Origin of the sequence: Tamlana sedimenti, from assembly GCF_038148895.1 — a bacterium.
Classification (GTDB): domain Bacteria; phylum Bacteroidota; class Bacteroidia; order Flavobacteriales; family Flavobacteriaceae; genus Tamlana.
The window spans coordinates 864,355-922,025 of the sequence record NZ_JBBVGQ010000001.1 but is presented as its reverse complement, the minus strand read 5'-3'; the positions used below and the strand labels follow the sequence as shown (position 1 = coordinate 922,025).

The window sequence follows — 57,671 nt, the reverse complement described above, 5'->3', positions numbered from 1 at the left end:
TGAAATCTATTTTTTCTCATTTAGCCGCCAGTGAGGATTTAAACGAAAAAGGATTCACCGTACAGCAAATAGAAGATTTTAAGGCCATTGCCCATAATTTTATAAAAGCCATTGGATACGAACCCATGTTGCATATGTGCAATACATCGGGTATTTTAAATTATCCCGAAGCCCATTTCGATATGGTTAGAAGTGGTATTGGCCTGTACGGATTTGGCAATTCTGAAAAGGAAAGTAAACAGTTAAAACCCATCGGTACTTTAAAAACCGTTATCTCCCAAATTCACCATATTGAAAAAGGAAAATCTGTAGGTTACAATCGTGCTTTTAAAAGTAACTCAGTTATGAAAACAGCAACATTGCCCATTGGCCATGCCGACGGCATTGGCAGAATTTATGGCAAGGGCAAAGGCTACGTTACTATTAACAACCAAAAAGCACCCATAGTTGGCAATGTTTGTATGGATATGATTATGGTCAATATTTCAAATATAGACTGTAAAGAAGGTGATGAAGTCATCGTTTTTGGTCAAAATCCAACAGCCGAAAATCTTGCGGAAAGTGCAAACACTATTTCTTACGAACTTATTACGTCAATTTCCCAGCGAGTTAAAAGAATTTTCTTAAGGTAGAACTTATCAAATGTTAATTTTTTTTAACTATTTTTGAGTATCACTAACTATAAATTTATGTTATTATGTTAAAAGAGTTTAAGGATTTTGCAATGAAAGGCAACTTGGTTGATATAGCCGTTGCTTTTGTAATGGGTGCAGCTTTTAATAAAGTTGTTAGCTCATTTACCGGTGGCATTGTGTCGCCATTAATTGGATTAATATTCAAATCCGACTTCAAAGACCAAAAATGGATTATAACCGAAGGCACTTTAAACGATGCTGGAGAAACCGTAGGTGAAGTTGCGGTGTTGTGGGGAGACTTTTTAACTAACGTAATCGACTTTATTATTGTAGCCTTTGTAATGTTCTTAATCATCAAAGGAATCAACAAAATGAAGAAGAAAGAAGAGCCAGCTCCAGAAGCACCAAAAGGCCCTTCTCAAGAAGACTTACTTGCCGAAATCAGAGATTTGTTAAAAAAATAACAAAACGTTAATAATATAACAACCTGTTATTTGTTGTTAAAAAGCCCCTGTTTTTTAAAAATGGGGGCTTTTTTTAGATTCTAAAATGGAATTAATACTTAGTTTTGTCCTCACAAAATTTTAAAAATTAAAAAAATGAAAGTAGCTGTTGTTGGTGCCACTGGTATGGTTGGCGAAGTGATGCTAAAAGTTCTTGCAGAACGCAATTTTCCTATTTCCGAATTAATTCCCGTTGCTTCAGAGCGCTCTGTAGGAAAAACAATAACCTACAAGGGCACCGATTATAAAGTTGTTGGACTTGAAACGGCTGTTTCTATGCGACCAGATATCGCTTTATTTTCAGCAGGTGGTGGGACCTCTTTAGAGTGGGCACCAAAATTTGCAGAAGCTGGCACAACAGTAGTAGATAACTCTTCAGCTTGGAGAATGGACCCAACAAAAAAATTAGTGGTTCCAGAAATTAATGCAAGCGTATTAACCAAAGACGATAAAATTATTGCCAATCCAAACTGTTCAACCATTCAGTTGGTAATGGCATTAAACCCGTTGCACAAAAAATACAAAATGAAACGTGTTGTGGTTTCAACATACCAATCAGTTTCGGGCACTGGCGTTAAAGCAGTTCGTCAGTTAGAAAATGAAATTGCTGGTGTTGAAGGCGAAATGGCCTATCCTTACCCAATTGGAAGAAATGCATTGCCACACTGCGATGTTTTTGAAGAAAACGGATACACCAAAGAAGAAATGAAATTGGCCCGTGAGCCGCAAAAAATTATGGGTGACAGAAGTTTTTCAGTTTCAGCCACAGCGGTTCGAATTCCAACCTCTGGAGGGCATTCAGAATCAGTAAACGTTGAGTTTGAAAACGATTTTGATTTAGCTGAAGTTCGTAAATTATTAAGCGAAACTCCTGGCGTTGTGGTTCAAGACAATACTGCTACCAACAGCTACCCTATGCCAATTTTTGCGCATGAAAAAGATGAAGTTTTTGTAGGACGAATTAGAAGAGACGAATCGCAGCCGAACACCTTAAACATGTGGATTGTTGCCGATAATTTGCGCAAAGGAGCTGCAACAAATACTATTCAAATTGCCGAATATTTAATTGAAAAAGGATTAGTATAGCACTTTATCAACTAAAGCAATAAGCAAAAGCTTCTTCATTAAATTTGGAGAGGCTTTTTTTATTTACTTTTGAAAAATCCAAAATTCATCAATTGTGAATAAATTTCTCATTAGCGCTCTAATGCTAATAAGTATAATTGCTTGCAAAAAAGAAACTGAAAGTACTAACAGCATTACCGTGAATTACCCAAAGACCAAAACCGATGACACAATAACCAATTATTTTGGAACTCATGTAAAAGACCCATACCGCTGGCTTGAAGATGATAGAAGTGAACACACCAAGGCATGGATTAAGGCACAAAATGAAGTAACCCATAAGTATTTAAATGAGATTCCTTTTAGAGATGAATTGAAAAACCGACTTTCAAGTTTATGGAATTACGAAAAACGGGGTGCCCCGCATAAAGAGGGCGATTACTTCTATTTTTCCAAAAACGACGGTCTGCAAAACCAAAGCATCATTTACAGGCAAAAGGATAATGTTGAGCCCGAAATATTTTTAGACCCCAATACATTCTCAAAAGATGGAACAACTTCATTGGATGGTCTTAGTTTTTCGAAAAATGGCAAATTACTGGCATACTCCATTTCTGAAGGGGGTAGTGATTGGAGAAAAATACTCGTAATGGATACCGAAAGCAAAGAGATTCTTGAAGATACGCTATCGGATATAAAATTCACCCAAATATCGTGGTACAAAAATGAAGGGTTTTACTATTCAAGTTACGACAAACCCAAAGGCAGTGAACTTTCGGCTAAAACAGACCAGCATAAAGTCTATTATCATAAATTGGGAACAACCCAAAATGAAGACCACCTAATCTTTGGAGGAACACCTGAAGAAAAACACCGTTATATTTATGCCAAAGTTACTGAAGATAATCGGTTTTTAGTTATAACACCTCGCGTAGCAACCTCAGGAAATAAGCTTTTTATTAAAGACCTTTCAAAACCAAACAGTGCATTTAAACCAGTTTTAAACCATACGGACACAGATACAAATGTTATCGATAATGACGGGAACACTTTGCTTTTGGTTACCAATTTAAATGCCCCGAACAAGAAAATTGTTTCAGTTGATGCTTCAAATCCTTCACCAGAAAATTGGGTTGATCTTGTTCCTGAAACAACTAACGTTTTAACGGTTTCAAAAGGAGGCGGCTATTTGTTTGCCCATTACATGGTTGATGCCATTTCTAAAGTAAAACAATACCGGTACGATGGTTCCTTTATAAAAGACATTGAGCTCCCCGGTTTGGGTACTGCAAGCGGATTTAGTTGTAAAAAAGAGGAAAAAACAAATTACTTCTATTTTACTAACTACAATACCCCTTATAGCATTTATGAAATGGATTTGGATGCTGCCGAAATCAAGATTTATTGGAAACCAGCCATAAGTTTCAACAGTTCAAATTACGAAAGCAATCAAGTGTTTTACACTTCTAAGGATAGGACAAAAGTGCCCATGATAATTACTCATAAAAAAGGGCTTGATTTAAACGGAAAAAATCCAACCATTTTGTATGGCTATGGCGGATTCAATATCAGTTTAACGCCAAGTTTTAGTGTTACCAATGCCGTTTGGATGGAACTTGGTGGCGTTTTGGCCGTTCCGAATTTACGCGGAGGTGGCGAATATGGTAAAAAATGGCATCTTGCAGGGACCAAAATGCAAAAGCAAAATGTGTTTGACGATTTTATTTCTGCCGCTGAATATCTAATTGAAAACAAATATACCTCATCGTCCTATTTAGCCCTGCGTGGTGGCTCTAACGGCGGGTTATTGGTTGGTGCCGTAATGAACCAAAAGCCAGATTTGGCTAAAGTAGTGTTACCCGCTGTGGGTGTTTTGGACATGCTCCGCTATCATACGTTCACAGCAGGTGCAGGATGGGCATACGATTATGGCACCGCCGAAGACAGCGAGGAAATGTTCGAGTATTTAAAAGGATATTCGCCTTTGCACAATGTGAAAAAAGGGGAACAATATCCTGCAACGTTAATCACCACTGGCGATCATGATGATAGGGTTGTTCCGGCACATAGCTTTAAATTCGCTGCCGAATTACAGAACAAACAAACAGGGAATAATCCCACGCTGATAAGAATCGAAACCAATGCTGGACATGGTGCTGGAACTCCAGTAAGTAAAGTCATTGACTATAATGCTGATGTTTTTGCCTTTACGCTTTATAATATGGGATTCAGAACATTGAATTAGCCTTAAGGTCAAGTTTTTATTCTATTTTTGTGTCCTATGCTTAACGTACAAAATCTTACATTTTCATATCAAAAAACACCTATTTTAAAAGGTGTTTCGTTTGAGGCCAAGCTAGGTGAAAATCTTGCCATTATAGGTGAAAGTGGCTCTGGGAAAAGTACGCTTTTAAAGGTGCTTTACGGTGAATATGATTTGGATGAAGGTCATATTTTTTGGAAGGGAAACAAAATTCTTGGCCCTAAATACAACCTTGTTGTTGGCTATGATTTTATGAAGTATGTTGCTCAAGAGTTTGATTTGATGCCTTTTATTTCCGTTGAAGAAAATATCGGCAAATTCCTTTCCAATTTTTATCCTGAAGAAAAAAAGGAACGTACCGCAGAACTTTTAAAAGTGGTAGAACTTGAAGATTTTGCAAACACTAAGGTAAAAACGCTATCTGGCGGACAAAAACAGCGCGTTGCATTGGCCAGAGCTTTGGCTAAAGAACCCGAAATTATACTTTTGGATGAACCCTTTAGTCATATCGACAATTTTAAAAAACAAAGTTTAAGGCGAAGTCTTTTTAAGTATTTAAAAGACAAAAACATCACCTGCATAGTGGCGTCGCACGACAAGAAAGATGTTCTGGGTTTTGCTGACAATATGATTGTTCTTGACCAAAATAATATTGTTGCTCACAACACACCTGAAACTTTATTCAAAAACCCAAAACTACCCTTAATTTCTTCCTTTTTTGGAGAGTTCAATGTCATTAATGGCCAAATTGTTTACGCGCATCAACTAAAAGAGGTTGAAAAATCTAACTTGAAAGCTACTGTTATTGAAAGTTATTTTCAGGGTCATTATTACCTTATTGAAGCTAATTTAAAAGGTGAAAAGATTTTTTTTGAGCATGAGCATTCTTTAAAAAATGACGCTGACATTTATTTGTCAATCATAACATCCTAGTGATTTTAAAGTGTTGATTCCTAAAAACTATTTCATCATTAACTTTTTTCCCAAGCAATAATTGGCCGATTGGTGTGCTTGCAGAAATAGCATAGAATTTTTGTTTTTCAACTATTAATTCTCCAGCACTTATGGCAATAAAATAATTGGCCTGAGTGGTAAATACAACACTGCCTAATCCAATAGTTTTTGAAGTGCTTTCAATATTAATTTTGGAAAGGATTTGTTTGGTTTTTTCAATTTCAGCGAGTTGATTCCCTGCTTTTTCGCGTTCCAGCTGCAACATGGCACGGCCTGTTTCGTGCTTATCGCCTGCGCTACTTTTAGTTTCTGAATTTAATGCTTCTTGAATTTGGTCAATGGTATGCTTTACAGTTTCCAATCGAACGTTTAGAAATGCTTCACATTGAAAAAACAGATTTCTTTTAAGCGCCTTGCTATTCTCCATCCTTTTTATTGAAATCCAACGGTCCAAAAAATCCCATTTGCCTCACAATCCAGTTTTTTCTGCCTTGTATATAGTTGCTTGCAGGGTTTGCTTTATACCGTAATGGATTGGGCAAAATGGCTGCAATAGCGGCCGCTTCTTGCTTAGACAATTTAGATGTGGATTTTTTAAACCAATATTGCGAAGCAGCTTCGGCACCATAAACGCCATCGCCCATTTCAACACTGTTTAAATACACTTCCAAAATACGTTGCTTGCTCCATATTAACTCAATTAAAAATGTGAAATAGGCTTCTAAACCCTTTCGGAGCCAGCTACGATGTGGCCAAAGAAAAACATTTTTGGCTGTTTGTTGACTGATGGTACTAGCACCTCTAATGCGTTTTCCTTTTTGATTGTGTTCAATAGCTTTTTCAATGGCCTTGAAATCGAATCCATTATGGGTTAAAAAATTCTGGTCTTCACTACAAATTACGGCCAATTGCAAATTCATTGATATATTGTCCATTGATTTCCAGTCTTGCTTTAAAACAACCTTTTCGCCATCCATTTTTTGTTGAACAGCCCTAATGACCATGAGTGGTGTTATAGGAACGGGCACCCATTTAAATAAAATGACCAACCCTATGGAAATAACCAAAAACCACCGAAGGATTTTCCAAAAAAATCTGAAAATTCTTTTTATCATGTTAATGTAATAAATCCGCTAACTCCCTACCAATTAAACTGCCTATGGCTACGCCCATTCCGCCAAGTCTTACACCACAAAATACGTTGTTAGACAGCTGCTTTACAATTGCCTTTTTTTGATTACCAACACCCATAATGCCACTCCATCGGTGGTCTATTTCAAAATCTATATTTGGCAGAATGGTTACTCTTAAAAGCTCTTCCAATTTGTTTTGAACTAAATCTGTTTGTGCGAATTTTGTAGTTTCTTCGGTTTTAAAATCAAGGTTTCGACCGCCACCAAACAAAATTCGATTGTCAATATTTCTAAAATAATAATAACCCCTATCCAAATGAAATGTACCTTTTATATGCAAGTTCTTGATAGGTTTTGTAATTAAAACTTGTGCCCTGGCCGGCTGAACATCTGGAATATTTAGTTGTGAAGCAAACCCATTGGTTGCGATGAACAACTTAGAAGTTGAAAATTCAAATTGATTGGTTTTTATTTTTATTGAAACATTGTCTTCTGAAAAGTCTTCAACATTTATATTGTTTAAAATCTTGATGCCTTTTGTTTGTGCTTTATTCAACAAGGCTTCCATCATCTTTCCTGTATCCAATTGACCTTCAAAAGCATTAAAAATGTAGTATTCTTTGATGTTCTTAAAATTGAACATATTGTCTTTTATGGCAAATACATCGCTTTTAAAAATGGGTTTTAATAGGTTATTAATTTCGCCCTTTTTAGCATGACACAACTCTAACAAATCATCATGTTGTGTAAATAACTCATAACCGCCCAATTGTTGGTAATCCAATTTACCATCACCCAAAGTTTGTCTTAATAACTTTAAGCCTTCTACGCGTTTTTTTACCAACCCAAAAACTTCTTCTTCCGTATGATTTCTTAAATCCTCTAAAATTTCACTTAAGCTGCCGAAGCATGCAAACCCTGCGTTTTTGGTGCTTGCGCCTTGAGGCAACATGCCCTTTTCAAGAATTAAAATATTGGCTTTAGGAAATTTGCTTTTTAATTGTAATGCACAGTTTAATCCAACAATACCGCTACCTACAACAGTGAAATCTATGTTGGCTAACCACGATTTTATTTCCCAATACGAAAGGTTCATAGTGCTAATGTACTATTTTCCTTGATGATTTCAACTGTATTAAGGATTAAGCGATTTTGTGACTCTTCACAAATAGTGAATTACAAAATCTTGGCTTAAAGTAGCTTCGGGAACTTAGATAATGTCATAAAAAAACTCCGAAATTGCTTTCGGAGTTTCACTTTTTATTCTTCTTCTACTGGTTTTTGCATTTTAAAGTCTTCCATAAATTTGGTGGTGTAATTTCCAGCAATATAGTCTGGATGATCCATCAGTTGTCTATGGAAAGGAATTGTAGTTTTTATGCCTTCAATTACGAACTCATCCAATGCGCGCTTCATTTTATTAATGGCCTCTTCTCTAGTTTGCGCCGTAGTAATTAACTTTGCAATCATAGAATCGTAGTTTGGTGGAATGGCGTAACCGGCATAAACATGGGTATCCAATCGAACACCATGGCCTCCAGGCGCATGCAAAGTGGTAATAACACCTGGCGACGGCCTAAAGCCATTAAAAGGATCTTCGGCATTAATTCTACATTCAATAGAATGTAGTTTTGGCTCATAGTTTTTTCCAGAAATGGGAACGCCCGCTGCCACTAAAATTTGCTCGCGAATTAAATCGAAATCAATTACCTGTTCTGTAATTGGGTGCTCCACTTGAATACGCGTATTCATTTCCATGAAGTAGAAATTACGGTGTTTGTCTACCAAAAACTCAATAGTTCCAGCACCTTCGTATTTTATGTATTCAGCAGCTTTTACAGCAGCTTCTCCCATTTTTTTACGCAATCCAGCCGTCATAAAAGGAGATGGTACTTCCTCTGTTAATTTTTGATGTCGACGTTGAATGGAACAATCACGCTCTGATAAATGACATGCTTTTCCTCTGGAATCGCCCACAACTTGAATTTCTATATGTCTTGGCTCTTCAATAAGTTTCTCCATGTACATATCATCATTGCCAAATGCAGCCTTGCTTTCTTGTCTTGCTGAATCCCAAGCAGCCTTTAAATCTTCGGGTTTAAAAACGCCACGCATTCCTTTTCCACCGCCTCCAGCTGAAGCCTTTAGCATAACAGGGTAGCCTGTTTCCTTAGCGATTTTTTCACACTCCTTAAAATCTTTTATAACACCGTCGCTGCCCGGTACACATGGCACACCAGCAGCTTTCATGGTTGCTTTGGCATTGGCCTTATCACCCATTTTATCAATCATCTCTGGGTCGGCGCCTATAAATTTAATACCGTGCTCTTCGCAAATTTTTGAAAATTTGGCGTTTTCAGACAAAAACCCATAGCCTGGGTGAATGGCATCTGCATTAGTGATTTCGGCAGCTGATATGATATTGGACATTTTTAAATAAGACTCACTACTTGGCGGAGGCCCAATACAAACCGCTTCGTCTGCAAACTTAACATGTAAGCTTTCTGCATCTACAGTAGAGTAAACGGCAACGGTTTTAATGCCCATTTCTTTACAGGTTCTAATTACACGAAGTGCAATTTCACCTCTATTGGCAATTAATATTTTTTTAAACATCTTTCTTGTATTAGATAATTAGACATTTGGATTATTTGACTATTGGATTATTAGATGGGTAAAGACCTAACAACCGAGCGATCTAATAATCTAAAGTTAAGATGGGTCTACTAAAAATAATGGTTGATCAAATTCAACCGGAGATGAATCATCAACTAATATTTTAACAATCTTTCCAGAAACTTCTGATTCTATTTCGTTGAAAAGTTTCATGGCTTCAATAATACAAAGCACGTCACCTTCTGCAATTGTTTGCCCAACCTCAACAAATAAAGGTTTGTCTGGAGCCGGTTTTCTATAGAATGTTCCAATTATTGGAGATTTTATTGTAATATATTTTGAATCTGTTGCTGTCGAAGGTGCCGCTGGTTCTGCCGCTTTAGCTGGAGTTGCTGCCTCTGCTTGTGGAGCTGCAACTACCTGTTGTGGTATTTGAGCTGGAACCGGTGCGTATTGTACCGCTGGACTACCTGATGAATCCGACCCCGTTTTAATGGTGATTTTTACGTCATCCATCTCTAATTTAACCTCACTTGCACCAGATTTGGCCACAAACTTGATTAAGTTTTGAATCTCTTTTATATCCATAATTTTACTAATTAGTTATTTGGTTAGTCTTTTGAATTATAAGCCCATTTTAAGTAAATAGAACCCCAATTAAATCCGCCGCCAAATGCCGCGAATATAATGTTATCTCCTTTTTTAAGTTGCGATTCGTAATCGTTTAAAAGCAGGGGCAAAGTAGCAGATGTTGTATTGCCATATTTGTGGATGTTTATCATCACCTTTTCCTCCTCCAAGTCTATACGCTGTGCCGTGGCATCAATAATACGTTTATTAGCTTGGTGAGCCGCTAGCCAATCTACATCGTCCTTGGTCAAATTATTGCGCTCGAGTATTTTTACTGTAGCATCTGCCATATTGAACACGGCATTTTTAAAAACTGTTCGTCCTTCCTGAAAAGCGTACTGACCACCAGCAGCCATTGACTCCTCGGTAAGTGGAAATGAAGATCCACCATATGTGGCCTGTAAAAATTCGCGACCAGTACCATCACTTCTTAAGTACTCATCTTTTAAACCTAATCCTTCTTCATTGGGCTCAAACAATACGGCTCCCGCTCCATCACCAAATATGATACAAGTTGCGCGATCTTTGTAATTAATGATTGAAGACATTTTATCGGCGCCAATCAGCAATACGTTTTTATACCTTCCAGATTCAATATAACTAGCTGCAACCGACATGCCATAAAGAAAGCTAGAGCACGCTGCATCCATATCAAATGAAAAAGCATTTGTGGCTCCAATTTCAGAAGCGGTAAAAGAGGCGGTTGAAGCCGCTTTCATATCCGGTGTGGCTGTCGCTACAATAACAAGCTCAATTTCTTTAGGGTCTATACCCTTCTTTTTAATGAGGTCTTGGGCTGCCTTTATGGCAAGATAAGATGTTCCTTTCCCATCTTCCTTTAAAATACGGCGTTCCTTAATTCCTGTTCTTGTAGTAATCCATTCATCATTGGTATCAACCATCGTTTCAAGAATTTGATTGGTCAACACATATTCCGGCACATATGCTCCTACTGCTGTAATTGCCGCTGAGATTTTACTCATACCTTTAAGTTATTTTCGATTAAAAAAACCGTTAAAAATGGGGGAAAATGCTCAAAATTTTACGAAAACTACTAAATTTTGACGTAATATTATGCAAATTACGTGTTTTTGTTATTTTGAAAAAGTATTTCATAAAAAAAACGCTCATAAATGAGCGTTTTATATTGAGCGCATAATTTTAATTTATGCAACGTTTTCTACTTCCTCTGAATTGTCAATTAAAACTTGACCTCTGTAGTATAATTTTCCTTCATGCCAGTGTGCTCTATGGTATAAGTGCGCCTCACCTGTTGTTGGGCATGTAGCAATCTGTGGCGCAGTTGCTTTGTAATGGGTTCTTCTTTTATCTCTTCTTGTTTTTGAGATTTTTCTTTTAGGATGTGCCATTTTATATGTTATTTATCCGTTAATAATTTCTTTAATGTATTCCATCGGGGATCTATATCCTCCTCTTTTTCTTTTGTTTCCTTAAGCTTGGGGCTTAATTCTTCTAATTTTTTAAGTATGTCTGAATTTAAAGAACCATCTTTAATACCTGGATGCACTCTTTTTGCAGGAACAGCCAAAATAATCAACTCATATATATATTGCTGAATATTGATTTCATAAGTTCCATGGGGAACAATCAATATATCAATATGCTCATCATTATACTCTTCGCCAAACTTTACCACCAAACTAAACGTACTGTTTATGTCTTGGTTGTAAGGTTCATTTGTAAGGTCGCAATTAACGTTTACCCATCCAGAAATTTTAAAATGCAACTCGAGCAATGTTGTTTTCTTTTCAAGTTCAACATCAACCGAAACGTCTACATCGTTAAAATCGTCATACTCAAAATGTCCAAAGAACGCTTGTTCAATTTTGTACTCAAAATGATGCTTCCCCAGTTTTAGTCCAACAAATGGAATATTAAACTCTTTTAATCGCTTCATTATCAACATCTATTTTGAGCCTGCAAATATAAAAATTTTTATTTAAGCAGCATGACTTATAAACATTTTTTTGTTTATATCTTCAGCAGGCAAAAACTGAATAAATTTTACCCTCTATCTCGCTCTTTTCTACGTTCTATTTTGGATGATTTTTTCAAAGGATTTGCCGTCAATTCTTCGTAGCTGGTCCTGTTTCTAAAAATTTGAATGGCACTAAAAACGGCTTCCTTAAATGAGTTTTCATCTGCAATGCCTTTACCTGCAATTTCAAAAGCCGTACCGTGATCTGGTGATGTTCTTACCTTATTTAGTCCAGCCGTAAAATTAACACCTTGCCCAAAGGATAAGGTTTTAAAAGGCACCAAGCCCTGATCGTGATAGGCAGCGATGATGGCGTCAAAGTTTTTATAGTTATTTGATCCAAAAAAGCTATCGGCCGCATAGGGGCCAAAAACAAGTTTTCCGTTTTCACGAATTTTGTGCAAGGCCGGCCTTAAAACATCATCATCCTCCCTTCCTATTACACCATTATCTCCTGTATGTGGATTAATGCCCAAAACAGCAATTTTAGGCCTTTCTATTTTAAAATCCTTTTTAAGGGAATCGTAAACTGTGTTTATTTTTTGTTCAATTAGCTTCGGGGTTATATGGCTAGAAATATCCTTAACCGGAACATGGTCCGTAAGCAATCCAACTCTTAAGGTGTCGGTAATCATGAACATTAAGCTTTCTCCTTCAAGTTCTTGTGCCAAATAATCGGTGTGCCCCGGAAATTTAAAGTCTTCAGATTGAATGTTATGCTTGTTTATCGGTGCCGTAACCAAAACATCTATTTCTCCATTTTTTAGGGCTTTGGTAGCAGCAACCAAAGACTTTATGGCATAACCTCCTATTTTAACATCTTCTTTCCCAAATTCAATGTCAACGGGTTCGTTCCAACAATTAAAAACATTTACCTTACCATGAACCAACTGGTTTAAGTTATTAATACTGTTAAAATTTATTTCGGAATTGAAATGTGTTTTGTAGAAAGTCATTGCTTTTATGGAAGCAAAAATTACTGGAGTACAAAAATCCAGCATTCTGGGGTCTTCAAAAGTTTTTAAAACAATCTCTCCCCCAATACCATTTAAGTCGCCTATTGATATTCCTACTATTATATTTTCTGGTTGTTTCATGAAAATGACAACTATTGTTCGTAATTTTGAAAATGCTTTTTATTGGCAAATTTAACTAAATAAACAGACAATAATATGTTTACTGGAATTATTGAAGATATTGGAGTGGTTTCTAACCTAAAAAGGGAGTTTGACAATCTTCACATCTCCATTAAGAGCGATATAACTTCTGAATTAAAAATAGACCAAAGTGTAGCCCACAATGGAGTTTGCTTGACTGTTATTGACATAAACAACGACCAATACACGGTAACAGCAATAAAAGAAACTTTAGATAAAACCAACCTTGGTAAGTTACAAATTAATGATCAAGTAAATTTAGAACGTGCAATGAAACTCGGCGACAGGCTTGATGGGCATATTGTACAAGGCCATGTGGACCAAACTGCTGTTTGCACAGAAATAAAAGAAGAAAAAGGCAGTTGGGTTTTTACCTTCAATTATAACACTTCATTAAACAACATTACTATTGAAAAGGGCTCCATAACAGTAAACGGAACAAGTTTAACCGTTGTAAACTCTAAAAAAGACGCTTTTAGTGTGGCCATTATTCCTTACACTTTTAAGCATACTAATTTCAATACATTTAAGATTGGAACTGTTGTAAACTTGGAATTTGATGTTTTGGGAAAATACGTTGCTAAATTGGTAGAGCTGGATAAAATACCTAGCTAATTTCTCTTTTGAAAACCAATTTTTTTACCCCGTAAAATAAAGCGAATACCATACCAAATAAAATTCCCCCATCTATAGGAAAACCAGGTGGTGGCGGAGGTCCTGGTGGTGGCGGAATTGGCCCTCCCTGAGCGGCACATACAAAACTTATTAATACAAATAAGATTGAGGCAAGTATTCTTTTATATTGTATTGTCATCTGGGTCACAAATGTATGAAAAAAAGCGAGGGCACAAAATTTTTTAAAATTTATTGCACAAAAAACATCTATAAAATGCAAATATAATCGACGAAATGCATCTTATCTGATTTCAATGATTTTTCGCAAACTGTAACTTTTCTCATGAAAAAGCACTTCAAAAAACAATCCCTCCTTTTTCAGTCTGTAAAACAAATATATACATATTTTGATTTAATTTTAAAAACGAATTTAAGGATACTATATTTTGTTGTTAACATAAAATTCTTTCCCATGTTTCCAGTCATTCTCATCAATGAAAAAAGACGTTAATAATAATTTGATAAAAGATTGTTTTATTGGAATAAAGAAGAACAATCATTATTTATTTTTGTTTTTTAGTGGTTATAACATTTTTAGATGCCAAAGAACAAATTAAAAGTTGCAGAGTTATTTGCAGGGGTAGGTGGTTTTAGATTGGGCTTGGAAGGGCCAAATTTCGACATAGTTTGGAGCAACCAATGGGAACCTTCAACAAAAACACAACACGCTTCAATGGTATATGAAGCCCGCTTTGGAAATGACAACCACAGCAATGAAGACATTGCAACAGTACCAACATCAAATATTCCTGATCACGATTTACTGGTCGGTGGGTTTCCTTGTCAAGATTATTCAGTAGCAACAACATTGCAAAATTCCAAAGGATTAAAAGGGAAAAAAGGTGTGCTTTGGTGGTCTATCCATAGGATTTTGGAAGATAAGGAAAACAAGCCCAAATACCTCTTTTTGGAAAATGTAGACCGTCTTTTAAAATCACCATCAAAACAGCGCGGAAGGGATTTTGCCGTGATGTTACAAAGTCTAAATGAATTAGGTTACGCCGTGGAATGGCGTGTTATCAATGCAGCAGATTATGGAATGCCACAACGAAGACGCCGTATATTTTTTATTGGCTATCATAAATCATCTGTTGTTTACAATAAAATTGAAGAATCAAACAAACTTAATTGGCTTAGGCAAGAAGGAACGATAGCCAATGCATTTCCAGTTGAAGCTACTGAGCAATTGGAAGAGGTTGAACTTCAAGGGAACTTGGTTGAAATAACCAAAAATTTCAACAAAAATGGAACAATATCACCATTTCTAAACACCGGTCTTCTTATAAATGGAAAAGTTTACACCACTAAAACACAGTCAAAATACAATGGGAAACGTACGTTTTTAGGTGATGTTTTACAAAATGGCGAAGTAACTCCTGAGTTTTTTATAAACGAAAAGGACCAGCCAAAATGGGAGTATTTAAAAGGATCGAAAAAGGAAAAACGAAAAACGAAAGAGGGTTTTGAATATAATTATAGCGAGGGCGCCATGGTTTACCCAGATGCCTTGAACAATGCGTCGCGCACCATAATAACAGGTGAAGGAGGAAAATCGCCCTCAAGATTTAAACATGTTGTATCTTCCGATAGAGGCCTTAGGCGATTAACGCCTGTTGAGTTGGAACGGCTCAACATGTTTCCAGACAACCATACAAAACTAGATGGCATTTCCGATACCAAACGTGCCTTTTTTATGGGCAACGCCCTTGTTGTAGGCGTTGTGAAAAAAATTGGCGAAGCACTTTACAACCAAATAAATCAAGTATAGTGTCAAGTTTTCAGTTTGATTTAAACCAAGAGCAAATACTAAACAGGTATTTAGACCTTGTTTATGAATCAAAAAAACTGAAGTTTGAACGTATTGCCGATCTTGAGCAACAACACAGAGGCATAGATGTTATCATCGTCCATAATTCTAAAAGTTATTTAATTGACGAAAAAGCCCAGTTGCACTACATCAATAAAGATTTGCCCACCTTTACTTTTGAACTTTCATATTTAAATAAGAACAATGAGTTAAAGGAAGGTTGGCTGTTTGATGGCAACAAACAAACACAATATTACTTTTTGGTAACCGGAATATTTTTAAAAAACAAGAAAACCAAATTGCAAAATATTGATGATATTGGAACGGTAAAAATAACCAGCGTTAACAGAAAAAAACTCTTAAAATATCTTGCAGCCATTGGTTTGCCAAGAACCAAACTTGAGGAGTATGATTACGATATAAGAACGTCCAATAGTTTTGGAAAAAATATAATTCCGGAATTAGATGGAAAAAAAAGCGGTTTAATTTACTATACCGAACATCTCCCTGAAAAGCCGGTCAATTTACAGTTGCGATTGAAGCATCTCATTGATTGCCATGTTGCCAAAAAATTCCATGGTTGATTGCCCATACCGTTTTTCGTTTACTATTTTTGAGAGACCAAACTCCTAAAAAGACGGTTACGAATTAAATCTAAAGTTTGATTTTATGAGCAAAATAATATGTTTTGGGGAAGTGCTGTGGGATGTGTTTCCGAAACAAAAAAAGATAGGCGGGGCGCCCTTAAACGTTGCCAGTAGGTTAAGTTCGTTTGGTAATGAGGTGGCTATGATAAGTGCTATTGGGGCAGACGACTGGGGCGAAAAGCTATTGCACTACCTTAACGAAAACAAAATAAGTACAGCGCATGTGCAGATATTGCACAAGTACAAAACAGGAAAGGTTAAAGTGAGTCTAGACGGAAAAGGTTCGGCGACATACAATATTAAACAACCCCGAGCGTGGGACAAAATTCTCCTGACAGATGAAGCCCTAGAGTTAGTCAAAAAAGCCGATGCCCTTGTTTTTGGAAGTTTGGCTGCTCGGGACGAAACTTCAAAAAATACGCTTTATAGCCTTGTAGAGTCAGCCAAATATAAAATTTTTGACCTTAATTTAAGGCCGCCCCATTACTCCAAAGAGGTAATTTTTCATTTAATGAACGAAGCTGATTTTATAAAATTTAATGACGACGAACTTTATGAAGTCAGTAATTTAATGGGCTCTAAATTCAACTCATTGGAGCAAAACCTAAAATACATTGCCGAAAAAACTAATACCGAACATATTTGTGTTACCAAAGGGTCTCATGGTGCGGTTTTATTGTACAATGGCAAACTATACTACAATAGTGGTTATTTGATAAAGGTGGTGGATACCGTTGGGGCGGGCGATTCCTTTTTGGGGTCGCTAATTAGCCAATTATTAAACAATACCGAACCGCAAAAAGCCATAGACTTTGCTTGTGCAGTTGGTGCTTTGGTGGCCCAAAGTGAAGGGGCTAACCCTAAGATTTCTAGTGAAGACATAGAACGGTTTATAAACCCGAAATAAAACAAAAAGCCTTTCAGAATTCTGAAAGGCTTTTTTGTGGTCCCACCTGGGCTCGAACCAGGGACTTTCTGATTATGAGTCAGATACTCTAACCAACTGAGTTATAGGACCGAAATTGGAGTGCAATATTACTACTTATTTTAAAACCCTACAAGAAAAATTATTCCTTTATATCTTGGCACAATTCAATTAAAACGCCGTTTGCAGATTTTGGGTGCAAAAAGGCTACCAGCTTGTTATCGGCTCCCTTTTTTGGTTCTTCATTTAAAACCTTAAAGCCTTCTTTTTTAAGGCGCTCAATCTCATATTTTATGTCTTCAACATCAAAGGCAATGTGGTGAATGCCCTCGCCTTTTTTATCAATAAACTTGGCTATGGCGCTATCTTCGTTTGTGGCTTCCAAAAGCTCAATTTTGTTTTCTCCTACCTTAAAAAAAGAAGTGTTTACGCCTTCACTTTTAACTTCCTCAATTTTATAATGCGGTTCGCCAAAGAGTTTGGAAAACAAGGCATTGGAATCCTTAAGATTCTTAACCGCAATGCCAATATGTTCAATTTTGTTCATTTAAATGGTCTTTTTGTCAATCCATTGAAAAACGGAATTTTTTTCAGTTTAACCTAAATTAACATCAAAATACGAAAATCGCATTGAAATGTCGCATAATCTTTAAATATCCGTAATTTTGCACCTCAAACCTTTACTGTAGGTTTTAAAAATTAATGTTTTGGAAGAAAGTCAAAGACAAAAAAAAATAGGTTCGGTTTTACAGCAAGATTTGGTTGAAGTGCTGCAAGGCGCTGCTACCCAAGGCGGGATGCGCGGTGTTATAATTTCTGTTTCAAAAGTTAAGGTAACGGTAGATTTGTCCATCGCAAAGGTTTACTTGAGCATTTTCCCGAACGACAAGGGCAAAGAACTACTTAAAGGCATTCGCTCTAACACGCCTTTAATACGACATGAATTGGCACAGCGCACAAAAAACCAATTAAGGCGCATGCCCAATTTGGAGTTTTTTATTGACGATTCTTTGGAATATATAGACAAAATTGAAAAATCTCTCAAAGGTGAAGAAAACCCAATAAAAGACCCCAATATTTTAGATAAAAGAAAAAAATCCTAGATTGAATTTTCCCCTTTATATAGCAAAACGTTACCTGCGCAGTAAAAGCTCGAACAATGCTATTAATTTTATTACCTATATTGCTATTGTTGGCGTTATTTTGGGGGCTGCATCTTTGTTTATTGTGCTTTCCGGATTTGCTGGCCTGAAGGATTTTACCTTGCAATTTTCCACTATTGTTGACCCCGATTTAAAGGCTGAAACAGCTGTTGGCAAATCATTCCTTTTAACTGAAGACGAAATCAATAAACTAGATAAGCTAACTGACATTGCCGAATATTCCAAAATTATTGAAGAACGCGTTTTTATAACCTCTGAAAACAAAAACACGTTGGCGGTTTTGAAAGGCGTTGACGAACATTTTCAAAACGTTGTATCCATAGATTCTGTAATTGATTATGGCGATTGGCTAGAACAAAAATCGAATCAGATTGTAGTAGGTTGGGGCATTTCAAATAGTTTATCGCTTGGCGTGTTGGATTTTACAAACCCAATAAATGTATACGTTCCAAAACCGGGAAAAGGGCAAATAACGTCAACGAAAAATGCATTCAACACCGTTAAAGCTGTAAATGTTGGAGTGTTCTTTATTAACGAAACCTTGAATGACAGCTACATTTATGCGCCCATCGATTTGGCAAGGGAGCTACTTAATTATGAATCTAATCAATTTACTTCTTTAGAGTTTAAGTTGAAGGAAGGTGTTGATGAAGCACAAGTAAAAGCTAATATTCAAACTATTTTTGGAGATAAAGTAATTTTAAAAAACAGAGCCCAACTTAACGATGCCATCTATAAAATGTTGAATACCGAAAACTTGGCCGTTTACCTCATCTTTACTTTGGTTTTAATCATTGCCTTTTTTAACATTATTGGTTCTTTGATTATGATGATTCTGGACAAAAAGCAAAGCCTTGGCACACTTTTTAATATGGGAACCACGGTAAAAGACATTCGTAAAATTTTCTTTTACCAAGGTAGTTTGATGAGTATTGTTGGAGGCCTAATAGGCTTGGTGGTTGCCCTAATTTTGACCATGCTTCAAAAAACCTTCAGTTTGGTTATGATAACGCCTTCGTTACCTTACCCTGTAAACATCAAGATTGAAAACTTTTTTATTGTGTTTTTAACCATTTCCGTTTTGGGCATTGTTACATCAAAAATTGCATCGGTTAGAATTACAAAGTCTTTGGTGCAGCATGTTTAATCTGCGTTAATTCAGAAACAGATTGCCCTTGCCTCTCTCACAATTACTTTTTGTGATAATTCGTGAAATTCGGATGTGAAAAACTTATTCAGTAAACTGATAATCTGAAAAATGCTCCAAAACCTCATCAAAAGCATCAAAAACATCTTTTGAATGGTCGCTGGTTACCATTTTCATGCGGTATTCCTTAAAGTGCGGAATCCCTTTAAAATAGTTGGTGTAATGACGACGGGTTTCAAAAACGCCCAGGGTTTCACCTTTCCAATCTATCGCCATTTGTAAGTGTCGGCGGGCTGCCTCAACACGCTCTTGAATTGAAATTGGTTCTAAATGATCGCCAGTTTTAAAAAAGTGTTTTACCTGCTTAAAAAACCAAGGGTTGCCAATACTAGCGCGGCCAATCATGCAGCCATCTAACCCATACTGGTCGCGCATTTCCATCGCGCGCTCAGGTGTATCTACATCACCATTTCCAAAAACAGGAATGTGCATGCGCGGATTATTTTTTACCTCAGCAATAGGCTTCCAATCGGCATTACCCTTGTACATTTGGGCACGCGTACGCCCGTGAATGGCAATGGCCTTACAACCTACATCTTGTAACCGTTCGGCAACCTCAACAATTTTTATGGAATTGTGGTCCCAACCTAAACGGGTTTTTACTGTTATGGGTATGTTGGTGCGTTTTACCATTTCGGCGGTAAGTTGCTCCATAAGGCACACGTCCTTCAAAATGCCTGCTCCGGCACCTTTGCTCACTACTTTTTTTACAGGACAACCGAAATTAATATCGATGATATCTGGCTTAGACTCGGCCACAATATCAATAGTTTGCAACATACTATCTAAATTGGCTCCAAATATTTGAATACCAACGGGCCGTTCCTTTTCATAGATGTCCAACTTCATAACGCTTTTGACAGCATTACGAATCAACCCTTCGCTGGAAACAAATTCGGTATATACCACATCGGCGCCCTGCTCCTTGCATAGAGCGCGAAATGGCGGGTCGCTAACATCTTCCATAGGCGCTAAAAGCAATGGAAAATCAGGTAGTTCTATATGGTCTATTTTTACCAAAACAAATAATTTGCGTGCAAAAATACAGTATTTTATTCTGACTTTAAAAGAGGGTTATTGGAGAATTTAATCCCTATTCAATTGAAATACGTATATTTAAGCCCAAATCTTAACCTATGAAAGCCCATAATGGGCATTTAACAAATGATGACCAATATTGACTGATATATAAAATATTGATTATTGTGGGTTAACAAACTTATATTATGATGAAAAATAAAGCCCTATTGCTATGCCTCCCTTTTTTATTCCTATTCAATTGTAGCGTGATAGACGAGTTGACCAAATTCGACATGGACTATGAAACAAACTACACGTTAAACCCCGTGCCCATTACCAATGTGCCCGTAAGTTTGAATACCCCAGATATTGAAACAGAATCGGAATCCACTTTTGAAAATAATAACACCAAAAAGGATTTAATTGAAAGCATTAAACTAAAAAGTTTAACAATTAAAATTTCGAGCCCAGAGACGGGTAATTTTAACTTTCTTAAAAGTGTTAGAATAGCCATAAGTACCGAAAATGTTGAAGAAACTGAAGTTGCTTATCTTACGGACATACCAAACAACAATTCAAACAGTATTGACTTGAAGGTTATAGACAAAGAATTAAAGGCCTATTTAAAGGAAGATGTCTTTAAACTACGGGTAACTGCAGTTGCAGACGAAACGACAACCGAAGTTTACGAAGTTGATTTTTTTGCCACTTTTGCCGTTGATGCTAAAATTTTAGGAATTTAATTAACCTTCACTTGCAAATTCCGTTTGAACCTCAAGTATTCGGATATCATGTTAATATCCATTTGATTTTAGAGTACTTGGCGTTCTTTTTGGCGTTTAGGTATTATGTGGTTTTAAGACGAAAGGTTACCGACCATATTTCTACCCTAAACCGTTTATCCATTATTCTTGGTGCCGCTTTGGGCGCATTAATTGGTTCAAGGCTGGTGGGGTTCTTGGAAAATCCATCAATCGGGATTTCTGATGAAAACCTCATCCAACTTTTAAATACCAAAACCATTATGGGTGGGTTGTTTGGAGGTTTGCTCGGCGTAGAATTGGCCAAAAAGATAATAGGCGAACCACAATCGTCAGGCGATTTGTTTGTCTTTCCAATTATTTTGGGCATTTTTATTGGTAGAATTGGTTGTTTTTTATCGGGTATCAATGAGTTTACCTATGGCAAGGAAACGGCTTCTGTTTTTGGCATGGATTTAGGCGATGGCATAATGCGACACCCAACATCACTTTATGAATTAATTTTCCTGATTTTTCTATTTATCTCCCTGAAAACCATTCAAAAAAAGGTTGTTTTAAAAAATGGTGAATTGTTCAAAATTTTCATGCTAAGCTATTTTGGTTTTCGGTTTTTAATAGAATTTTTTAAACCCAATATTTTTTATGTTTTTGGGTTGAGTTCCATTCAAATTTTATGTGTACTTTGTTGGTTGTATTATTCAAAATTCATCCTTCAAAAACTTAAAAATGCCTACTAGAAAGTACACCTATTATGATTTTACTCTAAGCCTTTGTCCTGAGTGTTTGCAACGTGTTGATGCCAAAATTGTTTTTGAAGACAGCAACGTATACATGCTTAAACGATGTAACGAACACGGTAATAGTAAAGTACTTATAGCAGACGATGTTGACTATTATAAAAACATACGCAACTACAACAAACCCAGTGAAACACCTTATACCTTTAACACCAAAACACACTACGGTTGCCCCTACGATTGCGGTTTATGCCCAGACCACGAGCAGCACAGTTGTTTAACGGTGATTGAAGTAACCGACCGTTGTAATTTAACCTGCCCTACTTGTTATGCGGGCTCGTCGCCAACTTATGGCAGACACAGAACTTTAGATGAGGTGAAGGCGATGCTAGATGCTATTGTCAAAAATGAAAAAGAACCTGATGTAGTACAAATTAGTGGTGGCGAACCCACAATTCACCCCCAGTTTTGGGAGATTTTAGATTATGCAAAGTCGTTGCCTATTAGGCACTTAATGCTGAATACCAACGGGATAAAAATTGCTAAAGATGTCGCTTTCGCGGAACGGTTAAAAACCTACACACCAGATTTTGAAATCTATTTGCAGTTCGACTCGTTTGAGAATTCTGTTTTGCAGGAATTACGTGGTGCCGATTTGAATGATATAAGAAAACAAGCTTTGGAGCATTTGAATGCATTGAACTTATCGACAACCTTAGTTGTTACGCTTCAAAAAGGATTAAATGATGGCGAAATAGGTAAAATTATAGATTTTGCACTGCAACAAAAATGTGTTCGTGGTGTCACATTTCAACCTACACAAATTGCAGGTCGATTGGAAAATTTTAATCCGGAAACCGACCGGATGACCTTAACGGAGGTGCGTCGAAAAATCTTGGAACAAACCCATATTTTTAACCCAGACGATTTATTGCCTGTGCCCTGTAACCCCGACGCTTTGGTTATGGGTTATGCTTTAAAATTGGGCGGTGAAGTGTTTCCATTAACGCGATATATCAATCCAAACGACTTATTGGACAACAGTAAAAACACTATTATTTATGAGCAAGATGAGCAACTAAAAGGAAAAATGATTGAACTTTTTAGCACGGGCAATTCGGTGGAAGTGGCCGAAGAAAACCTAAAAAGCATCATGTGCTGTTTACCAAATATCGATGCACCAAATCTGGGATATGACAATTTATTTCGTATTATTATCATGCAATTTATTGATGCTTACAATTTTGATGTACGCGCCATTAAAAAATCGTGTGTTCATATTGTAGACAAAGACAATAAAATAATTCCTTTTGAAACGATGAACTTGTTTTACAGGGATGATAAAAAGCAACATTTGCAAGAACTTAAAAAAGAGCTTACATGATAGGGCTATTACTTGAAGGTGGAGATTATTTGTGGCTCATTCTTTTAATGTTGCTACTGGCGTTTGGCATACCCATCATTTTAGTCATTCTCGGTATTGCCTTCAGAAACAAAAATAAAAAAGCTTCAAAATATTTATTGATTGCTGCAGTAGTTTATGTTTTAATTGGTTTGGGCATTTGCGGTAGTATGATGCTCTAAAAATAAAAAATGACACGTTTTTTAGAAGTGAATTTAGATGGTTTGATTTATATCCTTTTGGCAATTCTATTCGGCCCCGCTATTTTGTTGACCATTGTTGGTTTCATGCTCAGAAAAAACAATAAAAAAACGGCTAAAGTCTTTTTTATCTTAGCCGCAGTTTATGTTATTGTAAGCCTAGGCGTTTGTGGCAGTATGATGCTTTCTTAAATTTTCCGCTTAATTCAAAAAACTGACTATTTTTCAATGGTATAAAACACCTTTTTAACCACCGGAATGCCTGTGGCCGTTATACCCTCTAAAGTCACTTTTGCCTTAGTTGGTATAACACTATTGTAAAAGGTTTCTCTGGCATTGCCTGTGGCGTCTGGGTGTACATAAGGGTTCCAATAAATAGTATTTCTTACTGCTGCCTTGTTACCCCATTCATCTTTTTCTTCCTCAGGATTTGGTGAATAAAAAATACGTGCACTATAAAAGCCTTCAATTTCTTTATTAACAGAATGGAATACTTTTTTTGGCTGATTGCTTATAGTTCCTGTTTTGGTATAAATCAAAATAACACCGTTACCGCCTCTTGACCCAAAAAGGGCAGCACTCGGACCTTTAAAGGCTTCTATTTTGGCCACGTCATCTACATTCATGCTTCTTACAATATCTTGGTCGTACTCCGAACCATCGACTAAAATCATAGCTGGAGCTCCGCCAAACCGCATAAACCCTAGGGTGTCTCCAAAAGACATCCCTGGTAAAGTATTTTGAATAAACAAAAACATGTTGTTGAAATACGGCGTTTTATCATCTACCACATAAGTGTTGTCGGCCATACCATATAAACTTTCAGGGCCTTCTGGTTTTTTCTTTGCGACAATTTCAACTTCGTCTAAAATGTTCTCAGGGGCAATACCGTTGGTTAAAAACTTTTTGTACACGTGTTCAGATAAGGCCTGCTTTACTGAATCTGTTTTGGGCAAATTAATTTCATCCTTACTGTAGTTAGTAGGCAATGGCTCCTTATCAAATTCATCTGCGATAAGCTCGCCCCTAGCTTTTCCTTTTTCGTTCCTTGAGTTTAAAAACATTTTCGTTTTACCAAAAAACACAAGGTCTTTAAACTTAAAAACACCCAATGTATCAGTTTGTGTATCATGAATGTTCATTCCGCTTTCAGCCATTAAAACCAAGTTAACATTTTGGTCTGCTTTGGGTTTTTCTCCTAAAAGCTGCCCTACTTTGCCAGATATCACAAATCCATTTTCGGCTTTGTACGATATCGTGTCCTTTGGTTGGGGTATAGTTTTCCATAGAAAATTACGCCAGCCTTGGGTTAAGAGCAATAAATCTAAATTTTGCAGTCTTCTTTTATTGCTTTTGTCAAAATAATAGCCTGGGTTGTTCACTTTTCCTCGGATATCAGATTCCAACAAAAAATTGGAACAGATGTTTGTGCCCAAATCTTTATCGGTTTTCATGCCGTTCATATCGGTAACACTCAGTGAAAAACTTGCTGGAACGCCTTCACCTGTATTGGACTTTGAAGACACATTGACTTCTACCATCTCTTCGGGTTTATAACTGGTTTTGTTAGTGGCTAAAGTCACATTGAAATCATGTTCCTTTTCAATGTAAACAAGTCTTTCACTTTGTGGCCTACTAGCATGGTCGTACAGGGTTAGCTGACTGATACCTTCAGGAAAATCGGCATCTGGCAATTCAAAAGAAAGTGTCTTATTAGTTAATGGCTGAGTGCCCGAAAAGTAAGCAACGCCACGTGTTCTGCATATTAAAGTAACTGGTGCATCTGGGTTTTTTAAAAGGGTTTCTTCATTTGTTTTGATGGATATAATGTGCTTGCTATTAAGTTTTTTATGGCTCAACAGATACCCTTGCTGGTTTACTTTTGGCAGTTCTTGCTTTATCTCCATCCCATCTGAAGTTGATATGGTGGCATGATAACTTTTGCCGGCATCGGGGCTAAACTGAAATTTACCCATGCCGTCGTGGGTACTTACAAATAAACTCACCAATGCATTATCAGAGTCAAATACTTTCCCTTTTACTTTTAGTGCGTTTCCATAATTATCAGTTGCTTTAAATGCGACAACGTTAATGGCATTTTCCAACAATGTACCTCCTTCAGGAAAAAAGTTTATTTTTAATATCTCTATTGCTTCATTTCTTTTTGTTCCTTTAGAAAGTTGACTTTTTTTATTTTCAATGCTGTTTCTATCAGTAGCATCTTTAAAAACATCCAGTATTTCAACTTCCTTTTTAAAAACAAAATCTTCGCCATAATTGCGGCTCCAATTCGTGTACGCCCTAATTTGGTATATCCCTGGTTTTACTCCGATAGAATCAGTCAATTTAAAATCACCATGGCCTAACCCATCCTTTATCAAGGTTTTGTTTGTGGCAATAATTTTAGAATCGGGCGAAATGAGATCTACATAAAGTACATTGCCCTTGCTAAACAGTAAATTATTGTAAGCGAAAACCGAATATGCTTTATACCACAAATCTTCTCCTAGAATGTAAATAGATCTATCAGTATGCACGTATATTTTTTCAATATCTGGCAATGATTTTGATTCCTGTGCTTGGGAAAATGAATTGGCTGTAACACCCAAGAGGGCAAAAGTCAATATAAATTTTGCTCTTCTAAAAAATAAGTTCGGCATTAAAAAACTAAGTTATCGGTTTTAGTAGTAAAAATAAGACTTTAAAAACGGCTTTAAGTTTAATTGCCAAAAAAAAATTATACTAAGAACTCATTTAAAAACATCTATATTTGCAAATTATATCGAGGTATAGATTGCTTTATGAAGAACATCAGAAACTTTTGTATTATTGCACATATTGACCACGGAAAGAGTACGCTCGCAGACCGTTTACTGGACCACACAGGTTCTGTAACTGCACGTGAAAAACAAGACCAGCTGTTGGATAATATGGATTTGGAGCGCGAACGTGGCATCACCATAAAATCGCACGCCATACAAATGGATTATGTATTTGAAGGTGAACCTTATGTATTGAACCTGATTGACACGCCTGGTCACGTTGATTTCTCATACGAAGTTTCCAGAAGCATAGCCGCCTGTGAAGGTGCGCTTCTAATTGTTGATGCCGCCCAAAGTATTCAAGCACAAACCATTTCTAATTTATACTTAGCCTTAGAAAATGACTTGGAGATTATTCCTGTGCTTAATAAGGTAGATTTACCAAGTGCAAACCCTGAGGAAGTTACCGACGATATTGTTGATTTATTGGGGTGTAGCCCAGATGAAGTAATTCATGCCAGTGGAAAAACTGGTTATGGGGTAGATAATATTTTAAAAGCGATTATTGAACGTATTCCTGCACCAAAAGGAGACCCAAATGCGCCTTTGCAAGCATTGATTTTCGATTCGGTTTACAACTCGTTTAGAGGTATTGAAACCTATTTTAGAGTTTTTAACGGGGAGATTAAAAAAGGGCAACACATTAAATTTGTGGCCACAGGTAAAGACTATTATGCCGACGAGGTGGGCACTTTAAAACTGAGTCAAGTAGCCAAACAAACTATTAAAACTGGTGATGTGGGCTATTTGATTACGGGCATTAAAACAGCAAAGGAAGTAAAGGTTGGTGATACCATTACCGATTATGCCAATCCTACAAAAAACATTGTTGAAGGTTTTGAGAATGTAAAACCCATGGTTTTTGCTGGTATTTATCCTGTTGACACCGAAGATTACGAAGAGCTTCGCGCATCCATGGAAAAACTACAATTAAACGATGCTTCATTAGTGTTTCAACCGGAGAGTTCTGCTGCATTAGGCTTTGGTTTCCGTTGTGGTTTCCTGGGTATGCTTCACATGGAAATTATCCAAGAACGCCTGGAACGCGAGTTTGATATGACGGTAATTACTACTGTTCCCAACGTATCGTACCATGCTTTTACCAATAAAAATACTGATGAAGTTATTATAGTAAACAACCCATCAGACCTTCCAGAACCAGCAACTTTAAATCGTGTTGAAGAACCTTATATAAAGGCAACCATCATTACAAAATCTGACTTTATTGGTAATGTAATGTCGTTGTGTATTGAAAAACGTGGCATTATCACCAATCAAACTTATCTAACTCCAGAGCGTGTGGAACTGACTTTTGAAATGCCCCTTGCCGAAATAGTATTTGATTTTTACGATAGACTAAAAACCGTTTCAAAAGGATACGCCTCTTTTGATTACCATCCTATTGGTATGAAACCTTCAAAATTGGTTCGATTGGATATTTTACTGAATGCCCAACCCGTTGACGCGCTTTCTGCACTAATTCACGCTGACAATGCGCAAACTATTGGTCGAAAAATGTGTGAAAAGTTGAAAGAATTGATTCCGCGTCAACAATTTGACATTCCTATTCAAGCGGCAATTGGAGCAAAAATTATTTCGCGCGAAACCATTAAGGCCCTTCGAAAAGATGTAACAGCAAAATGTTACGGTGGTGATATTTCACGTAAACGCAAACTTCTTGAAAAGCAGAAAAAGGGTAAAAAACGAATGCGCCAAGTGGGTAATGTTGAGATCCCACAACAAGCGTTTATGGCCGTTTTAAAGCTAAATGATTAGTCTTTTTAAGACGATTGCTTAAGCCCAATCAAGCAAAACTATTGTTTGGTTAAAATAATTGTTGTACCTTTTAATCTCGAAAGCTTCAAATTTTCATGATATTGATGCTGCTTTTTTAGTACGCAACCAATCAAATTATATATTATGAAAACAAAATTACTTCGCTTGGTTTCCCCTTTTCTACTGTTATTATTTTGCTTTAACTCTTATGCGCAATTAGATTATGGTTATGCCGTTAACAATCTAGATTCCACATCAGATTTAATGGCAATGGCAGATCAAACAACCAGTTCCAATTATGGCTTAGGTGAAATACCCGAAGCATTAGATCCCTTCAACTTTATTGAAGCACAAAATCCTCAAACCATCGAGGAAATGGGTAGCGAATTAGAAACCCACGACCCTGCTTCTACCTTTGCTTTTGCAAGAGCTATGCTTGCCTTGGGCGCCGGTTTTGGGTTTGACGACAACCAAACGCTATGGTGTTTAAATGCGGCATATTTTATGCAATTAGCGGTTTTCACTAAAGCGGCTTTGTATGCTTCATTAGGGTTAGTTTATAGTGGTATTAGTACTGATTATTATACCGCTAGTTTTATTGATTTTCAGCTAAGGCTGCTCATGTTCAATCCTCTGTTTCAAAACCATCTTGTACATTTTATGTGGGGGGCTATGATAGCTTATGGCATAGGTGCAGATAAGTTTAAATCTGGCGGAGGTACAACGGACCTCACTAGGCTTACGGCTGCGTTGGTTTTAGGATTGAATATATACCTGACTGCCCGACTGGCATTGATGATACAAACAAATGTTTTTGCGTACCAAAGCCAAACCACAAAACCCGATACAGGTGGAGAGTTTAAGGACAATTATACTTGGGGAGCATTCAATAAAGGCAATGTAATGCTCATTACACTGATATTGTTATTGGGCGGCAGTTAAAAATAATAGACTTTTTATTGTTTGTAAAAAGCCCTCGTATATATTTCCGTGGGCTTTTAAATCTTAAATTCATTTAAAAAGCAATAGGTCTTAATTAAAATTAGATGGATTTCAGCCCGAGTTGAAGGCTCTTTGTTTTTTGATTTTATACCCAAGCTGTATTCATATCAAATCTTAACTTTATTTGTTTGAAAAATTTGAAGTAATTACATGTTTTAATCCAATTTCGTTAATGATAATTTCCCTTAATTGGAATTTTGCCTTATTTTCTTCAAAAAATAAAATTGCCTCAAATTGTTAATAATTATTTTGTATGTTTATAACATAAGAATAAAAACAAAACAACAAACCCTCAAAAAGCCCTTAATTTACTATACTTAAGTGAAATTAAGTTTTTGGAGGCATAGGATTCAAACCCAATAATGGTTATTAACAATTTTATAATTTCCTTACTTTGTTTTGCTCGATTGGCAATGAAACACAAAACAAAGTAACGTTGTTGTAATTTTTCAATTTTGTAACATTAAAATGCCTGGTTTAGTTGTTAATTTTCTTTCTTTTGACTGGCTATTAACCAATTTTATGAGACAATAATTATATGAAAGCACTTTTTTATACCAGGGAGTTTCCGCCATATGTTTATGGTGGAGCAGGGGTTCATGTTGAATATTTGGCAGATGAATTATCCAAATTAATGGAAATGGACGTTAGGTGCTTTGGTGACCAAGACCAAAAATCAGGCAACCTTACCGTAACCGGATATCCTTTTGATGATGGTGTTTTTGCTGGTTCAGATGACAAATTAAAGTCCGTTTTTAAAACACTCGCCACCTGTTTGCATATGAATGCCGAACCAACCGATGCCGACGTAGTGCACTGCCACACATGGTATGCGCATTTTGCTGGTATTGTCTCAAAACTTTGCTACGGTACCCCACTGGTGATTACCACCCATTCGCTAGAACCTTTAAGGCCTTGGAAGCGCGAGCAATTAGGAAGAGGATATGATGCTTCGTCTTGGGTTGAAAAAACCGCAATTGAAATGGCCGATGCCTTAATAGCGGTTTCTGAGGAGACTAAAGAAGATGTTCTTAAATATTTCAATGTTGACCCAGATAAAGTTAAAGTAATATACAATGGTATAAATTTGGAACAATACCAAGCAACTTCAAATACCGAAACGCTTGACGCTTATGGGGTGGACAAAACCAAACCATATGTTCTTTTTGTTGGTAGAATTACACGACAAAAGGGGATTATTCATTTAGTTAATGCTATTAAATATATCAATCCAGATACTCAAATTGTATTATGTGCAGGGGCACCCGATACCAAAGAAATTGGCAAAGAAATGGAAGATGCCGTTAACGAAGTAAAAAAGACGCGAGACAACGTTGTTTGGATTGACAAAATGGTTACTAAGGAAGAAATAATTCAACTCTATTCGCATGCCGATGTATTTTGTTGTCCTTCAATTTATGAGCCTTTCGGAATTATAAATGTTGAAGCCATGGCTTGTAAAACCGCTGTTGTTGCCAGTGCCGTTGGCGGTATTAAAGAAGTTGTTGTTCATGGTGAAACAGGGCTTTTAATTCCTTTGGAACAACAAACCGAAGCTCCTTTTGAGCCAGTAAACCCTGATAAGTTTTCGAGAGATTTAGCCGAAGGAATAAACAAAGTAATAGGTGACAAAGCAATGCGCGAATCCATGGCCATTAAGGGCAGAAAACGCGTGGAAGAATATTTCGATTGGGTTGCCATTGCCAAACAGGTTGAAGAACTTTACAAATCTCTATTATAAAACTCAGCACTAACAAGTAAATCCAAAAGATATGATTAACAATAAAGTATTGGCCATTGTTTTAGGTGGCGGTCAAGGATCCAGACTTTATCCATTAACAGACAGAAGATCAAAACCTGCAGTTCCAATCGCGGGTAAATACAGATTGGTAGACATTCCTATTTCAAATTGTATTAATGCAGACATCAAAAGAATTTTTGTGTTAACGCAATTTAATTCTGCTGGGTTAAACAAACACATAAAAAACACGTATCACTTTAGTTTTTTCAGTAGTGCTTTCGTTGATGTATTGGCGGCGGAACAAACTCCAGAGAACAAAACTTGGTTTCAGGGAACGGCGGATGCGGTAAGACAGAGTATGCACCATTTTTTACGTCACGATTTTGATTATGCATTAATATTATCCGGTGACCAATTATATCAAATGGATTATGATAAAATGATTGAAGCGCATGAAGATAGTGGTTCTGAAATTTCAATTGCAACCATTCCAGTAAATGCAAAAGACGCCACGGGTTTTGGTATTTTAAAAGCTAATGAGGAAAATATTATAACCTCTTTTATAGAAAAACCTGACGCAAGTTTGTTGCCAGAATGGACATCAGAAGTTAGTGATGAGATGAAAGCACAAGGGAGAAATTATCTGGCATCTATGGGAATTTATGTGTTCAACAAAGATTTGCTTGTGAAGTTAATGGAGAATCCAGATACTGTAGACTTTGGTAAGGAAATTATTCCTCAATCTATTGATACCCACAAAACCCTAAGTTACCAATACGAAGGCTATTGGACCGATATAGGAACTGTAGAATCGTTCTTTGAAGCTAATCTTGGGCTTACGGATGATATCCCAAAATTCGATTTATATGACAGGGATAAACGAATATACACCCATGCCAGAATGCTTCCTACTACAAAGGTAGCAGGAACCCTTTTGGACAAGGCAGTTATTTCTGAGGGTTGTATTATAAGTGCCTCTAAAATTGAAAAATCGGTAATCGGTATTCGCTCAAGAATCGGAAAAGAGTCCATCGTTATCAATACTTACATGATGGGAAGCGATTATTATGAAACCTTGGAAGAGATGGAAACCAATAAAATTGAAATCCTAATGGGCATTGGTGAACGATGCTTTATTAAAAACTGCATTGTAGACAAAAACTGCCGTATAGGGGACGATGTAAAAATTAACGGAGGCAAACATCTAGAAGACACGGAAACCGAAACTTATTGCATTAAAGAAGGTATTGTGGTTGTTAAAAATGGGGCGACAATACCAAAAGGATTCATAATAGAATAATAAAATTATTGATATTATCATATAACTAACCAAGTAATGCTAAACCAAAAAAGAGTTTTAATTGATTATGTTTCGCCGAGCGTAAATTGTGGCGAATTTTATATAAAACGCGTTGTAAACGAAATTGTTAATATTGACGCAAATGTCTTAGCAGATGGCCATGATGTTTTAGGTGTTTCGGTATTGTACAAACATGAAAACGACAAAACCTGGAAGGAAACCAGAATGAAACTGCGTCATAACGACGAATGGCAGGCATCCTTTAAGGTTGAAAAACAAGGGTTTTACACCTATAAAGTAGAAGCTTGGGTGGATTATGCCCTGAATTGGCGCTACGGATTAATTAGAAAAATTAACGACGGGCAACACGTTGTTTCTGAGCTTTTGGAAGGCGCTGAGTTGATTAAACCTCTTATTGAGAAGGTAAATGGTGAAGTAAAAACTTATTTAGAACATCTGCATCGTATTTTTAAAAGTGAAAACGATTATGGCGAGGCCATTACCGAAGCAGCAAAAGACAGACTTTATAAAATCTTTTTCGACAATCCAGCAAAAATTCTTGCCAACACTTCAAAAGATTATCAAGTTTATGTAGACCGAAAAAAAGCAAGATTCAGTACGTGGTACGAGTTTTTTCCTCGCTCTGCATCTGAACACGATGGCGTTCACGGAACGTTTAATGATTGTGCCCGTTTACTACCAAGGGTAAAAAGTATGGGCTTTGATGTGGTTTACTTTCCACCTATACACCCCATTGGCGAAGTTAACAGAAAAGGTAAAAACAACACCACAGAGGCCAAACATGATGATGTTGGCTCTTGTTGGGGTATTGGGTCTCAATACGGTGGGCATAAAGATATTCATCCACAACTCGGATCGCTTGACGATTTTAAATCCTTGATTCAAGCGGCCAAAGACAATAACTTGGAAATTGCCATGGATTATGCGCTTCAGGCAGCACCAGACCACCCTTGGGTAAAAGAGCATCCCAAATGGTTTAAGTGGCGACCAGATGGCACCGTTCAATATGCTGAAAACCCACCAAAAAAATACCAAGATATCCTCCCTATTTATTGGGAAAGCGAAGACCATGAAAACCTATGGAAAGAGTGTCTGGATATCTTAATGTATTGGATAGATTGTGGCATTAAAATCTTTAGGGTAGATAACCCACACACCAAACCTTTCTACTTTTGGAACTGGATTATTTCGCAGGTAAAAGCAAAACACCAAGATGTGATATTTTTGGCTGAGGCCTTTACGGCACCAAAGGTAATGCAGCAATTGGCAAAACAAGGATACACACAGTCTTACACCTATTTTACTTGGCGTGAAAGTAAACATGACCTCATTCAATATGTTGAAGAGTTGACCAAAACAGAATTAAGGGAATACATGCAACCCAACTTTTGGCCCAACACACCAGACATTAACCCTTACCATTTGCAAGGTGCCAACGAATCGAAACATATACTACGTTATGCGCTTGCGGCAACATTAAGCTCGTCTATCGGTATTTACGGACCAGTTTTTGAATATATGCTTTCAAAACCTTTATTAGGAAAAGAGGAATATTTGAATTCAGAGAAATTTCAAATCACACATTATGATTGGAGCATAAAAAACAAGCTCACTACTTTAATAGCAAAGATAAACTACATTAGGAATCACAACCCTGCTTTACAGCAAACCAACAATATTAAATTCTGCGATATCCATAATGATAATTTAATGGCATTCTATAAATGGAATGATGATAGAACCAATGAAATCTTTGTAGTCATAAGTTTAGATTCCCACAATTCGCAACAAGGTGTGGTACAGATGCCTTTGTATGATTTAGGTGTTAATCCAGGAGACAATATTGAAATGCACGATTTAATTACAGATAGCCGTTATAATTGGAACAACGAATGGAATTTTGTAGAACTGCAGCCTACAATGCCATTTCATATTTTCAAAATAAACAAATAATATGGCCAACAACGTTTCAACATCTACTTTTCAACCAATTTTCCAGAGCAATATGCCTTGGGAAGACTTGTTGGATAGTCGTGATTTTGTTAAAACGTTTTTATCTGATGTTCTGGAAACATACATTGTTAAGCAACGTTGGTATGGCGGTAAATCAAGCAAGCTAAAATATATTGAACTGGCTGAGTTTTTCAAAATTCAACAAAGCGGTGAGGTATATTATGGGCTAATCTTGGAAGTGAATTTTGTTGAAGCTTTTTATCAGCATTACTTTTTGCCTATTGCTTTTGTAACCGATGAGAATTTTGCAAAAAAAGATAGGATTCTACCCATTCAAATCAATGACCATAAAGGTTATATTATTGACGCCACAAACTTAGAGGCCTACAGAAAATTGGTTTTTGAGCGTATTGCCACCGCCGAGCCAATAGACACAACAAAAGTTCAGTACCACAAAAGCCATTTGTTCAGCGATGTACAATACGAGTCTTCAAGGTTTATGGGATTGGAACAAAGCAATACATCTTTGGTGTACAATGAAAAATATGTTTTAAAATTTTTCAGGAGAATTTTTGCAGATAAAAATCCCGATTACGAAATGAGCCGTTTTCTATCAGAAAAAAAGGGTTACAAAAACACTCCGGCCTATTTGGGAAGCATCAATGTTGTGGATTCAAATAATGTGAACATTACCATTGGTTTAATGCAGGAAATGATTCCAAATGAAGGTGATGCCTGGGATTATACACTCAAGGAATTGCACAAGGTGTTTTCTAATTTGGAGTATAAGGCCATTAACGTTGATGTGTTACCAAACACGGAGTTATATCAACGTTTAACAATTCAAGATATTCCGCCTCAAATTATTGATTGGGTTGGTTTAAATTTATTTACACAAGTGCAAACTTTGGCAAAACGAACGGCAGAAATGCACATTGCCTTAGGCTCTGAATTTGAAGAAACGGCATTCACACCCGCCCACTACAATGGTGATTACGAAGTTTGGCTAAAGAATAAAATGTTGCATCAATTTCAAAACAGATTGAACACCATTGAGAACAACCTTCACAAACTTGAGGGATTGGCTCTAGACTTGGCAAACGAATTTCTTGATAAGAAAAATGAGATTAGAAAACGTTTTGTTGATTTCAATTGGACCAAACTCAAAGGAGAACGTATTAGGATTCATGGCGATTATCATTTAGGCCAAATATTGGTAAAAGACAATGACTTTTACATTCTTGATTTTGAAGGAGAACCAGAGAGCACTATCCGCGACAGAAAGGTAAAACAACCGCCGTTAAAAGACGTTGCAGGTTTGTTCAGGTCATTCCATTATGCCATTTATGCAAACGTTTTCAACAACCATAAAGAACATTACAAAGCATCTTTAGACACTCTGTTTAAGGCTTCCGAAATATTATACAGATACATAACCGGTTTGTTTTTGGGCACTTATGTTACCGAAACACAAAACGCAAATTTAAATTTAGGATACAATCAAGAGCGTATTTTTATTCTGAAATATTGCTTACTTGAAAAAGCAGTTTACGAATTGGGATATGAACTCAATTCGCGCCCACAATGGGCAGTCATTCCGTTAAAAGGAATATCTAATATTATAAATCATTAAAATATATGGCACACGTAAAAGTTCACAGTTTATTTACAGAATTTGACATCAATCTTTTTAAGGCAGGCAAACACTTTCGTTTGTATGAAAAATTTGGTTCTCACCTTGTTACCGTTGATGGCATTGAAGGCGTTTATTTTGCCGTTTGGGCCCCTTCCGCAAAACAAGTTTCTGTTATAGGTGATTTTAATTATTGGATTGAAGGTGAACATCAACTCAATGTAAGATGGGATTCAAGCGGTATTTGGGAAGGTTTTATTCCGCTAATTGGTAAAGGAACCAAGTATAAATACAAAATACAGAGCCACCATAACGACATTAAAACCGAAAAGGCTGACCCATACGCAAGACGCTACGAGCACCCGCCACAAACGGCCTCCATTGTATGGGACGACAACTACAACTGGAAAGACAAGGACTGGATGAAGACCCGAAAAAAGCATAATGCTTTAGATGCACCATATTCGGTTTACGAAGTTCATTTAGGTTCTTGGAAAAAACACGTTGAAGAAGGTCGATTTTTATCCTACTTCGAATTGGCAGACGATTTAGTAAAGTATGTAAAAGAAATGAACTTTACGCACGTTGAACTCATGCCAATTATGGAATATCCTTATGACCCGTCTTGGGGCTACCAACTCACTGGATATTTTGCCCCTACATCGCGTTACGGATATCCTGAAGAATTCAAATATCTAGTTGATAAATTACACCAAAACGATATTGGTATTATTTTAGATTGGGTACCATCCCATTTCCCGGAGGATGCCCATGGCCTTGGATTTTTTGATGGCTCACATCTATACGAACACCCCGACAAACGAAAAGGCTACCATCAAGATTGGAAAAGTTTAATTTTCAATTATGAGCGTAATGAGGTCCGTTCGTTTTTAATCAGCAATGCCGTTTTTTGGCTAGATCAATACCACGCTGATGGCTTGCGTGTTGATGCCGTAGCCTCTATGTTATTTTTAGATTATTCTCGTGAAGATGGCGAATGGGAGCCTAATATCTATGGAGGAAGAGAAAATCTTGCGGTAATAAGCTTCTTGAAAGAATTGAATGAAGAAGTCTATGCATCGTTCCCAGATGTACAGACTATTGCAGAGGAATCTACGGCATTCCCAATGGTTTCTAAACCAACTTATATTGGCGGTTTAGGCTTTGGCATGAAATGGATGATGGGCTGGATGCACGATACATTGGAATATTTTGCCAAAGACCCTGTTTACAGAAAATATCATCACAACGAAATTACGTTTAGTTTGGCCTATGCATTTACCGAAAACTTTATGTTGCCCTTATCACATGATGAAGTGGTTTATGGTAAAAACTCAATTTTAGGCCGAATGCCTGGTGATGAGTGGCAGCGTTTTGCCAACCTTCGCCTGTTGTACGGCTATATGTTTACACATCCTGGAACAAAGTTGTTGTTTATGGGTGGTGAGTTTGGTCATTATAACGAATGGAATTTCCAAGAAAGCTTGGACTGGAACTTGTTGGATTTTAAACCGCACCAAGACGCTCAAAACTATTATAAAGAACTTAATAAGTTTTACAGAAGCACACCTGCCCTTTATGAAAAACCATTCACGGGTGAAGGTTTTGAATGGATAAATTACGGCGATTATGAAAATTGTGTGATTTCATACCTCAGAAAAGGTTACGAGGATAAAAACGACGTTGTCGTTATCTGCAATTTAACCCCTTCTATTAGAGAAAATTATCGCATTGGGGTACATTATGGAGGCAAATTGTCTGAAATTTTTAACAGTGATGCCGCAGAGTTTGGCGGTAGCGGTGTTAAAAACAAGAAGAACATAACCATAAAAAAAGAACCTTGGCTTGGCAAAGAATACTCGGTTGAAGTTACTTTACCGCCATTGGCTGTAACCGTTTTTGAGTTTAAAAAGTAAAGATAAGTGCATCTTATTTAAAGCCATGATTTTAAAATCATGGCTTTATTATTTTCAATACTTTATTGGATAAATAAATTCTTTCTGTGTGGGATAAATTACGAATTATTCATTTTTTTTAAGCTTTGTATGAGATTGACTTATAGTTTTAACAACTAACACGTTAATTAATTGAGTTTTACACAAATATTTGTTCAAATTTTTAAGAAAAAGTAACTTACAAGGTCTATTAATTTTACTAATTTCGTGGATTAATATTCATCCCTAATATTTATGATATTAAACACAGAGTTGGAATACAAGGGAAACCTGTTTCCTTCAAAAATAATTAAATACGAAAAGAACCTTAACGTACTTTCATTTACCGCAGAAAACGGTGTTATATTAGAGATTACAGTACGTCGCGACAGTGTTCTTAGATTTAGATTTACAACCACAGGCATTTTTGAAAACGATTTCTCTTATGCCATTACAAAATATGCAAGTAGAGGGTATAACCATCTGGAGGTTACAGAAGACAAAGACCACTACATTATTACCACGGCAAAACTTATATGCCACATTTCGAAGTTAGATTTACGCTCATCTATTTATGATGCCGTAGATAAAACCCTTATTTGTGAAGACGAACTTGGTTTTCATTGGGAAGAAAGCTATGAGTTTGGTGGCGATGTGGTAAAAATGTCCAAAACAGCCCAACCAGGTGAAAGCTATTACGGCTTGGGCGATAAGCCAGTGGATAATAACCTGAAAGGAAAACGTTTTGAAAATTGGGTAACCGATTCTTACGCATACGGTAGAGATACAGATCCTATTTACAAGACCATTCCATTTTATACAGCGCTTCACAACAAAAAATCATACGGTATATTTTTCGACAATACGTTCCGTTCTTTTTTTGATTTTTGCAGCGAACGTAGAAACATAACTAGTTTTTGGGCTCATGGTGGCGAAATGAACTACTATTTCATCTATGGGCCTGAAATGTCTGAAGTTGTTGCCAATTATACCGATTTAACGGGAAAACCCCACGAAATGCCAGCGCTTTGGGTACTGGGTTACCACCAATGTAAATGGAGTTACTATCCAGAATCCAATGTAAAGGAAATCACCTCAAAGTTCAGGGAGTTAAAAATTCCATGTGATGCCATTTATTTGGATATTGACTATATGGAAGGGTTTAGATGCTTTACTTGGAGTAAAGAGTATTTTCCAGACCCAAAACGAATGGTGAAGGAATTGGCTGATGATGGCTTTAAAACCATTGTCATTATAGACCCAGGCATTAAGATAGACATGGAGTATTCGGTGTTTAAGGAAGGTCTTGACAAAGATTACTTCTGTAAACGTGCCGATGGTCCTTATATGAAAGGAAAAGTATGGCCTGGCGAATGTTATTTTCCTGATTTTACAAGACCTGAAGTAAGAGAATGGTGGTCTGATTTATTTAAGGAACTTATTGAAGACATAGGTGTAAAAGGCGTTTGGAACGACATGAACGAACCTGCCGTAATGGATGTTCCCGGCAAGTCTTTCCCTGATGATGTGCGCCATGATTACGAAGGAAACCCTTGTAGCCACAGAAAAGCACATAACGTTTACGGTATGCAAATGGCTCGTGCCACATACCAAGGCTTAAAGAAGTTTTCCTATCCTAAAAGGCCGTTTGTTATTACAAGGGCAGCCTATTCGGGTACACAACGCTATACCTCCAGTTGGACAGGCGATAATGTTGCCAGCTGGGACCACTTAACCATAGCCAACCTTCAGGCACAACGTATGTGTATGTCGGGCTTCTCTTTTATTGGTTCCGATATTGGTGGTTTTGCCGAACAACCCAATGGCGAACTTTACGCGCGTTGGATTCAATTGGGTATATTCCACCCTTTTTGCAGAACACACTCTTCTGGAGACCACGGCGACCAAGAACCATGGGCCTTTGGAGATACCATAACCGATGTTGTAAGGAAGTTTATTGAATTAAGGTACCAATTATTGCCTTACTTGTATACGGCCTTTTGGCGTTATGCTGATGAAGGTATTCCTATTTTAAAATCATTGGTATTATATGACCAGGAAGACACGCAAACGCATTACCGAAACGACGAATTCATTTTTGGCGAAAAGATTTTGGCGTGCCCCGTTACAGGGCCGAACCAAAAAGGAAGGCGCATGTATATTCCAAGAGGTAAATGGTATAATTTCTGGACCGATGAAGTCGTAAAAGGCGGCCAAGAGCATTGGGTTGATGCTGATTTAGACAGCATGCCTATTTTTGTTAAAGAAGGTGCCATTATACCTAAATATCCTATTCAGCAATATGTAGGTGAAAAAGCCATTAATGAGTTGTTGCTAGATGTTTATTACAAATTAGGTAAAGAATCATCTATGGTTTTTGAAGATGCTGGTGATGGCTATGATTACATAAAGGGCAGATACAGCCAAAGGGACTTTAAATTACAGGGTAAAAAGGACGAATTGATTATCCAGCAACATAAATCTGGCAAGTATATAACCACGTACAAAACCTTTAAATTGAAGTTGCACGGATTGCCTTTTAAAATTTCTAAAATTGAAGTAGATAATGTTGAAATTCCATTTAAAGTCTTAAAGATAAACGGCGATAATACCTTAGTCGTTACCAAAGATTTTACCGAGCTTCATATTATGGCTTAAAGAATATTTTAAACAAAAAATACTTAATGGCCTCGCTTTAAAAAGCGGGGCTTTTCTATGCCTAAAACCATTGATTGCCATTTGAAGCTTTGAACAATTTTGTAACAAACTGTTTATCGATTTCATGGCTTATATAGCCTTTGAATAACTTTGTAATGGATTTGTTCTCGCCAAGTATAGTAAAGAATGTCATTTTCCTGAAAATTAGGGAGCCTTTCGTTTGTTCATTGATTTTCCTAAATAAACCAACTTAAATCCTTTAGCCACGTTTTCAATAGCCTTGTTATACGAAGAAATAATCTCCAATACCCCCTTCTTGTCTTTTACAAATAAAGGTACGATATCTTCATCTTCATTGGTGATTTCAATAAGTTCTTCGTAATGTTGCCTGCTTGAAATTTCAATTTCATGAATTTTAGGGTATTTTCTAGCCACCTCAGTAAGTGCTATAAAATCATCGGTATGTGAGAATAAGCCTTGTTGGGGATTATTGTTGGGATCCTGCATTTCCTCAACAGTTATTAGTCTAAAAGAACCGTTTTCCCCAAATTGCTCACTAAATTTGTTTATAGCAAATTCATTAATGTCTGCACTACCTGTCAATGCCATTAAAAACCCAACGTCATTTAATTCCAGATTGTCTTCAAGGTTTACCGAATAGATGTCCGTATCAATAGCATCAAGACCCATTTCTTGGGACAATTGAACATTATTTTGATTACTGTCAATTAAGACGACATGCCTTCCATTGTCCACCAAATACTTTCCAATTAATCGTGACACGTTTGATGCCCCAACAATTAATATGCCTTCTGAATTCTTCAAGAATACACCTACTAATTTAGCAAACACTCTGGCGGTGGTAGCGTTAAGCAATACTGTGCCTAAAACAATCATAAAAACCAACGGTGTTAGATATTCTGCGCCTACCTCTCCATTTTTTATGAGTTTACTACCAAAAAGGGACGCTATACCCGCAGCAACAATACCCCTTGGTCCCACCCAACTGATAAATAATTTTTCCCTTATCGATAAATTGGAGTTTATGGTGCTTAAAAAAACGGCCAAGGGCCTAACAATAAATACAACTGCCAAAAACAAATAAACCGTATTCCAACTATATAACAGCAGCAAATCATCCATATTCATGTTTGCCGCCAAAAGGATAAATAAGATGGAAATTAATAGAACGCTTAAGGATTCCTTGAAATACAATAGTTCCTTAATGTTCTCAAGCTTACCATTGCCCAAAACCATACCCATGACCACCACCGCAAGCAAGCCAGACTCGTGGGCAAAAATTTCAGACTCAACAAAAACCAGCAAAACCGTTGACAAAGACACAACGTTTAATAGATAATGAGGGACAAGCCCCTTGTTTATAGCAAAAGCCAATGCGTGGGCAAACGTAAAACCAAAGGTAGTGCCAAAAAGAATAATCTTGCCAAATTCTATCAATGCTGTTTTGGTAAAACCGCTTCCGCCCTCAACACTTATAAATTCAAAAACCAATACGGCAACCAAAGCACCTATGGGATCTATTAAAATACCTTCCCATTTTAATACTGTTGAAACATCTTTTTTAAGCGGAATGTTTCTCAAAATTGGTGTTATAACTGTTGGTCCAGTAACAATTATCAATCCTGAAAATAAAAAAGACAGTTCCCAACTAAGATTGAAAATAAAATGTGCCAGAATACCACCGCCTATAAAGGTTGTGGCAGAGCCCAAAGTAATCAATTTAGTGATTACTGGCCCCACATTTCTTATTTCGGAACGCTTCAATGTTAGACCTCCTTCAAAAAGAATAATACTAATGGCCAATGAGACGAAATAAAAAAGACCCTCACCAGGGAACAAGCCCTTTTTTCCGTTCCAAACGGGTTCAATCCACTTTGAGCCGTCTTCAGACAAATACTCGGCAGCAATAGGGCCTACCAATAAACCTATAAGTATTAAGGGTAAAATTGCCGGTAGCTTAAGCTTCCATGCTACCCATTGCGCCAAAATCCCAAATATAATTATGCCTGCCAGTTCTAACATATAATGTTTTCCTATTAAAATGACTAATTTAAGTAAAACAGATGATTTCATCTGTTATTATTTATTTGATTTTTATCGGTCATCTGTAATGCCCAAATTATCATCGCTGGTAAGTTTGCAATTATCGGTAATGGCCATTTCATAAGTTTATGTTTGTTGTTTTTCGATACTGTGCTATTACTCGGTAAATATTTTGGCTAATTCTTTTATTGCTCTACAAATGCCCTTTACCGGCTTTCATGTTTTTAAAAAATGTTATCTTTCAGCATTCACGTTTAAAACCAAAGTAACCGCAGTGTCATTAAAGCCTTTTAAAAGTATTGGAATTGGGGTGGCCTATTCCCCAAACTTAAAAGCAAACCTGTTTGAAGCGGCTAGACTATCCGTTTTTTTTGGAGCCAAACTATTCTTGATTCATGTTGGGGAAGCTTCAGAAGAAAAAACAAACATGCTGAACATTATCCTAAAAAGCTTTGAAAAAGATAATCTAAAATATGAGGTGGTTTTTAAAACGGGCAACCCTGTTGATGTTATTTTATCGACTTCAGAAGAAAAGAAAATAGACCTTCTTGTGCTTGGTGCCGTTCAGCGCGAACGATTCTTTAAATACTATTTGGGTTCCATTGCAAGAAAAATAACCCGCCAAGCGAAATGCTCCGTACTACTTTTAATAAAACCTTCGGTAGAGCGTGTGCCTTGCCAACACATTGTGGTAAACGGCTTAAAAGACCCCAAAACCGAACAAACCATCACAGCTGCATTTTATGTTGCCAACAAGCTCAATTCTAATAAAATCACCATTGTTGAAGAAGTTAAGCAGGACCAAATAGCCGTAAAGGTAGATGATGACAAATCTTTGCGACGGGCGAATATTATGAAAGAGCGTATTAGAATGCGCGAAAACTCAAGGATTAAGGACATCATTAGCCATATTCCGGAAGAATACACAAAAGATAAAACCATAAAATTGCAGCCAATTTTTGGAAAACAGGGCTATTCCATTGGTCATTATGCACAAATTTCACGAGCTGATTTATTGGTAATGAATGCCCCAACAAAAATGACCTTTTGGGACAGGTTGTTTCCGCACGATATTGAACATATTTTAACCGAATTACCAACCGATGTTTTGATTTTGCAATGAGCCCGAAAAAAAATAACATAAAAGCGTTTTTTAAAGCCTTACCGCAAAATATATTCTCGGGGTTTGTAGTTAGCTTAATTGCATTGCCCCTGGCCCTAGGGCTCGCCATGGCTAGTGACGCTCCGCCAATAGCCGGGGTAATTGCGGCTATTGTTGGTGGTATTTTGGTGTCTATTTTTGGGGGAAGCCATGTTACTATTTCTGGGCCAGGTAATGGATTAGTGGGTGTGCTTTTGGTTGCCATTTCAACTCTTGGACTGGAAAATGCTTATGCGGCCATCATGTTCTCAGGGGTCTTACTGATGCTTTTGGGTGTTTTTAGAATGGGAAAACTTGCTGATTTTTTTCCTTCCTCGGCCATTCAGGGTATGTTGGCGGCCATTGGCCTTATTATTTTGGGAAAGCAATTTCACATTATGCTTGCCCATAAAATAAATAGGTCTGAAACCGTAGACTATCTATTCGAAATTCCATTGACCATTAATGATGCATTGCACTACGGAAGAAGGGGGTTGATTTATGCTGCGGCGGCTGGGGTAATAAGCCTCGGTATTATGTTTTTTTATCCTAAAATAAGGAACAAATATCTACAGCTTGTTCCAGCGCCTATGTGGATAGTTATTTTGTCCATTAGCTTTAGTTATTATTTTGAGTTCGGCCTACACCAATCTAACCCCATTGCCAAAGAGTATATGATTTCGGGTATTCCCGAAATTCAGCAAATTATAGCCGATTTGCCAACACCAAATTTTAATGGTATTTGGAGCTTTTCTTTTTTGGGTAGCGTTTTGGCTCTAACACTTATTTCCAGTATTGAATCACTTTTAAGTATTAAAGCTGTTGACAAGCTAGACCCGGAAAAACGACGATCTAATGTAAATCGCGATCTTAAAGCTTTAGGCTTGGCTACAGTTGGAAGTGGCCTATTGGGTGGTTTGAATGTTGTAGCTGTAATTGCACGAAGTTCTGTTAATGTTAACAACGGTGCTAGCAATCGGTCATCAAACTTTTTTCATGCGCTTTTTTTGGTGGTATTTATTGTGTTTTTTAGTTCCCAACTTACCCGAATACCGCTACCCGCATTAATGGCCATTTTGGTTTATACCGGTTACAAACTGGCCTCCCCAAAGGTTATAAGAAAAATGTCGTCCATCGGAAAAGAACAACTCATCATTTTTTTTGTAACCCTTGTTGTCACCTTAAAAATTGGTTTAATCACAGGTATTTTATCAGGTGTTTTAACAGCTTTAATCATTCATGTTTCCATTAATAAAAGTGCAGGATTGTTTCTAAGAAATATACTGAAACCCAACGTGCTCATGTTTAAAGAGCAAGACAGTAGGCATAATTATTATGTTAGTGTCAAACATTTTTGCAGTTTTTTAAATTATTTCAGGCTGAAAAATAAATTGGATGCCGTTCCAGAAAACCAAGATGTTATTGTAGATTTTTCGCTTTGTGAATTTGTTGATGACACTGTGCTTGAAAACATTAGCAATTATCAAGAGCTGTTTGCAAAACGTGGTGGCCACTTTGATGTTATAGGGTTGGATTTGCACGATACCGAAACAAAGCATCCTTTTGCATCAAGACGATTATTGCCCGTACCAAATATCATCAAAAAAAGCTTAACGCGCCGTCAAACAAGCATGGAATCGCTTGCAGAAAGTTACGGTTTGAATTATCGTTCGAAAAAACAAAAAGCACTATCGTTTTTAAATAATTTTTCATTTTTCACCACAAAACACATTGAATACATTTACAATGTCCTTTCAAATGAAAATAACAGTATCAAGCTATTTGATATTGAGTTTTCTGAAGGAGAGTTTATTGCCAAAGAGGTTGTGCGCACTACCATGATGCATATTGATTTGGGCCATAGAATCCCAAAATTCACACTAGACAGAGAAGGCTTATTAGAGAAAGTGTCTGCCTTGGCAGGTTTTAAAGACATTCCCATTGAAAAACATGAAGATTTTTCAAGACGCTTTTATTTGTTAGGTGAAAATGAGGCTCGAATTGCCGAATTTTTTAATGATGACGTTACCCACTTTTTTGAAAGCAACCCCTATTATCATATAGAATCAAACGGAGAGGCACTCCTCATATTTGGAAGGGAACGCTTGGCCAGTATTAAGGAAATAAAAAGCCTTTTTGATTACGGTAAACGTTTAAGGCAAGTTATTTCAGAATAATTTCGGTTTAAATCAAAAAAATCAAGCTGATGGTTAAGTTAGTTGTCATTTGACCTAAATAAGTGTTTCTAAAACGATAGCCGGATAAAGTGTTAAAATAAAGCTATTATTTATGCCTAAATCCTAATATTTTTAATGCTTTTAGTAATTTGCGTAACCTATTAAAATTTAATGCAGTTATACCCAATAAATGCCGGAAATTTCAAGCTTGATGGTGGTGCTATGTTTGGCGTTGTACCAAAATCCATTTGGAACAAAACCAATCCTGCTGATACCAACAACATGATAGACATTGCGACACGTTGCCTATTAATTGAATACGGCAGCAGGCTCATACTAATTGATACAGGTATGGGCGACAAGCAATCTGATAAATTTTTTGGATACTACTACCTGTGGGGTGATTTTAGTATTGACAAATCCTTACGGGAACACGGTTTTCATCGGGATGATATTACCGATGTTTTTATGACCCATTTGCATTTTGACCATTGCGGTGGCAGCATCCAATGGAATAAAGATAGAACAGGTTATGAGCCTGCGTTTAAAAACGCTCGTTTTTGGAGCAATAAAGACCATTGGAAATGGGCGACACAACCCAACAGGCGGGAGAAAGCTTCTTTTTTAAAAGAAAATATCATGCCTATGGAAGAAAGTGGCCACCTAAACTTCGTGTCTATACCTCAGCAAGATATGCTTATAAATTCTGAATTGGGCTTCGATATTTTTTTTGTAGATGGCCACACAGACAAACAAATGATTCCGCTTATTAAATACAAAGGTAAGACCATTGCCTTTATGGCCGATTTGTTACCAACCGTTGGGCATCTGCCACTGCCCTATATTATGGGTTACGATACCCGTCCGCTTTTAACACTTGATGAAAAAGAAAAGTTTTTGAACTTGGCCGCTGAAAACAATTTCTATTTGTTTTTAGAACACGATGCCAATAATGAAATCATCACAGTACAAAAAACCGAAAAAGGCGTCCGGCTAAAAGATATATTTACCGCAAAAGATATTTTCAATTAAATAAAAATAGACTAATTCAAATAGCAAATGAAAACAATAAAAACAATATTCTCCTTGGCTCTTTTTGCCACTTTATTTTATGGCTGCGGTGGTGCTGCAGATATTTTATCTACACCTGTGGAAAATATCGACACCTCTCCGCTTAAGGTTTCAGAATTAACTGAAGCAGAAAAACATCATTGGGGACATTTAGATTTGGCAAAAGATACCATTCCTGGAATGAGTATTGACAAGGCTTACGACGAACTTATTAAAAACAAAAAAGGCAAAAAAGTGCTGGTTGCAGTTATTGACTCTGGTATAGATATAGACCATGAAGATTTGGATGATGTCATCTGGACCAATAAAGATGAAATTCCCAATAATGGAAAAGATGATGATAACAACGGGTATGTTGATGATGTTCATGGTTGGAATTTTTTAGGAGATGGGTATAACGAACAGTTAGAATTGGTTAGGCTTTTGGTGAGTGGCGATACAAGTAATCCTGATTATGCAAGGGCAAAGGCTGAATATGACGAAGAATACGAAAAATGGATGAACAGAAAAACCCAATACGACCAAATTTATCAGCAAATAAAAAGTGCCGATGAAACGCTTTCAAAACACTTGGGCAAAAAAGATTATACAAAAGAAGATGTAAATGCCATAAAAACAGACGACCAAGGTTTAAATCAGTCCAAACAAATAGCGCAATACATGTTCAGTAACGGTCTTGAATCTATGTCAGTCGCCATCAAAGAAATTGAGGATGGTTTGGTGTCTATTAACAATAGGTTAAACTACAACCTAAACAAAGATTTAAAGGGGCGAGTTACCGGAGATGATCCAAATGATATGTCTACAAAATTCTATGGAAACGGTAACGTAAAACCTGTAAAGAAAAGCGAAAGCCACGGTACACATGTTGCAGGAATTATTGCGGCAGAACGCAACAATGGGAAAGGCGCCAATGGTGTTGCCAATAATGTTGAAATTATGCCAATTCGAGCAGTTCCCAATGGTGATGAATACGATAAAGATATTGCTTTAGCTATTAGATATGCTGTTGATAACGGGGCAAAAATCATAAACGGAAGTTTTGGAAAAAGCTATTCACCACATAGTGATTGGGTTCGCGATGCCATTGCTTATGCCGGGAAAAATGACGTGCTGTTTGTGCATGCGGCAGGAAACGACAGTAAAGATGTTGATGCAAAACCAAACTACCCAGATGATAATGTTAACGGTGTGGAAGTGTCCGATAATTACATTAGGGTTGGTGCATTGGGGCCAAAATATGGGTCAAGCATGGTGGCCAGTTTTTCCAATTATGGAAAAAACAATGTAGATGTGTTTGCTCCAGGTGCCGACATTTACTCCACCACACCAGAAAATGAATACCAAACCAAGGGTGGTACATCTATGGCTGCTCCGGGAGTAGCTGGTGTAGCAGCCTTAATTCGTTCGTATTACCCTGACTTATCAGCATCCCAAGTCAAACACATTCTTATGGATTCTGGTTTGGCCATAAAAACTAAAGTCGTTGTGGGCGGCAATACCAATGATATACGTCCGTTTGCAGATTTAAGCAAATCTTCAAAAATGGTAAACGCCTATAACGCTTTGATTAAGGCCGCTCAGGTTTCTAAATAATAATTTTAAATGAAGAGGTTGTTCGTTGCAAAACTTAAAATGAACAACCTCTTTTTAATTTCAATGTCTATGAATCGCTTTTTTGTTTCCTTATTATCTATTTTAATTCTATTGTCGTGTGGTAGTTCACAAGGGGTTGAAGCTCCCAATACTCCCGAACTTCCAAAACTACCAAAAGTTGTATCGAATTCTAATCCATGTTATTGGCAACAACATGTGGATTATAAAATGGAAATTGACATGGATGTGAACAATTATCGATATAAAGGAAAACAAACCTTAGCTTACACCAATAACTCGCCAGACGTGTTGGATAAAGTGTTTTATCACTTATATTTCAACGCCTTTCAACCTGAAAGCGAAATGGATGTGCGTTCGCGCACCATAGCAGACCCTGACGGACGTGTTAAGGACCGCATAAGCAAACTAAAACCAGATGAAATTGGCTATATAAAGGTAAATTCTCTAAAACAAAACGGCGCAGAGTTAGACTACGAAACCGTTGGGACCGTTTTGGAGGTAAGTTTAGCCACGCCAATAAAATCAGGTGAAAGCGTAACTTTTGATATGCTTTTTGATGCACAAGTTCCTGTGCAAATTCGTCGTTCTGGAAGAAATAATAGTGAGGGCGTAGCCTTGTCAATGGCGCAATGGTATCCAAAATTGGCTGAATATGATTATGAAGGATGGCACGCCGACCCATATATTGGTAGAGAGTTTCATGGTGTTTGGGGTGATTTTGATGTAAAAATCTCCATCGATAAAACGTATACCATTGGCGGAACTGGTTATCTCCAAAACCCCAATGAAATTGGTCATGGCTATGAAACCGATGTCGTGAAAAAACCAAATTCAGAAAAATTAACTTGGCACTTTGTGGCACCAAATGTACATGATTTTACTTGGGCTGCAGACCCTAATTACATTCACGACACCAAACAAGTGCCCAATGGACCGCTGTTGCATTTTTTGTATAAAAGCACCATGACCAACGAAAAGCGCGACAACTGGAAAAAATTACAACCAAAAGCCGTAGAACTGATGCAATTTTACAGCGAAAATATTGGTCAATACCCTTATGAACAATACTCCATTATTCAAGGAGGTGATGGTGGTATGGAATATGGTATGTGTACCTTGATAGTTGGTGAAGGTGATTTTAATGGCTTATTTGGTGTTACGGCGCATGAAATGGCTCATTCTTGGTTTCAGTTTTTATTGGCCACCAATGAATTGACAAATTATTGGATGGATGAAGGTTTTACTGAATATTTTGGCGAATTGGCTGAATCTGCCATTTTTAACAAACCATTTGAAAAACCCACTAAGCGTGTTTATGATATTTATTATTACTACGTAAATTCAGGTGCAGAACAGCCACAAACCACGCATGCCGATCGTTTTAATTTTAATCAGTCTTCGGCGATATCGGCTTATTACAAAGGCTATGTATTCTTAAATCAGTTGGCTTACGTGATAGGTGAAGACAACCAAAAAGAAACCATCAAACAGTATTTTAAAGATTGGGCTTTTAAGCACCCTACTCGAAATGACTTTATTAGGGTTGCCGAAAAGGTTTCTGGCTTGGAGCTTGACTGGTATCTAAACGATTGGACACGTACTATTAATACCATTGATTATGCGGTAAAGTCTGTAGATGAAAACAGCGTGACCTTAGAGCGCATAGGATTAATGCCCATGCCCGTAGATTTAACCATAACCTACAACGATGGAACTTCCGAAGATTTTTATATTCCGCTACAAATGATGCGCGGCGAAAAACCCACCGCCGCTACCATTATTAAAGATTGGGCTTGGGCTTTTCCTACCTATACTTTTGAAACCACAAAATCAATAAAATCTGTTGAAATAGATCCAAAAAATATGATGGCCGATATTAAAAAGGAAAACAACAAAATGTAAGTTAAAATTGGGTCTTTTTAATATGAAATATAATGTAATCATATTATCTCTGCTACTATTCTTTGCCAATGTTAGCTTAGCACAAAACGAAGAACTTTTAGAAAAAGCAAGTTCTTGGGTTAAAGAATTAAATCTTGAGAACTTCGAGAAAGAAAGCAATGTTGCAAATGCTATTGCGACCCACCTAATAGAAGTAAGGGATTGGCACAATAGTCACCCATACACTACCGTACCAGCTGGAATAAACCCAAGAACAGGCGAATCCTTATCAGATTTAGACCGTTCTATTATTGCAGATTCAGCCATGCCGAAAAGCGTTCATGAAACGCTAATGGCAACTCTGAAAGCCAATTTAACCGAAGCTCAGATTGAAACTATTCTTGATAAATACACCATTGGCAAAGTGGCTTTTACAATGAAAGCCTATCGTGAAATTGTCACCGATATGACGCCCGAAGAAGATGCAGAGCTTTTAAAAAACCTAAAAGAAGCTCGTGAGATAGCAATAGATTTTAAAAGTATGAAGCAAATTTCAGCCATTTTTGAAATTTATAAAACTAAGAATGAGCAATACCTCAACAGTAATGGTAGAAGTTGGCGACAGTTGTACAAAGATTATGTAAAGCGTATCCGGAACGCAAAGAAAAATTAATCTAGTTCTTTAACAGTTCTTGACTTTTAATACCAAGGCTCCTTTTTATAAATTGCTGTTTGTGCAACACGTTCCCTGTTATTAAGCCTTAGATGGGTTTCAGTTAATTGCCTATTTCTATAGCCCAGCAAATGAAAAATTGCTTTGGCGAAAAATTTGGCTACTTTTAGGTTTACCTGTAAAATTCCTTCTTTTTTATTTACCCAAGAAACACCTGGCAATAGTGCCAAAAAACCATCTATTTTAATATCTCTTAAAATAGCGGACAGTTTTAAGAAGAAAGGTTTAATGGGCTTAATAATAAAAAACCCTTCGGCTCCTCTTTTTTGATAAAGGGGCATAAAAATGCTACCGCTTGAAGGCGCGGTAATTTCCTTTTCGTTGCTGATAGCCAACTTGGTTCCTTTTTTAACGTGCTCAAAACTTTTAAAACCATTTAGCATTTTGAATTCCTCTTTCGGTTTAATAGTATGTAAATAGACTATTTCAAAAACATCAAAGGTGTTTTCAGATTGCTGCTTTAATTGCTGGAAGTATTTTGAAAAATCCATAACCGCTTCTTCTTCCAAAACACCAGAATATACCAATGCCAAATGTATAAAAGCAATATCATTGGTAATCGCAAAAAAATCATCATGCTGACCAGACTCAAATCCTAATGACACATAACCAAGTGTATTGATGTAACTCAAAAGTGGACCTTCCAAGTATTCCTCAATACCTAAGACAATGGGCACCGGGAATTGTTCAGAGAATTTTCGGTTGATTAAAGCATCGTTTATCGTTATAAATGGTAGCGTTTTACTTGAGGTTGAGTGTAAATCAATAAAGTAAAACGGGGGCTGGTCGTTTTCTAAAATGGCATTCAATATATCAAGTAATTCCACTAGCTCAGTTTCATCTGCGTTTAGAATGGATTTGCTTTTAATTTCCTCTATATTGGTCTTGGTCCATAACCTGTTTAAATCTTGATCGATGTATCGTTTGTGTTCCCTTAACGCTCTTAAATTTCCTGAAATGCCGTAAACAGTTCCTTTTAAGTAGGCCGCATTGATTCCAGGAAACACATCCTTTAAGGCAAAAACACCAGAATTTTCATTGCCATGAATACCGCCAAAAAAAACAACCGTAGGACCGAGTTCTGAGCCTTCTATTTTTCCCAATATTCGGTCAACTTTTAAACTAGAACTTAGTGCTTTGCTATATAAATCAATCATGATGCGCTATCTTAAATTAGCTGAACTGCTTTCTAATGGAAGAAGCAAATTTGACTACTTGGTTTTTTTAGTCTAAATCGTTCTTCGTAATTAAACCAACAAGTTTGTTATCCTTTACAACAGGAAGACAACCAACGGCATTATCGGTCATCAACCGTTTGGCTTCTTCCAACGTGGTGTATTCTCCTGTTGTTAAAAGTTCTGTTTTCATTAATTTGGAAACACTAGAATTCTGTCTCTTCGGTTGACCCAAATAGGTTTCAACATCTGTCCAAGTTAATAGCCCAACAAGACCGCTATCGGTGTTTATAACTGGTAAGTGGTGAATGTTCTTCCATTTCATAATATTTAAAACTAGCTCAATGCTATCATTTTTATCAACAGAAAAAATATCTGAACTCATGGCGTGTTTCACCAATTTGGTCTTAATGAATTTTGCATCGTTTTTTGGGTAAAGCTTATCCCAAGTTGAAACGGGGTAACCCCTTTCTTGTTTCTCGTACATATTTGCTGTAAGCACCTGCATGGCCTCAAATCTTTTATGGGTTTGTAATAAAGCTCTAAAGTTTCTCGTAAGCCACTCTGAACCATTGTTTCCACGAACACGGTCTTTAATCACCTTTAAATAATACTCTGCATCCTTGGGCGTTACACCATATCTATAGAGCCCTTTATAAGCCATGGGCAACAGTTCGTTTAAAATAAGGTCTTGACTCGGAATATATTTACCGTTCCAATAAAATTGGGTGGCGGAGCCATATCGTGCTGCATTGAAAAAGTTGGTTTTAACATCTTTAAAATCCCACTGTTTGTGGATGTTTTCATATTTTTTTGGTTTACCCAACATAACACCTACCCAAAACATCATATTGGCAATTTCATCAATAGTAGTTGGTCCCGAGGGAAGGTATCTGTTTTCAATCCTAAGGTTAGGTTTTCCATCTATGACGCCATAACAAACCCTGTTCCATGGATAGACTGTGCCATTATGCAAACCAAGTGCCCGCAACTTTGGGGTTTCATTGTTTTCTATCATTTCAACACTATCCTTTATAAAATGGGTGGTTAAAAAACTTCTGAACCTTGAAATGTTATCTTTAAAAATATCCGAAATGGAACCTGTTTGCCAATGATTGCCAAAACTTACGCGCGACTGTTTTTCATTCAACAAATAGGAATTAGCCCGCGTATCAATACTTTGAGTGAATAATGCAATTCTGGTTTCGCTCCACAATTCTTTACCAAACAGAATAGGTGAATTTGTACAAGCACTCAAAATTGGCCCCGCAATGGCCTGTGCCCAATTATAGTCGTCAACAAATGTTTTTGGGCTTAATTGCAAATGTACTTGAAAGCTTGTGTTGCAACCTTCCAACATAACGGAATCGTGCAATAAATTAAGCTCATCAACACCCTTGATGTGGATGTCAAAACTTTTCCTTCTGTGTTGTTTTATGGCCTCGTTCAAAAAGGAATAGCGCTCAACCGCAGTCATGCTTTTTTCATCTACATTATTGACTGAAAGTGATGGCAAAATGCCCGTTAAAATAAGTTTTGTATTCTTTTTGGAAGCCGCCTGCTTCGCTTTATTAAACAATTCATCCAACTGTTCGTGCAGTTTAGAAAAACTGTCTGACCCCAACTGAAAGGCATCTAAGTTTATTTCAAGATTATAGTTGCTTATTTCCGTAGTAAAGTGTTCGTCGTTAATATCTTCAAGTAGTTCCAACGACTTATTTACAGGTAAAAACTCATTGTTCACAATACAAAACTCCTGTTCTGCCCCAATACGTAACGGACCATCTTCAATCAGTCCTTTTTCACACATCAAATCTAAAGCCTTAATATCATTTAACAGATGGTGTATGTAGTTGGCCCTATCTTTTTTTGTTTTAAGTTTAGCAACATTCAAATCTCCCATAGTCACAAATTTTAATAACGGTTTAAACAGTTAAAAGTACTTGGATTCACACATTTTAAATATGATTTTTATCATATGGCAAAATGTGAATTACTGTGTTAATTGATATTGCTACATTTGTGTTCATAAAATTGTTTATGCAGGCTTCGTTTCCTAAAAAAGAAAAATTAAAAGGCAAAAAACTGATTGACCAATTGTTTGCGGAAGGGCAATCGGTTTCGGTATTTCCCCTGCGTTTGGTGTATCTAAAAACATCTTTTGAAGATGAGGTAATGGCTAAAGCAGGTGTTTCTGTGAGTAAACGCAACTTTAAAACCGCTGTTGACAGAAATCGCATAAAACGTTTAATGCGAGAAGCTTATCGTTTAAACAAAGCCACTTATTTTAACAATTTAAAAGCACAACATGCGTTTATGATTTTGTACATTGGCAAAGACAAACCCACTTTTGCCCAAATTGAAAAATTTATGAACCTTTTGTTTGCCAAATTTTTATGCAAAGTTTCTGAGAACCTTTAGGGATTCAATAAAAATAAAAATGATGAAATTATCCAAAAAGAAAATTATTATTCCATTATTGGCTAGTATTATATTTTTTAGCACCACAGCCTTTAAAAACGACTTTTTTGAAATAGCCAAGCAAATCGAAATTTTTACCACGTTGTTCAAAGAACTTAACATGAACTATGTTGATGAAACCAACCCTGGAGATTTAATGGACACCGCCATAAAAAGTATGTTGGAAGATTTAGACCCCTACACCAATTTTATGAACGAACAAGATGTTGAAGAGGCAAGAATTAACAATACGGGCGATTATACCGGTATTGGTGCCAAAATTCAAACCCTTAAAGATAAGTTGGTGGTGGTTGAGCCTTATAAAGATTACCCAGCAGATAAAGCTGGCTTAAAAGCTGGTGATGAAATCATTAAAGTGGGTAATGTATTGGTTGAGAACTATAAGGAAAATGCTGGTGATTTACTTAAAGGCTCACCGGATACATCGGTAGAAGTAACCTATAAACGACAAGGAAAAACACAAACCGCTACTATTAATCGTGCCGAAGTTGAAATAAAGGCTGTTCCCCATTTTTCAATGGTCAACGACAAAACAGGTTATATTGTTTTGAGCAGGTTCAGTAGAAAAGCACACGACGAAACCAATTATGCCCTACGCGATTTAAAAGCCCAGGGCGCACAAAGAATCATATTGGATTTAAGAGGTAACCCTGGCGGATTGGTTAATGAAGCCATTGATATTGTAAACCTTTTTGTGCCTAGAGGACAATTGGTGGTAACCACAAAATCTAAGGTTAAACAATTCAATCGTCCATATACCACAAAAAACGAGCCCATAGACACGGAAATTCCACTGGTTATTTTAATAGATGGAAAAAGTGCATCGGCTAGTGAAATTGTTTCGGGAGCTTTACAAGATTTAGACCGTGCCGTTATTGTAGGGGCACGTAGTTTTGGAAAAGGTTTAGTGCAACGGCCCATGGAAGTTGCCTTTGGCACCCAAGTAAAAATAACCATCTCCAGATACTACACCCCATCCGGAAGGTGCCTTCAGGCTTTGGATTATTGGAACAGAAACGAAAAGGGGGAAGCAGTTAAAATTTCACAGGAAAATTACCATGAGTTTAAAACTAAAAACGGGCGTAAGGTTTTTGATGGTGGTGGTGTGTTTCCAGACGTTGCTATGGGGTCATATAAGACCTCGCCTATTACTAATGCCATCATTAGCAATAATTTAATTTTTGATTATTGCACAAACTATTATTACAATCATAAAGTCGACGATATAAATAACTTAAAGCTTTCAGATCAGGACTTTACTGAGTTTAAAAACTACTTAAAAGCCAACAATTTTTCATTTGAAACTGATACTGAAAAAGCACTTAAAAAAGCTTTTGAAACCGCTAAAAAAGAAGAGTTGAATGACGATATTGAAAAGGATTATAAGGTGTTGATTTCAAATTTAGAGCAATCAAAAACAAGTGTTATAGATGAAAATAAAGAATTTTTGTTGGAGCTTTTAACCGAAGATATCGTTAAGCGTTATGTATATAGGGAAGGCCTTTACGATTATTACAAAATTCATGACGCTGAAATTAAAAAAGCAACTGAAATTCTTAGTAATCCATCTACTTATCAAGGCTTTTTAAAGTAAAATGAAGGTGTTTTTCATCGGAAAAACTGGTATTTTAGTTTCGTAACATGTGTGTTCAACTTGTAAAAACCACTGTTTATAGGGTTCTGGCATGGTTTTCGATTAAAAATAGTATCTTTAACTCCTATTGTAAACCCTACTATGAATAAATTATTGGTATTAATATTACTGATACTAAACAGCGTGTTTGGCTTTTCCCAGAAAGAATTAAAACACGAGGTTTATTTTGATACTGATAAATACGTTGTTCCTCCAACCGAGGAAAACCGTTTGCTTTTATTTATTTCTACCTTAAATGATTTGGATATTGAGTCTATCTCCATATTCGGTTTTTGTGATGATCGGGGTGCGGATAACTACAATCTAAAACTCTCACAACAACGTGCTGATGCTATAAAAGTAATTTTTTCCAACAATGAAATAAGTGAGGATTTAATTACCAATGTTGATGGCAAAGGCGAAATTCTTCTAAAAATTGTTGAAGAAAAAGATATACTGAAAATCAGGGGCTTAAATAGAAAAGTAGAAATTATTGTTAAGCCAAAACCACCTAAACCCAAAGAAGATCTTCTTGCGATGAATAGCAGTGAGCCAAAAGAAAAAGATGTTATTGATCTCATCAGGGAAAGTTCAAAAGGTGATAAAATCGTTTTTAATAACATATTGTTTAAAACAGGTTATGCTGCCGTAGTACCTGCTTCCAAAAAAACATTAGAAGAAATAGCTAAGGTTTTAGCTGAGCGCGACGATATTTATTTCACTATACAAGGGCATGTTTGTTGTACCCAATATACCCGGGATGCGGTAGATAGACGCACCAAACAACGCAACCTATCTGAAGCTCGGGCTAAATATGTTTACGATTATTTTGTTAAAAAAGGGGTTGACCCAAAACGTATGCGCCATTTGGGTATGCGAAGAAAATTTCCTCTTGGTGGCGATCCAAAATTTGATAGACGCGTAGAAATACTTATTACCTACGTTGGCAATGCTAATTAAAAGCTTATGCCCTATAAAACCTATTTACTATTTTGCATTTGTTTAAATAGCCTTATAAGTGTTTGCCAAAACACCTTTGTTCCAGATGATAATTTTGAACAAACCCTTATTGATTTAGGTTTTGATACTCCACCCCTTGATGATTTAGTGTTAACCTCTAATATAAGTGGTATAACTAATCTGGACCTTGTTGGGAAAAATATATCAGATTTAACGGGCATTGAAGATTTTTTAGCCTTAACAAATCTAGATTGTTCAGATAATTTATTGCCTTCTCTTGATGTCAGCAACAACACAAACCTTTCCGAACTATATTGTAGCAATAATCTATTATCTAGTTTAGATGTTACCAGTCAAGCTAATTTAATAAGGTTGTGGTGCTTCAACAATCAATTGTCA

50 protein-coding genes and 1 tRNA gene (2 of these 51 only partly in view) are annotated in these 57,671 nt (G+C 36.8%); 34 read left to right on the top strand and 17 right to left on the bottom strand.

Going from position 1 to position 57,671, the window contains the following annotated elements:
- The 5 genes from alr to WJN01_RS03995 all read left to right on the top strand — a co-directional run.
- On the top strand, positions 1 to 632 hold the 3' portion of the coding sequence (gene alr / locus WJN01_RS04015) for an alanine racemase (protein WP_445195864.1). The gene continues 475 nt to the left of window position 1, outside the view; the window shows 632 of its 1,107 coding nt (coding positions 476–1,107); its start codon lies beyond the left edge, outside the window; its stop codon occupies positions 630 to 632.
- A 65-nt stretch (positions 633 to 697) separates the two neighbouring features.
- The gene (gene mscL, locus WJN01_RS04010; RefSeq protein WP_445195863.1) at positions 698 to 1,099 is read left to right on the top strand and encodes a large conductance mechanosensitive channel protein MscL; all 402 of its coding nucleotides are present in this window, start codon (positions 698 to 700) and stop codon (positions 1,097 to 1,099) included.
- Between the two features lie 135 nt (positions 1,100 to 1,234).
- The gene (locus WJN01_RS04005) at positions 1,235 to 2,224 is read left to right on the top strand and encodes an aspartate-semialdehyde dehydrogenase (RefSeq protein WP_445195862.1); all 990 of its coding nucleotides are present in this window, start codon (positions 1,235 to 1,237) and stop codon (positions 2,222 to 2,224) included.
- A gap of 121 nt (positions 2,225 to 2,345) precedes the next feature.
- On the top strand, positions 2,346 to 4,448 hold the full coding sequence (locus WJN01_RS04000) for a prolyl oligopeptidase family serine peptidase (RefSeq protein ID WP_445196299.1): 2,103 nt from the start codon (positions 2,346 to 2,348) through the stop codon (positions 4,446 to 4,448).
- A 36-nt stretch (positions 4,449 to 4,484) separates the two neighbouring features.
- Positions 4,485 to 5,399, top strand: a complete 915-nt coding sequence (locus WJN01_RS03995) for an ABC transporter ATP-binding protein (protein ID WP_445195861.1) — start codon at positions 4,485 to 4,487, stop codon at positions 5,397 to 5,399.
- On the opposite strand, the gene WJN01_RS03990 is transcribed toward WJN01_RS03995, so the two are convergent.
- The 9 genes from WJN01_RS03990 to pdxA form a co-directional block, all read right to left on the bottom strand.
- Complete coding sequence (locus WJN01_RS03990; protein WP_445195860.1) at positions 5,386 to 5,847, bottom strand: 3-oxoacyl-ACP synthase; 462 nt, start codon at positions 5,845 to 5,847, stop codon at positions 5,386 to 5,388. The two genes, WJN01_RS03995 and WJN01_RS03990, sit on opposite strands and share 14 nt — an antisense overlap.
- Positions 5,837 to 6,535 carry a monofunctional biosynthetic peptidoglycan transglycosylase gene (gene mtgA / locus WJN01_RS03985; RefSeq protein WP_445195859.1) on the bottom strand — a complete coding sequence of 233 codons (699 nt, stop codon included), beginning with the start codon at positions 6,533 to 6,535 and terminating at the stop codon, positions 5,837 to 5,839. Before mtgA ends, WJN01_RS03990 begins: the two co-directional genes overlap by 11 nt.
- 1 nt (position 6,536) lies before the next feature.
- Positions 6,537 to 7,649, bottom strand: a complete 1,113-nt coding sequence (locus WJN01_RS03980; protein ID WP_445195858.1) for an NAD(P)/FAD-dependent oxidoreductase — start codon at positions 7,647 to 7,649, stop codon at positions 6,537 to 6,539.
- A gap of 164 nt (positions 7,650 to 7,813) precedes the next feature.
- On the bottom strand, positions 7,814 to 9,169 hold the full coding sequence (gene accC / locus WJN01_RS03975; RefSeq protein ID WP_445195857.1) for an acetyl-CoA carboxylase biotin carboxylase subunit: 1,356 nt from the start codon (positions 9,167 to 9,169) through the stop codon (positions 7,814 to 7,816).
- A 96-nt stretch (positions 9,170 to 9,265) separates the two neighbouring features.
- Positions 9,266 to 9,757, bottom strand: coding sequence for an acetyl-CoA carboxylase biotin carboxyl carrier protein (accB, locus tag WJN01_RS03970; protein ID WP_445195856.1), 492 nt, complete (start codon positions 9,755 to 9,757; stop codon positions 9,266 to 9,268).
- A gap of 23 nt (positions 9,758 to 9,780) precedes the next feature.
- Positions 9,781 to 10,782 carry a beta-ketoacyl-ACP synthase III gene (locus tag WJN01_RS03965; protein ID WP_445195855.1) on the bottom strand — a complete coding sequence of 334 codons (1,002 nt, stop codon included), beginning with the start codon at positions 10,780 to 10,782 and terminating at the stop codon, positions 9,781 to 9,783.
- A gap of 183 nt (positions 10,783 to 10,965) precedes the next feature.
- Entirely contained in the window at positions 10,966 to 11,169 is a 204-nt protein-coding gene (rpmF, locus tag WJN01_RS03960) for a 50S ribosomal protein L32 (RefSeq protein ID WP_034042489.1), read from the bottom strand.
- A gap of 8 nt (positions 11,170 to 11,177) precedes the next feature.
- Complete coding sequence (locus WJN01_RS03955) at positions 11,178 to 11,717, bottom strand: YceD family protein (protein WP_445195854.1); 540 nt, start codon at positions 11,715 to 11,717, stop codon at positions 11,178 to 11,180.
- Positions 11,718 to 11,824: 107 nt separating this feature from the next.
- Entirely contained in the window at positions 11,825 to 12,895 is a 1,071-nt protein-coding gene (gene pdxA / locus WJN01_RS03950) for a 4-hydroxythreonine-4-phosphate dehydrogenase PdxA (RefSeq protein WP_445195853.1), read from the bottom strand.
- Positions 12,896 to 12,970: 75 nt separating this feature from the next.
- Here pdxA and WJN01_RS03945 point away from each other — a divergent pair, with 75 nt between their 5' ends.
- Entirely contained in the window at positions 12,971 to 13,570 is a 600-nt protein-coding gene (locus WJN01_RS03945) for a riboflavin synthase (RefSeq protein ID WP_445195852.1), read from the top strand.
- Here WJN01_RS03945 and WJN01_RS15445 read toward each other — a convergent pair.
- Positions 13,563 to 13,769 (bottom strand): Fjoh_0651 family PID-CTERM protein, encoded by a 207-nt coding sequence (locus tag WJN01_RS15445; protein ID WP_508493500.1) that lies wholly within the window; start codon positions 13,767 to 13,769, stop codon positions 13,563 to 13,565. The two genes, WJN01_RS03945 and WJN01_RS15445, sit on opposite strands and share 8 nt — an antisense overlap.
- Positions 13,770 to 14,168: 399 nt before the next feature.
- On the opposite strand from WJN01_RS15445, the gene dcm reads away from it, so the two are divergent.
- The 3 genes from dcm (at position 14,169) to WJN01_RS03930 (ending at position 16,991) form a co-directional block, all read left to right on the top strand.
- Entirely contained in the window at positions 14,169 to 15,398 is a 1,230-nt protein-coding gene (gene dcm, locus WJN01_RS03940; RefSeq protein WP_445195851.1) for a DNA (cytosine-5-)-methyltransferase, read from the top strand.
- Positions 15,398 to 16,021, top strand: coding sequence for a hypothetical protein (locus tag WJN01_RS03935; RefSeq protein ID WP_445195850.1), 624 nt, complete (start codon positions 15,398 to 15,400; stop codon positions 16,019 to 16,021). Before dcm ends, WJN01_RS03935 begins: the two co-directional genes overlap by 1 nt.
- 85 nt (positions 16,022 to 16,106) lie before the next feature.
- Positions 16,107 to 16,991 carry a carbohydrate kinase family protein gene (locus tag WJN01_RS03930; protein WP_445195849.1) on the top strand — a complete coding sequence of 295 codons (885 nt, stop codon included), beginning with the start codon at positions 16,107 to 16,109 and terminating at the stop codon, positions 16,989 to 16,991.
- Positions 16,992 to 17,028: 37 nt separating this feature from the next.
- Here WJN01_RS03930 and WJN01_RS03925 read toward each other — a convergent pair.
- Positions 17,029 to 17,102, bottom strand: a tRNA-Ile gene (locus WJN01_RS03925).
- A 49-nt stretch (positions 17,103 to 17,151) separates the two neighbouring features.
- Positions 17,152 to 17,556 (bottom strand): methylmalonyl-CoA epimerase, encoded by a 405-nt coding sequence (gene mce / locus WJN01_RS03920; protein ID WP_445195848.1) that lies wholly within the window; start codon positions 17,554 to 17,556, stop codon positions 17,152 to 17,154.
- A 160-nt stretch (positions 17,557 to 17,716) separates the two neighbouring features.
- Between mce and rbfA the strand changes: the two genes are divergently transcribed.
- Together rbfA and WJN01_RS03910 are read left to right on the top strand one after the other, a co-directional pair.
- A complete protein-coding gene (gene rbfA / locus WJN01_RS03915; RefSeq protein ID WP_445195847.1) occupies positions 17,717 to 18,112 on the top strand; it encodes a 30S ribosome-binding factor RbfA in 396 nt (131 codons plus the stop codon).
- A gap of 1 nt (position 18,113) precedes the next feature.
- On the top strand, positions 18,114 to 19,319 hold the full coding sequence (locus WJN01_RS03910) for an ABC transporter permease (protein WP_445195846.1): 1,206 nt from the start codon (positions 18,114 to 18,116) through the stop codon (positions 19,317 to 19,319).
- An 84-nt stretch (positions 19,320 to 19,403) separates the two neighbouring features.
- On the opposite strand, the gene dusB is transcribed toward WJN01_RS03910, so the two are convergent.
- Entirely contained in the window at positions 19,404 to 20,399 is a 996-nt protein-coding gene (gene dusB / locus WJN01_RS03905) for a tRNA dihydrouridine synthase DusB (protein ID WP_445195845.1), read from the bottom strand.
- A 206-nt stretch (positions 20,400 to 20,605) separates the two neighbouring features.
- Between dusB and WJN01_RS03900 the strand changes: the two genes are divergently transcribed.
- The 5 genes from WJN01_RS03900 to WJN01_RS03880 are packed head-to-tail and all read left to right on the top strand — an operon-like array spanning position 20,606 to position 23,691.
- The gene (locus tag WJN01_RS03900) at positions 20,606 to 21,142 is read left to right on the top strand and encodes a hypothetical protein (protein WP_445195844.1); all 537 of its coding nucleotides are present in this window, start codon (positions 20,606 to 20,608) and stop codon (positions 21,140 to 21,142) included.
- 11 nt (positions 21,143 to 21,153) lie between these two features.
- Positions 21,154 to 21,897 carry a prolipoprotein diacylglyceryl transferase gene (locus tag WJN01_RS03895; protein WP_445195843.1) on the top strand — a complete coding sequence of 248 codons (744 nt, stop codon included), beginning with the start codon at positions 21,154 to 21,156 and terminating at the stop codon, positions 21,895 to 21,897.
- Entirely contained in the window at positions 21,887 to 23,281 is a 1,395-nt protein-coding gene (locus tag WJN01_RS03890; RefSeq protein ID WP_445195842.1) for a radical SAM protein, read from the top strand. The genes WJN01_RS03895 and WJN01_RS03890 overlap by 11 nt, the downstream gene beginning before the upstream one ends.
- On the top strand, positions 23,278 to 23,481 hold the full coding sequence (locus WJN01_RS03885) for a hypothetical protein (protein WP_445195841.1): 204 nt from the start codon (positions 23,278 to 23,280) through the stop codon (positions 23,479 to 23,481). The genes WJN01_RS03890 and WJN01_RS03885 overlap by 4 nt, the downstream gene beginning before the upstream one ends.
- A gap of 9 nt (positions 23,482 to 23,490) precedes the next feature.
- On the top strand, positions 23,491 to 23,691 hold the full coding sequence (locus tag WJN01_RS03880) for a hypothetical protein (RefSeq protein WP_445195840.1): 201 nt from the start codon (positions 23,491 to 23,493) through the stop codon (positions 23,689 to 23,691).
- A gap of 26 nt (positions 23,692 to 23,717) precedes the next feature.
- On the opposite strand, the gene WJN01_RS03875 is transcribed toward WJN01_RS03880, so the two are convergent.
- Entirely contained in the window at positions 23,718 to 26,159 is a 2,442-nt protein-coding gene (locus tag WJN01_RS03875; protein ID WP_445195839.1) for a hypothetical protein, read from the bottom strand.
- A gap of 141 nt (positions 26,160 to 26,300) precedes the next feature.
- Between WJN01_RS03875 and lepA the strand changes: the two genes are divergently transcribed.
- The 8 genes from lepA (at position 26,301) to WJN01_RS03835 (ending at position 40,339) form a co-directional block, all read left to right on the top strand.
- Complete coding sequence (gene lepA, locus WJN01_RS03870; protein WP_445195838.1) at positions 26,301 to 28,097, top strand: translation elongation factor 4; 1,797 nt, start codon at positions 26,301 to 26,303, stop codon at positions 28,095 to 28,097.
- Between the two features lie 144 nt (positions 28,098 to 28,241).
- Positions 28,242 to 29,039 carry a hypothetical protein gene (locus tag WJN01_RS03865; RefSeq protein ID WP_445195837.1) on the top strand — a complete coding sequence of 266 codons (798 nt, stop codon included), beginning with the start codon at positions 28,242 to 28,244 and terminating at the stop codon, positions 29,037 to 29,039.
- A gap of 598 nt (positions 29,040 to 29,637) precedes the next feature.
- Positions 29,638 to 30,840 (top strand): glycogen synthase, encoded by a 1,203-nt coding sequence (gene glgA / locus WJN01_RS03860; protein WP_445195836.1) that lies wholly within the window; start codon positions 29,638 to 29,640, stop codon positions 30,838 to 30,840.
- Positions 30,841 to 30,871: 31 nt separating this feature from the next.
- On the top strand, positions 30,872 to 32,140 hold the full coding sequence (locus WJN01_RS03855) for a glucose-1-phosphate adenylyltransferase (protein WP_445195835.1): 1,269 nt from the start codon (positions 30,872 to 30,874) through the stop codon (positions 32,138 to 32,140).
- Positions 32,141 to 32,176: 36 nt separating this feature from the next.
- Complete coding sequence (locus WJN01_RS03850) at positions 32,177 to 34,114, top strand: alpha-1,4-glucan--maltose-1-phosphate maltosyltransferase (RefSeq protein ID WP_445195834.1); 1,938 nt, start codon at positions 32,177 to 32,179, stop codon at positions 34,112 to 34,114.
- A 1-nt stretch (position 34,115) separates the two neighbouring features.
- On the top strand, positions 34,116 to 35,747 hold the full coding sequence (locus WJN01_RS03845; RefSeq protein ID WP_445195833.1) for a trehalose synthase: 1,632 nt from the start codon (positions 34,116 to 34,118) through the stop codon (positions 35,745 to 35,747).
- 5 nt (positions 35,748 to 35,752) lie between these two features.
- Entirely contained in the window at positions 35,753 to 37,663 is a 1,911-nt protein-coding gene (gene glgB / locus WJN01_RS03840; protein WP_445195832.1) for a 1,4-alpha-glucan branching protein GlgB, read from the top strand.
- 273 nt (positions 37,664 to 37,936) lie between these two features.
- Positions 37,937 to 40,339 (top strand): glycoside hydrolase family 31 protein, encoded by a 2,403-nt coding sequence (locus WJN01_RS03835; protein WP_445195831.1) that lies wholly within the window; start codon positions 37,937 to 37,939, stop codon positions 40,337 to 40,339.
- 204 nt (positions 40,340 to 40,543) lie between these two features.
- Here WJN01_RS03835 and WJN01_RS03830 read toward each other — a convergent pair whose 3' ends face one another.
- On the bottom strand, positions 40,544 to 42,382 hold the full coding sequence (locus tag WJN01_RS03830) for a cation:proton antiporter (RefSeq protein WP_445196298.1): 1,839 nt from the start codon (positions 42,380 to 42,382) through the stop codon (positions 40,544 to 40,546).
- Between the two features lie 295 nt (positions 42,383 to 42,677).
- Here WJN01_RS03830 and WJN01_RS03825 point away from each other — a divergent pair, with 295 nt between their 5' ends.
- The 6 genes from WJN01_RS03825 to WJN01_RS03800 all read left to right on the top strand — a co-directional run bounded on the left by WJN01_RS03825 (position 42,678) and on the right by WJN01_RS03800 (position 50,963).
- A complete protein-coding gene (locus WJN01_RS03825) occupies positions 42,678 to 43,526 on the top strand; it encodes a universal stress protein (RefSeq protein ID WP_445196297.1) in 849 nt (282 codons plus the stop codon).
- Positions 43,523 to 45,721: a SulP family inorganic anion transporter gene (locus WJN01_RS03820; RefSeq protein WP_445195830.1), complete on the top strand. Its 2,199-nt coding sequence runs from the start codon at positions 43,523 to 43,525 to the stop codon at positions 45,719 to 45,721. The genes WJN01_RS03825 and WJN01_RS03820 overlap by 4 nt, the downstream gene beginning before the upstream one ends.
- 171 nt (positions 45,722 to 45,892) lie before the next feature.
- A complete protein-coding gene (locus WJN01_RS03815; protein WP_445195829.1) occupies positions 45,893 to 46,753 on the top strand; it encodes an MBL fold metallo-hydrolase in 861 nt (286 codons plus the stop codon).
- Between the two features lie 27 nt (positions 46,754 to 46,780).
- Entirely contained in the window at positions 46,781 to 48,388 is a 1,608-nt protein-coding gene (locus WJN01_RS03810) for a S8 family peptidase (protein ID WP_445195828.1), read from the top strand.
- A 69-nt stretch (positions 48,389 to 48,457) separates the two neighbouring features.
- The gene (locus WJN01_RS03805; protein WP_445196296.1) at positions 48,458 to 50,311 is read left to right on the top strand and encodes a M1 family metallopeptidase; all 1,854 of its coding nucleotides are present in this window, start codon (positions 48,458 to 48,460) and stop codon (positions 50,309 to 50,311) included.
- 22 nt (positions 50,312 to 50,333) lie between these two features.
- Positions 50,334 to 50,963, top strand: coding sequence for a DUF3826 domain-containing protein (locus tag WJN01_RS03800; protein WP_445195827.1), 630 nt, complete (start codon positions 50,334 to 50,336; stop codon positions 50,961 to 50,963).
- A gap of 26 nt (positions 50,964 to 50,989) precedes the next feature.
- On the opposite strand, the gene WJN01_RS03795 is transcribed toward WJN01_RS03800, so the two are convergent.
- Together WJN01_RS03795 and WJN01_RS03790 are read right to left on the bottom strand one after the other, a co-directional pair.
- On the bottom strand, positions 50,990 to 52,180 hold the full coding sequence (locus WJN01_RS03795; RefSeq protein ID WP_445195826.1) for a succinylglutamate desuccinylase/aspartoacylase family protein: 1,191 nt from the start codon (positions 52,178 to 52,180) through the stop codon (positions 50,990 to 50,992).
- 67 nt (positions 52,181 to 52,247) lie between these two features.
- Positions 52,248 to 54,101 (bottom strand): CBS domain-containing protein, encoded by a 1,854-nt coding sequence (locus WJN01_RS03790; RefSeq protein ID WP_445195825.1) that lies wholly within the window; start codon positions 54,099 to 54,101, stop codon positions 52,248 to 52,250.
- A 137-nt stretch (positions 54,102 to 54,238) separates the two neighbouring features.
- Here WJN01_RS03790 and rnpA point away from each other — a divergent pair, with 137 nt between their 5' ends.
- The 4 genes from rnpA to WJN01_RS03770 all read left to right on the top strand — a co-directional run.
- Positions 54,239 to 54,619 carry a ribonuclease P protein component gene (gene rnpA, locus WJN01_RS03785; protein WP_445196295.1) on the top strand — a complete coding sequence of 127 codons (381 nt, stop codon included), beginning with the start codon at positions 54,239 to 54,241 and terminating at the stop codon, positions 54,617 to 54,619.
- Between the two features lie 19 nt (positions 54,620 to 54,638).
- Positions 54,639 to 56,273: a S41 family peptidase gene (locus WJN01_RS03780; RefSeq protein ID WP_445195824.1), complete on the top strand. Its 1,635-nt coding sequence runs from the start codon at positions 54,639 to 54,641 to the stop codon at positions 56,271 to 56,273.
- 141 nt (positions 56,274 to 56,414) lie between these two features.
- Positions 56,415 to 57,272 carry an OmpA family protein gene (locus tag WJN01_RS03775; protein WP_445195823.1) on the top strand — a complete coding sequence of 286 codons (858 nt, stop codon included), beginning with the start codon at positions 56,415 to 56,417 and terminating at the stop codon, positions 57,270 to 57,272.
- A gap of 6 nt (positions 57,273 to 57,278) precedes the next feature.
- Positions 57,279 to 57,671, top strand: partial view of a T9SS type B sorting domain-containing protein gene (locus WJN01_RS03770; protein ID WP_445195822.1) — the start only. It continues 1,011 nt past the right edge of the window; 393 of the gene's 1,404 nt are visible here — the first part of the coding sequence; its start codon is at positions 57,279 to 57,281; its stop codon lies off the right edge, out of view.

Bases quoted from the DNA above. Each gene is read 5' to 3' on its own strand.
- mscL (WP_445195863.1), top strand. From the start codon at position 698: ATGTTAAAAGAGTTTAAGGATTTTGCAATGAAAGGCAACTTGGTTGAT.
- WJN01_RS04005 (WP_445195862.1), top strand. From the start codon at position 1,235: ATGAAAGTAGCTGTTGTTGGTGCCACTGGTATGGTTGGCGAAGTGATG.
- WJN01_RS04000 (WP_445196299.1), top strand. From the start codon at position 2,346: ATGCTAATAAGTATAATTGCTTGCAAAAAAGAAACTGAAAGTACTAAC.
- WJN01_RS03995 (WP_445195861.1), top strand. From the start codon at position 4,485: ATGCTTAACGTACAAAATCTTACATTTTCATATCAAAAAACACCTATT.
- WJN01_RS03990 (WP_445195860.1), bottom strand. From the start codon at position 5,847: ATGGAGAATAGCAAGGCGCTTAAAAGAAATCTGTTTTTTCAATGTGAA.
- mtgA (WP_445195859.1), bottom strand. From the start codon at position 6,535: ATGATAAAAAGAATTTTCAGATTTTTTTGGAAAATCCTTCGGTGGTTT.
- WJN01_RS03980 (WP_445195858.1), bottom strand. From the start codon at position 7,649: ATGAACCTTTCGTATTGGGAAATAAAATCGTGGTTAGCCAACATAGAT.
- accC (WP_445195857.1), bottom strand. From the start codon at position 9,169: ATGTTTAAAAAAATATTAATTGCCAATAGAGGTGAAATTGCACTTCGT.
- accB (WP_445195856.1), bottom strand. From the start codon at position 9,757: ATGGATATAAAAGAGATTCAAAACTTAATCAAGTTTGTGGCCAAATCT.
- WJN01_RS03965 (WP_445195855.1), bottom strand. From the start codon at position 10,782: ATGAGTAAAATCTCAGCGGCAATTACAGCAGTAGGAGCATATGTGCCG.
- rpmF (WP_034042489.1), bottom strand. From the start codon at position 11,169: ATGGCACATCCTAAAAGAAAAATCTCAAAAACAAGAAGAGATAAAAGA.
- WJN01_RS03955 (WP_445195854.1), bottom strand. From the start codon at position 11,717: ATGAAGCGATTAAAAGAGTTTAATATTCCATTTGTTGGACTAAAACTG.
- pdxA (WP_445195853.1), bottom strand. From the start codon at position 12,895: ATGAAACAACCAGAAAATATAATAGTAGGAATATCAATAGGCGACTTA.
- WJN01_RS03945 (WP_445195852.1), top strand. From the start codon at position 12,971: ATGTTTACTGGAATTATTGAAGATATTGGAGTGGTTTCTAACCTAAAA.
- WJN01_RS15445 (WP_508493500.1), bottom strand. From the start codon at position 13,769: ATGACAATACAATATAAAAGAATACTTGCCTCAATCTTATTTGTATTA.
- dcm (WP_445195851.1), top strand. From the start codon at position 14,169: ATGCCAAAGAACAAATTAAAAGTTGCAGAGTTATTTGCAGGGGTAGGT.
- WJN01_RS03930 (WP_445195849.1), top strand. From the start codon at position 16,107: ATGAGCAAAATAATATGTTTTGGGGAAGTGCTGTGGGATGTGTTTCCG.
- mce (WP_445195848.1), bottom strand. From the start codon at position 17,556: ATGAACAAAATTGAACATATTGGCATTGCGGTTAAGAATCTTAAGGAT.
- WJN01_RS03900 (WP_445195844.1), top strand. From the start codon at position 20,606: ATGATGAAAAATAAAGCCCTATTGCTATGCCTCCCTTTTTTATTCCTA.
- WJN01_RS03890 (WP_445195842.1), top strand. From the start codon at position 21,887: ATGCCTACTAGAAAGTACACCTATTATGATTTTACTCTAAGCCTTTGT.
- WJN01_RS03885 (WP_445195841.1), top strand. From the start codon at position 23,278: ATGATAGGGCTATTACTTGAAGGTGGAGATTATTTGTGGCTCATTCTT.
- WJN01_RS03880 (WP_445195840.1), top strand. From the start codon at position 23,491: ATGACACGTTTTTTAGAAGTGAATTTAGATGGTTTGATTTATATCCTT.
- WJN01_RS03875 (WP_445195839.1), bottom strand. From the start codon at position 26,159: ATGCCGAACTTATTTTTTAGAAGAGCAAAATTTATATTGACTTTTGCC.
- lepA (WP_445195838.1), top strand. From the start codon at position 26,301: ATGAAGAACATCAGAAACTTTTGTATTATTGCACATATTGACCACGGA.
- WJN01_RS03865 (WP_445195837.1), top strand. From the start codon at position 28,242: ATGAAAACAAAATTACTTCGCTTGGTTTCCCCTTTTCTACTGTTATTA.
- glgA (WP_445195836.1), top strand. From the start codon at position 29,638: ATGAAAGCACTTTTTTATACCAGGGAGTTTCCGCCATATGTTTATGGT.
- WJN01_RS03855 (WP_445195835.1), top strand. From the start codon at position 30,872: ATGATTAACAATAAAGTATTGGCCATTGTTTTAGGTGGCGGTCAAGGA.
- WJN01_RS03850 (WP_445195834.1), top strand. From the start codon at position 32,177: ATGCTAAACCAAAAAAGAGTTTTAATTGATTATGTTTCGCCGAGCGTA.
- WJN01_RS03845 (WP_445195833.1), top strand. From the start codon at position 34,116: ATGGCCAACAACGTTTCAACATCTACTTTTCAACCAATTTTCCAGAGC.
- glgB (WP_445195832.1), top strand. From the start codon at position 35,753: ATGGCACACGTAAAAGTTCACAGTTTATTTACAGAATTTGACATCAAT.
- WJN01_RS03835 (WP_445195831.1), top strand. From the start codon at position 37,937: ATGATATTAAACACAGAGTTGGAATACAAGGGAAACCTGTTTCCTTCA.
- WJN01_RS03830 (WP_445196298.1), bottom strand. From the start codon at position 42,382: ATGTTAGAACTGGCAGGCATAATTATATTTGGGATTTTGGCGCAATGG.
- WJN01_RS03820 (WP_445195830.1), top strand. From the start codon at position 43,523: ATGAGCCCGAAAAAAAATAACATAAAAGCGTTTTTTAAAGCCTTACCG.
- WJN01_RS03815 (WP_445195829.1), top strand. From the start codon at position 45,893: ATGCAGTTATACCCAATAAATGCCGGAAATTTCAAGCTTGATGGTGGT.
- WJN01_RS03810 (WP_445195828.1), top strand. From the start codon at position 46,781: ATGAAAACAATAAAAACAATATTCTCCTTGGCTCTTTTTGCCACTTTA.
- WJN01_RS03805 (WP_445196296.1), top strand. From the start codon at position 48,458: ATGAATCGCTTTTTTGTTTCCTTATTATCTATTTTAATTCTATTGTCG.
- WJN01_RS03800 (WP_445195827.1), top strand. From the start codon at position 50,334: ATGAAATATAATGTAATCATATTATCTCTGCTACTATTCTTTGCCAAT.
- WJN01_RS03795 (WP_445195826.1), bottom strand. From the start codon at position 52,180: ATGATTGATTTATATAGCAAAGCACTAAGTTCTAGTTTAAAAGTTGAC.
- WJN01_RS03790 (WP_445195825.1), bottom strand. From the start codon at position 54,101: ATGGGAGATTTGAATGTTGCTAAACTTAAAACAAAAAAAGATAGGGCC.
- rnpA (WP_445196295.1), top strand. From the start codon at position 54,239: ATGCAGGCTTCGTTTCCTAAAAAAGAAAAATTAAAAGGCAAAAAACTG.
- WJN01_RS03780 (WP_445195824.1), top strand. From the start codon at position 54,639: ATGATGAAATTATCCAAAAAGAAAATTATTATTCCATTATTGGCTAGT.
- WJN01_RS03775 (WP_445195823.1), top strand. From the start codon at position 56,415: ATGAATAAATTATTGGTATTAATATTACTGATACTAAACAGCGTGTTT.